57 protein-coding genes and 1 riboswitch (2 of these 58 cut by a window edge) are annotated in these 56,121 nt (G+C 64.9%); of the genes, 24 read left to right on the top strand and 33 right to left on the bottom strand.

The window, feature by feature from the left end:
- Nucleotides 1-8, bottom strand: the 5' portion of a protein-coding gene (hemG, locus tag G6R19_RS03180; protein ID WP_163162206.1) for a protoporphyrinogen oxidase. 1,414 nt of this gene lie to the left of the window's left edge; the window shows 8 of its 1,422 coding nt (coding positions 1-8); it begins with the start codon at nt 6-8; the stop codon falls past the left edge of the window.
- A 3-nt stretch (nt 9-11) separates the two neighbouring features.
- Entirely contained in the window at nt 12-1,106 is a 1,095-nt protein-coding gene (gene hemE / locus G6R19_RS03175; protein ID WP_163162204.1) for a uroporphyrinogen decarboxylase, read from the bottom strand.
- Nucleotides 1,107-1,264: 158 nt separating this feature from the next.
- Between hemE and G6R19_RS03170 the strand changes: the two genes are divergently transcribed.
- Entirely contained in the window at nt 1,265-2,584 is a 1,320-nt protein-coding gene (locus tag G6R19_RS03170) for a glutamyl-tRNA reductase (RefSeq protein WP_163162202.1), read from the top strand.
- Nucleotides 2,585-2,820: 236 nt separating this feature from the next.
- On the opposite strand, the gene moeB is transcribed toward G6R19_RS03170, so the two are convergent.
- Nucleotides 2,821-4,020: a molybdopterin-synthase adenylyltransferase MoeB gene (gene moeB, locus G6R19_RS03165; RefSeq protein WP_163162199.1), complete on the bottom strand. Its 1,200-nt coding sequence runs from the start codon at nt 4,018-4,020 to the stop codon at nt 2,821-2,823.
- Between the two features lie 84 nt (nt 4,021-4,104).
- On the opposite strand from moeB, the gene G6R19_RS03160 reads away from it, so the two are divergent.
- From G6R19_RS03160 to G6R19_RS03150, 3 genes are read left to right on the top strand one after another with little or no spacing between them, the layout of a single operon-like run.
- Nucleotides 4,105-4,770: a TetR/AcrR family transcriptional regulator gene (locus tag G6R19_RS03160; RefSeq protein WP_163162197.1), complete on the top strand. Its 666-nt coding sequence runs from the start codon at nt 4,105-4,107 to the stop codon at nt 4,768-4,770.
- A 51-nt stretch (nt 4,771-4,821) separates the two neighbouring features.
- Nucleotides 4,822-5,046, top strand: coding sequence for a DUF3107 domain-containing protein (locus G6R19_RS03155; RefSeq protein ID WP_163162195.1), 225 nt, complete (start codon nt 4,822-4,824; stop codon nt 5,044-5,046).
- A 37-nt stretch (nt 5,047-5,083) separates the two neighbouring features.
- Nucleotides 5,084-5,386, top strand: a complete 303-nt coding sequence (locus G6R19_RS03150) for a hypothetical protein (protein ID WP_163162193.1) — start codon at nt 5,084-5,086, stop codon at nt 5,384-5,386.
- Between the two features lie 69 nt (nt 5,387-5,455).
- On the opposite strand, the gene G6R19_RS03145 is transcribed toward G6R19_RS03150, so the two are convergent.
- From G6R19_RS03145 to G6R19_RS03130, 4 genes are all read right to left on the bottom strand, one after another.
- The gene (locus G6R19_RS03145; protein ID WP_163162192.1) at nt 5,456-5,794 is read right to left on the bottom strand and encodes a 4a-hydroxytetrahydrobiopterin dehydratase; all 339 of its coding nucleotides are present in this window, start codon (nt 5,792-5,794) and stop codon (nt 5,456-5,458) included.
- A gap of 45 nt (nt 5,795-5,839) precedes the next feature.
- Nucleotides 5,840-6,649 carry a thiazole synthase gene (locus G6R19_RS03140; RefSeq protein WP_163162190.1) on the bottom strand — a complete coding sequence of 270 codons (810 nt, stop codon included), beginning with the start codon at nt 6,647-6,649 and terminating at the stop codon, nt 5,840-5,842.
- 4 nt (nt 6,650-6,653) lie between these two features.
- Entirely contained in the window at nt 6,654-6,890 is a 237-nt protein-coding gene (gene thiS, locus G6R19_RS03135) for a sulfur carrier protein ThiS (RefSeq protein ID WP_163162188.1), read from the bottom strand.
- Nucleotides 6,887-8,242 carry an FAD-dependent oxidoreductase gene (locus G6R19_RS03130; protein WP_163162186.1) on the bottom strand — a complete coding sequence of 452 codons (1,356 nt, stop codon included), beginning with the start codon at nt 8,240-8,242 and terminating at the stop codon, nt 6,887-6,889. The genes thiS and G6R19_RS03130 overlap by 4 nt, the downstream gene beginning before the upstream one ends.
- Nucleotides 8,235-8,353, bottom strand: a riboswitch (TPP riboswitch). It overlaps the preceding gene by 8 nt.
- Before the next feature lie 27 nt (nt 8,354-8,380).
- On the opposite strand from G6R19_RS03130, the gene thiE reads away from it, so the two are divergent.
- The 4 genes from thiE (at nt 8,381) to G6R19_RS03110 (ending at nt 13,560) form a co-directional block, all read left to right on the top strand.
- Entirely contained in the window at nt 8,381-9,118 is a 738-nt protein-coding gene (gene thiE, locus G6R19_RS03125; protein ID WP_163162184.1) for a thiamine phosphate synthase, read from the top strand.
- A gap of 60 nt (nt 9,119-9,178) precedes the next feature.
- Nucleotides 9,179-10,675: an RNB domain-containing ribonuclease gene (locus tag G6R19_RS03120; protein ID WP_163162182.1), complete on the top strand. Its 1,497-nt coding sequence runs from the start codon at nt 9,179-9,181 to the stop codon at nt 10,673-10,675.
- Nucleotides 10,676-10,963: 288 nt separating this feature from the next.
- On the top strand, nt 10,964-12,679 hold the full coding sequence (locus G6R19_RS03115; protein WP_163162180.1) for a DEAD/DEAH box helicase: 1,716 nt from the start codon (nt 10,964-10,966) through the stop codon (nt 12,677-12,679).
- A gap of 8 nt (nt 12,680-12,687) precedes the next feature.
- The gene (locus G6R19_RS03110; RefSeq protein WP_163162178.1) at nt 12,688-13,560 is read left to right on the top strand and encodes a site-specific DNA-methyltransferase; all 873 of its coding nucleotides are present in this window, start codon (nt 12,688-12,690) and stop codon (nt 13,558-13,560) included.
- 70 nt (nt 13,561-13,630) lie between these two features.
- Here G6R19_RS03110 and G6R19_RS03105 read toward each other — a convergent pair whose 3' ends face one another.
- Entirely contained in the window at nt 13,631-14,479 is an 849-nt protein-coding gene (locus G6R19_RS03105) for a PHP domain-containing protein (protein ID WP_163162176.1), read from the bottom strand.
- A 79-nt stretch (nt 14,480-14,558) separates the two neighbouring features.
- Here G6R19_RS03105 and G6R19_RS03100 point away from each other — a divergent pair, with 79 nt between their 5' ends.
- Complete coding sequence (locus G6R19_RS03100) at nt 14,559-16,139, top strand: aminopeptidase P family protein (protein ID WP_163162174.1); 1,581 nt, start codon at nt 14,559-14,561, stop codon at nt 16,137-16,139.
- A 66-nt stretch (nt 16,140-16,205) separates the two neighbouring features.
- Here the strand turns inward: G6R19_RS03100 and G6R19_RS03095 are convergent, their stop codons facing one another.
- A complete protein-coding gene (locus G6R19_RS03095) occupies nt 16,206-17,144 on the bottom strand; it encodes a general stress protein (protein WP_163162172.1) in 939 nt (312 codons plus the stop codon).
- 77 nt (nt 17,145-17,221) lie between these two features.
- Here G6R19_RS03095 and G6R19_RS03090 point away from each other — a divergent pair, with 77 nt between their 5' ends.
- Genes G6R19_RS03090 through G6R19_RS03080 form a run of 3 tightly spaced genes read left to right on the top strand, consistent with a single transcriptional unit; the run spans nt 17,222 to nt 20,329 of the window.
- Complete coding sequence (locus tag G6R19_RS03090) at nt 17,222-18,505, top strand: CBS domain-containing protein (RefSeq protein WP_163162170.1); 1,284 nt, start codon at nt 17,222-17,224, stop codon at nt 18,503-18,505.
- A gap of 1 nt (nt 18,506) precedes the next feature.
- Nucleotides 18,507-19,187 carry a DUF1003 domain-containing protein gene (locus G6R19_RS03085; protein ID WP_240341755.1) on the top strand — a complete coding sequence of 227 codons (681 nt, stop codon included), beginning with the start codon at nt 18,507-18,509 and terminating at the stop codon, nt 19,185-19,187.
- 11 nt (nt 19,188-19,198) lie between these two features.
- Nucleotides 19,199-20,329, top strand: coding sequence for an Mrp/NBP35 family ATP-binding protein (locus G6R19_RS03080; RefSeq protein WP_163162889.1), 1,131 nt, complete (start codon nt 19,199-19,201; stop codon nt 20,327-20,329).
- Between the two features lie 33 nt (nt 20,330-20,362).
- Here G6R19_RS03080 and G6R19_RS03075 read toward each other — a convergent pair whose 3' ends face one another.
- From G6R19_RS03075 to sigE, 3 genes are all read right to left on the bottom strand, one after another.
- Nucleotides 20,363-20,773 carry a Sec-independent protein translocase TatB gene (locus G6R19_RS03075; RefSeq protein ID WP_163162166.1) on the bottom strand — a complete coding sequence of 137 codons (411 nt, stop codon included), beginning with the start codon at nt 20,771-20,773 and terminating at the stop codon, nt 20,363-20,365.
- 69 nt (nt 20,774-20,842) lie between these two features.
- Entirely contained in the window at nt 20,843-21,703 is an 861-nt protein-coding gene (locus G6R19_RS03070) for an anti-sigma factor (RefSeq protein ID WP_240341739.1), read from the bottom strand.
- Between the two features lie 7 nt (nt 21,704-21,710).
- A complete protein-coding gene (gene sigE, locus G6R19_RS03065; RefSeq protein WP_163162164.1) occupies nt 21,711-22,325 on the bottom strand; it encodes an RNA polymerase sigma factor SigE in 615 nt (204 codons plus the stop codon).
- A 229-nt stretch (nt 22,326-22,554) separates the two neighbouring features.
- Between sigE and G6R19_RS03060 the strand changes: the two genes are divergently transcribed.
- Nucleotides 22,555-23,187 carry an O-methyltransferase gene (locus G6R19_RS03060; protein ID WP_163162162.1) on the top strand — a complete coding sequence of 211 codons (633 nt, stop codon included), beginning with the start codon at nt 22,555-22,557 and terminating at the stop codon, nt 23,185-23,187.
- 45 nt (nt 23,188-23,232) lie between these two features.
- Here the strand turns inward: G6R19_RS03060 and G6R19_RS03055 are convergent, their stop codons facing one another.
- The 4 genes from G6R19_RS03055 to G6R19_RS03040 all read right to left on the bottom strand — a co-directional run bounded on the left by G6R19_RS03055 (nt 23,233) and on the right by G6R19_RS03040 (nt 26,150).
- A complete protein-coding gene (locus G6R19_RS03055; protein WP_009357720.1) occupies nt 23,233-23,400 on the bottom strand; it encodes a DUF3117 domain-containing protein in 168 nt (55 codons plus the stop codon).
- A 233-nt stretch (nt 23,401-23,633) separates the two neighbouring features.
- Entirely contained in the window at nt 23,634-24,881 is a 1,248-nt protein-coding gene (locus G6R19_RS03050; protein WP_163162160.1) for a hypothetical protein, read from the bottom strand.
- A complete protein-coding gene (locus G6R19_RS03045; RefSeq protein WP_163162158.1) occupies nt 24,878-25,336 on the bottom strand; it encodes a DivIVA domain-containing protein in 459 nt (152 codons plus the stop codon). Before G6R19_RS03045 ends, G6R19_RS03050 begins: the two co-directional genes overlap by 4 nt.
- 31 nt (nt 25,337-25,367) lie before the next feature.
- Nucleotides 25,368-26,150, bottom strand: a complete 783-nt coding sequence (locus G6R19_RS03040) for a TIGR00730 family Rossman fold protein (protein WP_163162156.1) — start codon at nt 26,148-26,150, stop codon at nt 25,368-25,370.
- Nucleotides 26,151-26,255: 105 nt separating this feature from the next.
- Here G6R19_RS03040 and G6R19_RS03035 point away from each other — a divergent pair, with 105 nt between their 5' ends.
- From G6R19_RS03035 to G6R19_RS03020, 4 genes are all read left to right on the top strand, one after another.
- Entirely contained in the window at nt 26,256-27,011 is a 756-nt protein-coding gene (locus G6R19_RS03035) for an amino acid ABC transporter ATP-binding protein (RefSeq protein WP_163162154.1), read from the top strand.
- A 70-nt stretch (nt 27,012-27,081) separates the two neighbouring features.
- Nucleotides 27,082-27,969 carry a glutamate ABC transporter substrate-binding protein gene (locus tag G6R19_RS03030; protein ID WP_163162152.1) on the top strand — a complete coding sequence of 296 codons (888 nt, stop codon included), beginning with the start codon at nt 27,082-27,084 and terminating at the stop codon, nt 27,967-27,969.
- Between the two features lie 85 nt (nt 27,970-28,054).
- On the top strand, nt 28,055-28,705 hold the full coding sequence (locus tag G6R19_RS03025) for an amino acid ABC transporter permease (RefSeq protein WP_163162150.1): 651 nt from the start codon (nt 28,055-28,057) through the stop codon (nt 28,703-28,705).
- A complete protein-coding gene (locus G6R19_RS03020; RefSeq protein WP_163162148.1) occupies nt 28,702-29,541 on the top strand; it encodes an ABC transporter permease subunit in 840 nt (279 codons plus the stop codon). The genes G6R19_RS03025 and G6R19_RS03020 overlap by 4 nt, the downstream gene beginning before the upstream one ends.
- A gap of 53 nt (nt 29,542-29,594) precedes the next feature.
- Here G6R19_RS03020 and dapE read toward each other — a convergent pair whose 3' ends face one another.
- Complete coding sequence (gene dapE, locus G6R19_RS03015; protein ID WP_163162146.1) at nt 29,595-30,731, bottom strand: succinyl-diaminopimelate desuccinylase; 1,137 nt, start codon at nt 30,729-30,731, stop codon at nt 29,595-29,597.
- A 50-nt stretch (nt 30,732-30,781) separates the two neighbouring features.
- Between dapE and dapD the strand changes: the two genes are divergently transcribed.
- Nucleotides 30,782-31,810, top strand: a complete 1,029-nt coding sequence (dapD, locus tag G6R19_RS03010) for a 2,3,4,5-tetrahydropyridine-2,6-dicarboxylate N-succinyltransferase (RefSeq protein WP_163162144.1) — start codon at nt 30,782-30,784, stop codon at nt 31,808-31,810.
- A gap of 5 nt (nt 31,811-31,815) precedes the next feature.
- Complete coding sequence (locus G6R19_RS03005) at nt 31,816-32,673, top strand: hypothetical protein (RefSeq protein WP_163162142.1); 858 nt, start codon at nt 31,816-31,818, stop codon at nt 32,671-32,673.
- Between the two features lie 14 nt (nt 32,674-32,687).
- On the opposite strand, the gene G6R19_RS03000 is transcribed toward G6R19_RS03005, so the two are convergent.
- A complete protein-coding gene (locus tag G6R19_RS03000; RefSeq protein ID WP_163162140.1) occupies nt 32,688-33,299 on the bottom strand; it encodes a hypothetical protein in 612 nt (203 codons plus the stop codon).
- A 99-nt stretch (nt 33,300-33,398) separates the two neighbouring features.
- Nucleotides 33,399-34,007: a TetR family transcriptional regulator C-terminal domain-containing protein gene (locus tag G6R19_RS02995; protein ID WP_163162138.1), complete on the bottom strand. Its 609-nt coding sequence runs from the start codon at nt 34,005-34,007 to the stop codon at nt 33,399-33,401.
- A gap of 129 nt (nt 34,008-34,136) precedes the next feature.
- Between G6R19_RS02995 and galE the strand changes: the two genes are divergently transcribed.
- Nucleotides 34,137-35,150 carry a UDP-glucose 4-epimerase GalE gene (gene galE, locus G6R19_RS02990; RefSeq protein ID WP_163162136.1) on the top strand — a complete coding sequence of 338 codons (1,014 nt, stop codon included), beginning with the start codon at nt 34,137-34,139 and terminating at the stop codon, nt 35,148-35,150.
- A gap of 175 nt (nt 35,151-35,325) precedes the next feature.
- Here galE and G6R19_RS02985 read toward each other — a convergent pair whose 3' ends face one another.
- From G6R19_RS02985 to fdxA, 3 genes are all read right to left on the bottom strand, one after another.
- Nucleotides 35,326-36,612: a citrate synthase gene (locus G6R19_RS02985; RefSeq protein WP_163162134.1), complete on the bottom strand. Its 1,287-nt coding sequence runs from the start codon at nt 36,610-36,612 to the stop codon at nt 35,326-35,328.
- Between the two features lie 228 nt (nt 36,613-36,840).
- On the bottom strand, nt 36,841-37,989 hold the full coding sequence (gene dapC / locus G6R19_RS02980) for a succinyldiaminopimelate transaminase (RefSeq protein WP_163162132.1): 1,149 nt from the start codon (nt 37,987-37,989) through the stop codon (nt 36,841-36,843).
- Between the two features lie 14 nt (nt 37,990-38,003).
- The gene (gene fdxA / locus G6R19_RS02975) at nt 38,004-38,330 is read right to left on the bottom strand and encodes a ferredoxin (protein WP_050685972.1); all 327 of its coding nucleotides are present in this window, start codon (nt 38,328-38,330) and stop codon (nt 38,004-38,006) included.
- A 150-nt stretch (nt 38,331-38,480) separates the two neighbouring features.
- Between fdxA and G6R19_RS02970 the strand changes: the two genes are divergently transcribed.
- Entirely contained in the window at nt 38,481-38,723 is a 243-nt protein-coding gene (locus G6R19_RS02970; RefSeq protein ID WP_163162129.1) for a hypothetical protein, read from the top strand.
- A gap of 47 nt (nt 38,724-38,770) precedes the next feature.
- Here the strand turns inward: G6R19_RS02970 and G6R19_RS02965 are convergent, their stop codons facing one another.
- Together G6R19_RS02965 and typA are read right to left on the bottom strand one after the other, a co-directional pair.
- A complete protein-coding gene (locus tag G6R19_RS02965) occupies nt 38,771-39,061 on the bottom strand; it encodes a hypothetical protein (RefSeq protein ID WP_163162127.1) in 291 nt (96 codons plus the stop codon).
- Between the two features lie 769 nt (nt 39,062-39,830).
- On the bottom strand, nt 39,831-41,759 hold the full coding sequence (gene typA, locus G6R19_RS02960; protein ID WP_163162125.1) for a translational GTPase TypA: 1,929 nt from the start codon (nt 41,757-41,759) through the stop codon (nt 39,831-39,833).
- Nucleotides 41,760-42,029: 270 nt separating this feature from the next.
- Between typA and G6R19_RS02955 the strand changes: the two genes are divergently transcribed.
- Nucleotides 42,030-42,905, top strand: coding sequence for an SGNH/GDSL hydrolase family protein (locus G6R19_RS02955; RefSeq protein WP_163162124.1), 876 nt, complete (start codon nt 42,030-42,032; stop codon nt 42,903-42,905).
- Between the two features lie 9 nt (nt 42,906-42,914).
- On the opposite strand, the gene G6R19_RS02950 is transcribed toward G6R19_RS02955, so the two are convergent.
- The 7 genes from G6R19_RS02950 to ychF form a co-directional block, all read right to left on the bottom strand.
- Nucleotides 42,915-44,621, bottom strand: coding sequence for an ABC transporter ATP-binding protein (locus G6R19_RS02950; RefSeq protein WP_163162122.1), 1,707 nt, complete (start codon nt 44,619-44,621; stop codon nt 42,915-42,917).
- Between the two features lie 11 nt (nt 44,622-44,632).
- A complete protein-coding gene (locus tag G6R19_RS02945) occupies nt 44,633-45,583 on the bottom strand; it encodes an ABC transporter permease (RefSeq protein WP_163162120.1) in 951 nt (316 codons plus the stop codon).
- Nucleotides 45,573-46,502: an ABC transporter permease gene (locus G6R19_RS02940; protein ID WP_163162118.1), complete on the bottom strand. Its 930-nt coding sequence runs from the start codon at nt 46,500-46,502 to the stop codon at nt 45,573-45,575. The genes G6R19_RS02945 and G6R19_RS02940 overlap by 11 nt, the downstream gene beginning before the upstream one ends.
- A 129-nt stretch (nt 46,503-46,631) precedes the next feature.
- Entirely contained in the window at nt 46,632-48,302 is a 1,671-nt protein-coding gene (locus G6R19_RS02935) for an ABC transporter substrate-binding protein (protein ID WP_163162116.1), read from the bottom strand.
- A 278-nt stretch (nt 48,303-48,580) separates the two neighbouring features.
- Entirely contained in the window at nt 48,581-50,344 is a 1,764-nt protein-coding gene (locus tag G6R19_RS02930) for an ABC transporter family substrate-binding protein (protein ID WP_163162114.1), read from the bottom strand.
- A 239-nt stretch (nt 50,345-50,583) separates the two neighbouring features.
- Complete coding sequence (locus tag G6R19_RS02925) at nt 50,584-51,237, bottom strand: SDR family NAD(P)-dependent oxidoreductase (RefSeq protein WP_163162112.1); 654 nt, start codon at nt 51,235-51,237, stop codon at nt 50,584-50,586.
- A gap of 225 nt (nt 51,238-51,462) precedes the next feature.
- The gene (ychF, locus tag G6R19_RS02920; protein WP_163162110.1) at nt 51,463-52,548 is read right to left on the bottom strand and encodes a redox-regulated ATPase YchF; all 1,086 of its coding nucleotides are present in this window, start codon (nt 52,546-52,548) and stop codon (nt 51,463-51,465) included.
- A gap of 100 nt (nt 52,549-52,648) precedes the next feature.
- Here ychF and G6R19_RS02915 point away from each other — a divergent pair, with 100 nt between their 5' ends.
- A complete protein-coding gene (locus G6R19_RS02915) occupies nt 52,649-53,878 on the top strand; it encodes a DNA recombination protein RmuC (protein WP_163162108.1) in 1,230 nt (409 codons plus the stop codon).
- Nucleotides 53,879-54,005: 127 nt separating this feature from the next.
- Here the strand turns inward: G6R19_RS02915 and G6R19_RS02910 are convergent, their stop codons facing one another.
- A complete protein-coding gene (locus G6R19_RS02910) occupies nt 54,006-55,085 on the bottom strand; it encodes a 4-hydroxy-3-methylbut-2-enyl diphosphate reductase (protein ID WP_163162106.1) in 1,080 nt (359 codons plus the stop codon).
- Nucleotides 55,086-55,094: 9 nt separating this feature from the next.
- Entirely contained in the window at nt 55,095-55,946 is an 852-nt protein-coding gene (locus tag G6R19_RS02905; protein ID WP_163162104.1) for a hypothetical protein, read from the bottom strand.
- A 162-nt stretch (nt 55,947-56,108) separates the two neighbouring features.
- Between G6R19_RS02905 and xseA the strand changes: the two genes are divergently transcribed.
- Nucleotides 56,109-56,121, top strand: partial view of an exodeoxyribonuclease VII large subunit gene (gene xseA / locus G6R19_RS02900; RefSeq protein ID WP_163162102.1) — the 5' portion only. It continues 1,328 nt past the right edge of the window; the window shows 13 of its 1,341 coding nt (coding positions 1-13); the start codon lies at nt 56,109-56,111; its stop codon lies beyond the right edge, outside the window.

Genomic DNA, 56,121 nt, shown 5'->3' with positions numbered 1-56,121 from the left:
ATCGCCATGGGTTACTCCGGCGAAATGGAGTGTATGAGTTCTACAACCCGGGTGAGGACGGCAGGGTCGGTCTCGGGAGGAACGCCATGGCCCAGGTTGAGGACGTGGCCAGGCGCAGCTGCTCCGGCGGCAATAACAGCGCGGACGTGCGCTTCGAGGATTTCCCAGGGGGCGGACAGCAGCGCGGGGTCAATGTTTCCCTGCAGCGGGACCGATCCGCCCAGCCTTCGGTTGGCCTCGTCCAGCGGCAGCCGGTAATCAACGCCCACCACGTCCACGCCTACGTCCCGCATGGCCACGAGAAGCTCGGAGGTACCGGTGCCGAAGTGGATGAGCGGGGCACCAAGGTGCCTTACATGGTCCAGGGCACGCGTGGAGGCGGGGGCCACAAACTGTGTGTAGTCGGCAAGGCCCAGGGAGCCTGCCCACGAGTCGAACAGCTGTCCGGCGGAGGCGCCGGCCTCCAGCTGGGCCTGCAGGAACATGCCGGATGCATCGGCGGCCCAGTTGGCGAGGGCGCGCCAGGTCTCCGGGTCTGCGTGCATCATGGTGCGGGGTCCGAGGTGGTCACGGGACGGCTTGCCCTCCACCATGTAGGCCGCCAGGGTGAAGGGCGCCCCGGCAAAGCCGATCAGCGGGGTCCTACCGAGTTCGGCCACCGTAAGCCGGACGGCCTGGCGGATAGGTTCGAGCGCCTCCCAGGTCAGCTGCGGGAGGGCGGCAACGTCCGCGGCAGTCCGGACGGGCCTGTCCAGGACGGGGCCCACTCCGGGCACGATGTCCACGCCCACGCCGGCCAGTTTGAGCGGAATGACAATGTCGGAGAAGAAGATTCCGGCGTCCACGTCGTGGCGGCGGACAGGCTGGAGCGTGATCTCCGAAGCGAGCTCGGGGCGCAGGCAGGAATCCAGCATGGCGATGCCTTCGCGGACCTTGAGGTACTCCGGGAGGGAACGCCCGGCCTGCCGCATGAACCAGACGGGGCGGCGCGATGGCTTTCCGCCCCGGTAGGCCGTGATCAGCGGCGAGTCTGCGGTGCGTCCATCCACCAGTGGATGGTCTGTGGCGAGGGCGCCGGCAGCGGACATGGCAGGGCTGGAAGTCATGCCTTTGATTGTGCCCAAAAACAGCAGCAAAAGATAACGACAGGCTGTCACGCCAGGGGCCCTTTCCCGCGCCGTGGCAGGAATCACAGCGCCAGCCGGCCGTATCCGGGCCGGGTGGTTGTTCTACCGAGGAACGAAAAAGCTATGATTGACCTGCTGTGGTTCTTTTTTCATTGGTGGCTACACACGCCGACATCGATCTTGAGACCGTTGCTCAGTTGAGCAACGGTGCCTCCGGGATCGCCACATCCGCTCTCTCCGGATCGCCGGCGGTGACGGGTGCGGTAGTCCTTGCCACCTGCAACCGCTACGAAATCTATGGCGAGGCTCCCCACCCGGACGACGTTGAAGCCGCCCGCGCAGCGCTTGTCGCCCAGATCAGCGATGTCAGCGGACTCAGCGAACCGCTGGTTTCCCGCTCCTTCAGCACCCGCACCGGCCCTGAAGTAAGCCAGCACCTCTTTGCCGTCAGCGCCGGACTGGATTCCGCCGTCGTCGGTGAACGTGAAATCGCGGGCCAGGTACGCCGGGCCCTCATCACCGCCCAGCACGAGGGAACCGCCAGCTCCGGACTCGTCCGCCTGTTCCAGGCCGCGTCAAAGACGGCCAAGGACGTCGGCGCCCAGACCGCACTGGGATCACGGGGACTCTCCATCGTTTCCGTGGCCCTGGATCTGGCAACCGACCTTTCCGAGAACCCTGACTGGTCCACCAAGAAGGTGGTGGTCTTCGGCACCGGAGCCTACGCCGGCGCCACGATGGCGCTGCTGCGTGAGCGGGGCTGTACCGACATCTCCGTCTTCTCTTCCTCCGGCCGCGCCGAGGGCTTTGTGGCCACCCGCGGCGGCACGGCCCTTGACGAGGAAACGCTGCGTCCTGCCGTCGCTGCTGCGGACGTGATGATCGGCTGCAGCGGCTCGGACACCCGGGTGGAAGCTGATGAACTCGCCCTTGTGCGCGCAGATTCGCCACAGCCACTGATTGCCATCGATCTGGCCCTTACCCATGATTTCGACCCCGGAGTGGGCGAGCTGGAAGGCGTTGAGCTGTTGACCCTGGAATCCGTGCGCCTCGCCGCACCGCAGGAGCAGGCTGAATCACTGGCCCAGGCAAGCGGCATCGTCAGCGGCGCTGCCAAGGCCTTCGAGCAGGAGCGCGAGGCCCGGTCCGTGGATTCCGCGATCGTTGCACTGCGGCGGCACACCATGAACGTCCTGGACGCGGAAATGGAAAAGGTCCGTGCCCGGCACGGCTGCACGGCGGCGGCTGAAGAAGTGGAGTTCGCGCTTCGGCGCATGGTCAAGCAGCTGCTTCACGTTCCCACCGTGCGCGCACGCGAGCTCGCCGCCAACGGCCAGCAGGATGAGTACGTCGCCGCACTGGAGGCCCTCTACGGCATTACCGTGGAGCAGCCGGCAGCCCGCGCCGTTCCCCAGGCCGAGTGCCCGGTGGACCACCAGGGCCTCGAAAGCGCCTGACCAGCCTACGCCCCACCACCTGCGCCCTCCCGCGCAACGCTCTCTCACTTACCGGGTCTTTTCCACCCACGCTCTCTCACTTAATGCGTCATTTCCCCCGACCCTCTCTCACTCTTATAAAAAAAGTGAGAGAGCGTCCATCAAAAACCGGCGTTAAGTGAGAGAGCGTCCCGTAAACGGGGCGGAAGATGATGACGCGCGGGAGGGGCGCTCCGGCCCCGGCTGCGGCTCCGGGCCTAGTAGACGGGTTTGTTGGGTTCCACCTCGCGCACCCAGGCGAGGATGCCGCCGTCGAGATGGCTGACCCGCTGATAGCCGGCCTTCTGCGCCGCCGCCAGGACGTTCGCCGAGCGGGTCCCCGCCTTGCACAGGAACACAATGTCCTTGTCCTGCGGCAGCTCCTGCCACGCTTCCCCGGCAAGGATCCGTCCCTGCGGGATGAGGACGGCGCCGTCGATCCTGACAATGTCGTATTCGCCGGACTCCCGCACATCCACGAGCTCAAAGTCCTTCAGGCCGGCCTTCCGGGACGCGAGCATGGTGGCCAGCTGCGTAGCTGTGACGGTGTGTTCCGTGTCCGCCTGTGCCGTGGGCGTAATGCCGCAGAAGGCCTCATAGTCCGTCAGCTCCGTGATCGGTTCCGCAGCGGGGTCCTTGGAGACACGGATCTCCCGCCAGCTGCCGCCCAGGGCGTCGAACAGGGCCACCCTGCCCAGCAGTGAGCGTCCGACGCCGGTAATCAGCTTCACTGCCTCAGTCACCATCAGCGACCCCACCGCAGCGCAGAGCATGCCGAAGACCCCGCCCTCACCGCACGAGGGGACAGACCCTGCCGGAGGTGCTTCAGGATAGAGGTCACGGTAGGTGGGTCCGTGCTTTTCCCAGAAGACGCTCACCTGCCCGTCGAAGCGGAAGATGGAGCCCCAGACGTAGGGCTTGCCCAGGATGGCGGCGGCGTCGTTGACCAGGTACCGCGTGGCGAAGTTGTCGGCGCCGTCCAGGATCAGGTCGTAGCCCGCGAACAGCTCCAGGGCATTGGAGGCGTCCAGCCGGACGTTATGCAGCCGGACGTCCACCAGCGGGTTGAGGGCGGCGATGGCGTCCCGCGCCGACTCGATCTTCGGCCGGCCAACGTCAGCCACGCCGTGGATGACCTGGCGCTGCAGGTTGCTGAGGTCAACGGCGTCGTCGTCGATGATCCCCAGCGTCCCTACCCCCGCGGCGGCGAGGTAGAGCAGCGCCGGGGACCCGAGCCCGCCGGCGCCGATCACCAGTACTTTGGCATTCTTGAGCCTCCGCTGCCCCAGTGCGCCGATCTCGGGAATGATGAGGTGCCGCGAGTAGCGCTCCACCTCGTCAGGAGTGAGCTCACCAGCCGGTTCAACCAGCGGAGGCAGTGAAATAGTCGAAACATTTGCGGAGAATGTCGAAGCCATACTTCAATGTATGCCCCGGGATACCGCCCGGTCATATTACCCCGACGTAGAGTGGGGGTAACTGCAAGGGAAAGAAGGACAACTGTGGTCCATGAAGCACGGGCTGACCGCCCGTCCGCAGCCGAACCGCAAACCGCCTCGCGCCCCGCCGGGCAACGGTCCGCCCGGCTTCCCCGGGACGAGAGACGCGCACAACTCCTTTCCGCAGCACAGGAAGTCTTCGTTGCCAACGGCTATCACGGGGCCGCCATGGACGAAATCGCAGAGACAGCCCACGTCAGCAAACCGGTCCTGTACCAGCACTTCCCCTCAAAGCGGGAGCTGTACCTGGCCCTGCTCGAAAGCCACCTGGCCTCCTTGACGGACCTGATGCTGGGGGCGCTGAACTCCACCACTGACAATGACGAACGCGTGCAGGCCGTGATGCGGGCCTATTTCCGGTTCATCGCCAACGATGACCAGGCCCACCGGCTTGTTTTCGAATCAGACCTCATCAACGATCCGGACGTCAGCTCACGGCTGGAGACCTTCAACCGGACGTTTGCGGACGCCATTGCCCGCGTCATCGCCGAGGACACCAAACTTCCCCACCTGGAGGCAGAGCTCCTGGGCCGCGGGCTCGCCGGGATGGCGCAGGTCAGTGCCCGGTACTGGCTCGAGACCGACGGGAACCTGGACCTCGATGTGGCCAGCGACCTCATCTACCGTTTAGCTTGGCGCGGAATCTCTCGCTTCCCCAAAGAGTCCTAGACTACAAATAAGACATAACCCGAGAAACGTGAACCGGCTGGGAGGCCCCCTGTGGAAATTAAGATCGGCGTTCAGAATGTTGGCCGCGAAATTGTGCTGGAATCAGTCGAGGACCCGGACTCCGTAGCCAAGGTTGTAGAAGCAGCCATCACCACCGGCAGCGAACTGCGCCTGAAGGATGACAAGGGACGCCTGATCATTGTTCCCGGCAAGGCCCTGGCCTACGTAGAAATCGGCGCCGAGGAACAGCGCCGCGTAGGGTTCGGCCAGTTCTAGCCCCCGCACCTGAGGTGCGAGTACTCCAAGGAGAGCCATGCTTTCGCTGACCATTGTGGTGCTGGTGACAGCCGCCGCAGGTTTCATCGTCTGGGCCAATGACAAGCGGCACACTAAATATGGTGTCGTCCTGCCGGCCGGCGTTGCCGTAGGTGTGGGAGCTGTTACCTGGATCATCCTGATGGCTGCAGGCTTTGGCTACCGGCCGGGCATGACCTGGCTGCCCTGGATCCTGCCCATGGTTGTGGGTGCAGCAGCGGCGGTTGCAGCGGTCCTTTACGTGGGCCGTACCAGGGCCAGGCACGATCTGGAACGGCTTACGGCGGCGCTGAAGCTCTAGCCGGAACCAGCGCCCGGACATTCAAGCACGGCTGTGGCCACTGCCTTTCGGGGTTGTGGCCACAGCCGTTTAAGCGGCTGCGGGGTGCCGCGCCGGTTCGGCAACCGCGTGGACCGCGGCGGCGGCTTCACTCACGGCCTCGGCCGCGCCCACGTCGCGGGCTGTGACTTCGCCCCCGGCGTCATGCGAGGTGTAAAGGAGGAAAACCCGGTTGTACCGCCAGTCCAGGTCAGGGTGGTGGTTCTGTTCCTCGGCAAGGCGTCCGACGGCGGCAATCAGCTCAAGTGCGGCAGCCGCCGTCGGCGCCTTGTATACCGTCACCAGTGCACCTTGGTGGTACCGCCAGTCGCTCAGGACGGCCAGTGCGTCCTCAAGCCGCTCGGGAGAAAGAATGTCCTTGCCGGCCATGGCTGCTCCTCACCTTATGGCTGGCGGAGCGGCACCGGGAGCGGGCTACAGGAACTCTGCCCGGCCCTCCATGGCCGACGACGCCAGTGCATGTTCGCGGCGCGGGATCCTGCCCGCCGCTTTCGCCAGCCTACCGGCGATCACCGCATGTTTGAAGGCCTCCCCCATCAGGGCAGGATTCTGCGCCCGGGTTACGGCCGTAGCCAGCAGCACGGCGTCGCACCCCAGCTCCATGGCCAGGGCCGCGTCCGAGGCGGTTCCGATGCCGGCGTCCAGGACCACCGGAACCGAGGCGCGGGAGACGATCAGCTCAATGTTGTGCGGGTTCAGGATGCCCAGTCCGGTGCCGATCGGCGCGCCGAGCGGCATGACCGCGGTGGCCCCAAGGTTCTCAAGCCGCAGCGCAAGGACGGGATCGTCATTGGTGTACGCAAAAACCTTGAAGCCCCTGTTGACCAGTTGTTCCGTGGCGTCCACCAGTTCGACAGCGTCCGGCAGCAGGGTCTGTTCGTCAGCTATGACTTCCAGCTTCACCCAGTCGGTTTCCAGTGCCTCACGGGCCAGTTCCGCCGTCAGCACTGCATCCCGGGCGGTGAAGCAGCCTGCCGTGTTGGGCAGCACGCGGATGCCGTGATCCACGAGCAGCTGGAAGAGCGAGCCCGTCTCGGCCGTGGAATACCGCCGCATGGCCACAGTGGTCAGCCCGGTGCCGGAGGCCAGGAGGGCAGCCCCCAGGCCGTCCAGGCTGGGCGCGCCGCCGGTGCCCATGATGAGCCGGGATGTCAGGGTGACGCCGTCAATGACCAGCGGATCATCGAGGCCCGCCACGCTTGGAGTGGTGATGGTTTCGGTCATGGTGTCAGCCTCCCTGCACAGCCGTGACGAGTTCAACCTCGTCGCCGTCCGCGAGCGCGGTGGTAAACCATTGGCTGCGCGGGACAACCTCGGAATTGTGGGCTACGGCCACACCAAGCTTTTGGCCGTCGGTTGCCTGACCATTGGCGGCCAGGGGGCGGCCGGTGACCTGGCTGACGAGCACGGTGATGGAGGCGCCCTCGGGCACGGGGTGCCGGGTTCCGTTCAAGGTAATGTTCATGCTGTTTCCTTTGTGGGCGATGTGTGGCGGAAGTGGTTGGTGGGTGAGCCGGTGGTTAGGCGGGCGCCTGCCCTGGGGGAAAAGCGGCCGGGGCTGAAGACCGCCCATCGGGGGTCCTCGCGGCCGTCGAAAAGGTCCCGGCAGACGGCTGCTGCGGCCGGTGTCAGCAGGACTCCGTGCCGGAAGAACCCGGTGGCGATGATGAGGCCGGAAAGGTACCCGTGCTCCCCGTCCGCCGCTGCCAGCGGGGCGGGAACCCGCCCCAGCAGGGGCGCGTTGTCGGGCGTTGCGGGACGGGCACGGGCTGTGAATTCCAGCAGTTCGAGTTCGGCGACGGCGGGAACCAGTACCTGCGCGTCGCGGAGGAGCTGGTACACGCCCCCGGCGGAAACGGCGTCCGTGCCGGACAGCGCATCCTCACGCTGGGTTGCCCCGATCACCACCGTGCCGTCCCTGCGCGGAACGATGTAGACCGGAACGCCGCGCACCAGCCCGCGGACCGTGGACGTCACCAATGGCTGCAGGTGCCGGGGCACTGCCAGGCGCAGGATGTCCCCGTGGACGGGCCGCAGTGGCAGGTTTAGCCCTGGCGGCAGCCCTTCAAGAGCTGCCGCGTGCAGCCCGTTCGCCACCACGGTTTCGGCGGCCAGCACGGTTCCCCCGTCCGCCAGGCGCACGCCGGCAACAGCTCCCCCGCGCCACAGCAGCCCGGTTGCCCTGGCCGCTACGGCAAAACCGCCGACGACGCCGGCTGCCGCAGTGCCGCGTCCCGCACCTTTGTCCCTGTTCCCGCCGCCGTCGTCCGTGCCTTGGGCCAGGGCGGCCTGCAGGCACGCCACCAACAGCCGCGGATCCACCTGGTGGTCGGCCGGAGTGTCCAGCGCGCACGCGATCCCCGGGCTGAGCAGGGGTTCCCGCTGTCGCGCGCCCCGGACGGTCAGCGGCTCTACGGAAAGACCACTGGCCTGCTGGACGGACCGGAGGTCCATCAGGGCGCGGCGGTCGGCGGCGTCGGCACCCACGGCGAGGGTCGGCGTCGTAATGTATCCCGGATCTGTTCCTGACGCTTCGGTGAGGCCGGCGGCAAAGGCCGGCCAGCGGGCCGAGGCATCCAGCATGAATTCCAGGAGGTCCTCCTCCTGGTAATGCAGCTCGCTCACCGGGGCAAGCATCCCGGCGGCAGCCCAGCTGGCCCCGGAACCCGGTGCGTCATCGATCACCACCACGGAACGGCCGGAACGCTTCGCCTCCCATGCGATGCCGTGGCCGATCACTCCACCGCCGATCACCGCCACATCAGCATGGATGGTGTTCTTGGCGTCTATGGCCAGGGGCTCAGATGATGCGCCCATGTGTCTCCTTCCCTACGCCGGTATTAGCCGGATCAGGTCAAGCGGTCGGCTCTGACGCCCTCTCAGCCCGGCGCTTTGTGACAGCTGCCGCGGGCTCCCGCAGTACGAGGCCAGTGTAGAGGAACTAGGCTTTCCCCCATGAATGTGTCCCACACCCCTGCCGCCGGCACCGACGTCCTCAGCAGCGCCAAGATCAGCAACGGCGTCAACGCCGCCCGCCTCTACCTCTGCACCGACGCCCGGAGGGACCGCGGCGACTTCGACCAGTTCGTGGACGCAGCGTTCGCCGGCGGGGTGGACATCATCCAGTTGCGCGACAAGACCATTGAAGCAGCAGAGGAGCTCGAACTCCTGGCGGTGCTCAAGGAAGCGGCAGAGCGGCATGGCCGCCTCTGGGCTGTCAACGACCGTGCCGACATCGCGGTGCTGTCCGGGGCACCCGTCTTCCACATCGGCCAAAAGGACCTGCCCCTGGACGCTGCACGCACCCTGCTCAACGGCAACGCCGCCATCGGCCTGTCCAGCCACACCCCGGCCCAGGTGGACGCGGCGCTCGGTGCGGCCGCCCGCCCCGCCGGGCTGGACTACTTCTGCGTGGGACCGGTGTGGTCAACGCCCACCAAACCGGGGCGGGCAGCGGTGGGACTGGAGCTGGTGAAGTATGCTGCCGAAGCTACCCGGCCGGCTGAGCAGGAGGGACAGTCCGACGGCGGTGTTCCCTGGTTCGCGATCGGCGGCATTGACCACGGCAACGTGGAGCAGGTGGTGGACGCAGGCGCACGCAGGATTGTGGTGGTCCGGGCCATTACGGAAGCGGGCGATCCCGCAGCCGCCGCCGCTGCACTGCTCGCCGCCCTGGATGCGCCCAACTCCTGACAACGCCGCTCCGGGCCGGATGCCTGCATTATGGCGCCGATTCCGGCTAGGCTGATTTTCGTGTCACACCATCGGCTGGCCCCCAACGTCCACGAGCACAACAACGCGCTTGAGGAAGCGCTGAGTGCCCTGCGGACCGAGCTGGAGCTGCCGGGCGCCTACCCCGAGGAGGCGGTGGCTGACGCGAAAGCGGCAGTCGAATCCCTGCAGCTCCCTGGCTACGACCTCACCGGCGTCGAATTCATCACCATCGATCCGGCGTCGTCAACTGACCTGGACCAGGCGCTGTTTATTGAGGCCGACGGCGACGGCTACCACGTGCTGTACGCCATCGCCGATGTGCCCGCATTTGTGGCCCCCGGCGGGCCCCTGGACGCGGAAACACGCCGCCGGGGCCAGACGTTCTATGCCCCCGACGGTCGGATCCCGCTGCATCCGGAAGTCATCAGTGAACAGGCCGGGAGCCTCCTTCCCGGGCAGGACTGCTCTGCGTTCGTCTGGGACTTCCGCCTGGACAGCGCCGCCGAGGTGACGTCCGTGGCCGTAAAGCGGGCCCGGATGCGCAGCCGCGCGAAGCTCAGCTATAAAGGCGTGCAGGCGGAGCTCGACGCCGGTACCGCCTCCCCTGTGCTGCAGCTCCTTAAGGAAGTGGGGCTCAAGCGCGTGGAGCTGGAACGGGCCCGCGGCGGCGCCAGCCTGAACATGCCGGAACAGGAGATTGTCCAGCTTCCCGACGGCGGCTACCGGATTGCCGCCGCTCCCCAGCTTCCGGTGGAGGACTGGAACGCGCAGATATCCCTTATGACCGGAATGGCAGCGGCGCGCCTGATGCTGGCGGGGAAGGTGGGCATCCTGCGCACCATGCCATCCCCGGACGAGCGCTCCCTGCACCATTTCCGGCTGCAGACAGAGGCCCTTGGCAAGCCCTGGGACGGCGAAATCAGCTACGGCGAATACCTGCGCAGCCTCGACTCCACCGATCCCCGCCAGCTTGCCATTCTGCACTCTGCCGGCATGCTGTTCCGCGGCGCCGCCTATACGGCTTTTGACGGTTCCGTCCCGGAGGACGCAGTCCAGTCCGCCATTGGCGCCGCCTATGCCCATACCACCGCTCCCCTGCGCCGCCTCGTGGACCGCTTTGTCCTGGTGATCTGCGAGGCGTTGTGCAACGGCGGCAATGTACCGGCCTGGGCACGGGAGGCGCTTCAGTCCCTGCCCGAGATCATGGCAGGCTCCGACCAGCTGGCATCACGGATGGAGCGCATGGCCCTGGACACCGTGGAGGCTGCCTTGCTGGTTAACCACATCGGGCAGGAATTCGACGCAATCGTCATTTCGGGGTCCAAGCCGCAAAACGGCAACGGAAAGAACGGCAACGGCAAGAACGGCAACGGGAACGGCAAGAACGGGAACGGCGGTTCGGGAATCATCCAGATTGCAGACCCCGCTGCGACCGCCCGCTGCTCCGGGGAACTGGTGTCCGGAACCAAGGTCCGGGTCCGCCTGGTCTCCTCCGATATCGTGACGCGGGAAGTCCATTTCGAACTTGTTCAATAGTGCCGCAAAAGGGCCACCCGGCCGCGAAAGCCGGGATTTGGGCCGCCTGCGGCTAGACTGAAGAGGTAGATATGGATGCCCGGTCGTTGATTTCCTTGATTTGAAACCAACAAGCCCGCCCCTACGCGATCTTGAGATACACCCGCTGGTCACCAGTGCCAGCATTTAGATAGCCCGCGATCGGCTTCCACTGGAATTGCTTGTGCGCCCGAGCGTGCTCCGGAACAGCCTTTGGCCGGCCCGTTGAGCAGGCAGCGCCACTGCCCAAATGAATAAGGAAACTCCACAGTGAGTGAATTGCATACCCACCAGCTTCTGACCGACGAGACCGGCACCGAGACCATCGAGCCGGAAGAAACCATTATCTCGGACGAGAAGCCCCACGAAATCGCGGAGAAGTCCTTCGCGGACTACAACGTCCGGGCCGATATCGTGGAATCCCTGGCCGACGCCGGGATCACCCACCCCTTCCCCATCCAGGCCATGACCCTGCCGGTGGCCCTGTCCGGCCACGACATCATCGGCCAGGCCAAGACCGGTACGGGCAAGACGCTCGGTTTCGGCATCCCCGCCCTCCAGCGGGTGGTGGGCCAGGACGACCCCGGCTACGACAAGCTCCCGGTTCCCGGCGCCCCGCAGGCCCTGGTCATCGTCCCTACGCGCGAACTCGCCGTGCAGGTGGCCAATGACCTGCAGACGGCGTCCCGCAAACGCAACGCCCGCATCACCACCATCTACGGCGGCCGTGCCTACGAGCCGCAGGTGGAGGCGCTGAAGAAGGGCGTGGAGATCGTGGTGGGAACTCCCGGCCGCCTCATCGACCTTTACAAGCAGAAGCACCTGAGCCTGAAGAACGTCAAAATCGTCATCCTGGACGAAGCTGACGAGATGCTGGACCTCGGCTTCCTGCCGGACGTCGAAACCCTCATTGCCGGTACGCCGCCAGTACGCCAGACCCTGCTGTTCTCCGCCACCATGCCCGGGCCCGTCATTGCGATGGCCCGCCGCTACATGACGCAGCCCACGCACATCCGCGCCGCAGATCCCGATGACGAGGGCCTCACCAAGCGCGATATCCGGCAGCTGATCTACCGTGCCCACAGCATGGACAAAACCGAAGTTGTGGCCCGCATCCTCCAGGCGCGTGGCCGCGGCCGCACCATCATCTTCACAAAGACCAAGCGCACCGCCGCCAAGGTGGCCGAGGAGCTTGTGGACCGCGGCTTCGCAGCTGCCGCCATCCACGGCGACCTGGGCCAGGGCGCCCGTGAACAGGCACTGCGTGCCTTCCGCAATAACAAGGTGGACGTCCTGGTGGCCACCGACGTCGCCGCGCGCGGCATTGACGTTGATGACGTCACCCACGTCATCAACTACCAGTGCGTGGAAGACGAGAAGATCTACCTGCACCGCGTGGGCCGCACCGGCCGTGCCGGCAACAAGGGCACCGCGGTGACCTTCGTGGACTGGGATGACATGCCGCGCTGGAGCCTCATCAACAAGGCTCTGGGCCTGAGCGTGCCGGAGCCCATCGAAACCTATTCGTCCTCGCCGCACCTCTACGAGGACCTGGACATCCCGGAAGGCACCAAGGGCCGCCTCCCGCGTGACAAGCGCGTCCTTGCCGGCGTCGACGCCGAGGTGCTTGAAGACCTGGGCGAAACCGGCAAGAAGAACAGCCGGGGCGGCCGTGACAGCGGCCCCTCGCGCGAACGCGACGGCCGGGAGCGCAGCAGCCGGGGCCGCGACGGCAGGGGCGGAAACCGCGACGACAGCCGCAGCAGCGGTGACTCTGCAGCCCGCACGGGGGAGCGCCGCCGTCGTACGTCCGATTCCGCTGCAGCCCCCACAGCTGCCGCCGAATCCCCCGCCGCGGCCTCACCCGCATCAGAGGGCGAGCAGCCCTCCCGTGTCCGCCGCTCCCGTACGCGCACCCGCCGCCGCAACGGCGAGGTAGTGGCCGGCAGAGACACATCGGCACAGCCTGGCAGCACCGAGGCCTAACCCCCTCAATGACTGAAACTGTCTGGGCGCCGGACGGCAGCAACCTGGTGGTACACGCGGACAACGCGGAGTTCCTCCCCTCGCTGCCGGACGGCGCCTTCACACTGATATACGTGGATCCGCCGTTCAACACCGGCAGGCCGCAGCTGCGCCAGCAGACCACCATGGTGGCCAACGCCGACGGCACAGGCGACCGCGTAGGTTTCAAAGGGCGCTCCTACGACACCATCAAGGGAGCGCTGCACCGCTACGACGACGCCTTCAGCGACTACTGGTCCTTCCTGGAACCACGGCTCGTCGAGGCCTGGCGCCTGCTGGCCGAGGACGGCACCCTGTACCTGCACCTGGACTACCGCGAAGTGCACTATGCCAAGGTCATGCTGGACGCCATCTTCGGCCGTGAGTGCTTCCTGAACGAGATCATTTGGGCCTATGACTACGGCGCGCGGGCCAAGAACCGCTGGCCCACCAAGCACGACAACATCCTGGTCTACGTAAAGAACCCGGCCAAATACCACTTCAACAGCGCCGAGGTGGACCGGGAACCCTACATGGCGCCCGGGCTGGTGACGCCCGCCAAGCGCGAACTGGGCAAGCTGCCCACCGACGTCTGGTGGCACACCATCGTCTCCCCCACGGGCAAGGAAAAGACCGGCTATCCCACCCAAAAGCCCGAAGGGCTTGTCCGGCGCGTCGTGGCTGCGTCAAGCCGGCCCGGGGATTGGTGCCTGGACTTCTTTGCGGGCTCCGGCACGCTCGGCGCCGTCTCGGCGAAGCTCGGCCGGAAGTTCGTGTGCGTGGACCAGAACCAGCCGGCCATCGACATCATGGCAAAGCGCCTGGGTGCCCACGCCGAGTTCACCTCTTTCCCTCCCAAGTAAGTAGCGCTAAATGTCGTTTTGACGCTCGAAAACGACACTTGGCGCTACCCAGTTGGGAGGGCGGCCGCAGCTAAGGACGGACGACGGCGGTCCCGGTGGCCATGTCCTCAATCCGGGCCAGGACGTCCGGCCCCGTCAGGTTTTCCCCCAGCAGGTTGGGTTTGCCGGTGCCGTGGTAGTCGGACGAGCCGGTGATCAGCAGGTCATGCTTCGCGGCGAGCCGGCGCAGGAAGTTCCGGCCCTCCTCCGGATTGTCGCGGTGGTCGATCTCCAGGCCGGCCAGTCCGGCGTCGATCATTTCCTGGTAGACGCGCTCCCCCACAATGCGGCCCCGCGAGGAGGCCACCGGATGGGCAAACACGGGCACGCCTCCTGCCGCGCGGACCAGTTCGACGGCGGTGGCGGGGTCCGGCGCGTAATGCTGGATGAAGTAGCGGGACCGGGAGGTGAGGATGGACGCGAACGCCTCCGACCGGTCCTCCACCACACCGGCGGCCACCAGCGCGTCGGCGATATGCGGACGCCCAAGAGTGGCTCCCGGGGCCACGTGGTGGATGACGTCGTCCCAGGTGAGCGGGTAATCCTCGGCGAGGAGGGTGACCATCCGCTCGGCGCGGGTGTGCCGGGCATCCTTGGCCTTGGTGATCTCCTCCAGGAGGCCGGCATGTTCGGGGTCGTGCAGGTAGCTCAGGAGGTGGACACTGATTCCCTGTTCTGTCCGGCATGAGACTTCCATGCCGGGCACCAGTGCAACGCCGTGCTCCACTGCCGCAGCGGAGGCTTCCACCCAGCCTGCGGTGGAATCGTGGTCGGTCAGCGCCACCACGTCCAGCCCGGCGCGGGCGGCGGACGCCATCACGTCGGCGGGCTTTTCCGTGCCGTCGGAGACGTTGGAGTGGGCATGCAGGTCAATCCTCACCTTCCCAGCCTAGTAGACCGCGCATCTCCCGTTCATGCGCTATTCGCACAAGGCTTCGTGCTGGTGAGACGATGGTGCCGTGAACGATGCCGATAACACCCCAGATTCTGCTTCCCAGCCCTTGGAAGAGCGCGTCAACAACCGCTCCCAGCGGCCCAGTTCCGATGCCTTCAAGGCCTTTATGGCCAGCAACTGGGCGCCGTCCAGCCAGGACCTCCCGGCGCGCGACGCCGTTGCCAGCCACGCCGCAACCCGGCGCCAGGCCATCTCGGACCAGTTCAAAGGCGAACGCCTGGTCATCCCGGCCGGCCCGCTGAAGGTCCGATCCAACGACTGCGACTACCGCTTCCGCCCGCACTCGGGCTTTGCGCACCTCACCGGGCTTGGCCTTGACCACGAGCCGGACGCCGTCCTGATCCTGGAGCCCGTCGACGAAGGAAAGGGCGACGACGGCGGCAACCACCGCGCCACGCTCTACTTCCGGCCGCTCGCCGGGCGCGATACCGAACAGTTCTACGCCGATTCACGCTCCGGCGAGTTCTGGATTGGTGCCCGTCCCACGCTGGCCGAGTTCGAGGCCCGCCTGGGCCTGGCCACGGCGCACATCGACCAGCTCGAGACTGCCATCACCAAGGACGTGGGCGCCCCTGAAATCGGCGGCATCTCCATCCGCCTGGTGCGTAAGGTGGACGAAAACATCGACGCCCTTGTGGACACGGCCCGCTACAACACGGCGAAAGACCCTGACAACCTGGACCTCGCTGTCCTGGACGCGCTCGACGAAAAGCTCAGCGAAGCCCTCTCCGAGCTTCGCCTGCTCAAGGATGAGTGGGAAATCGAGCAGATGAAGCTCGCAGTCGCCGCCACCGTGGAAGGTTTCGAAGAGGTGGTGAAGGCCCTCCCCCGGGCATTGACGCATGCCCGCGGTGAGCGTGTTGTGGAGGGTGCATTCTTCGCCCGGGCCCGCGAGGTGGGCAACGAGTTGGGCTACGACACCATCGCGGCCTCGGGCAACAACGCCACCGTCCTGCATTGGACCCGCAACACCGGAAAGATCAACGCCGGGGAGCTCCTGCTGCTGGACGCCGGTGTGGAAGCAGACTCGCTGTACACCGCTGACATCACCCGCACCCTGCCGGCCACGGGAGTGTTCTCGGAAATCCAGCGCAAGGTGTACGAGGCTGTGCTGGACGCCGCAGACGCCGGGTTCGCCGCGGCGCAGCCGGGCACCCGCTTCCGTGACATCCACACCGCCGCCACCACCGTCCTCGCGGAGCGCCTGGCCGAATGGGGCCTCCTGCCCGTCAGCGTCGAAGAGGCCATCAGCCCGGAGGGCCAGCAGCACCGCCGCTGGATGCCGCACGGGACCAGCCACCACCTGGGACTCGATGTGCACGACTGCGCACAGGCCAAACGCGAGCTGTACCTGGACGGCATCCTCACCGCGGGCATGGTGTTCACCATCGAACCGGGCCTGTACTTCAAGGAAGAGGACCTTGCCATCCCGGCGGAATACCGCGGGATCGGCGTGCGGATCGAGGATGACATCCTGATGACCGCAGAGGGTCCCGTGAACCTCAGTGCCGCGCTGCCGCGCAAGGCGGATGATGTGGAGAACTGGATGGCAGGCATCTACCGCGAAGCCGAGGGTGCCAACTAAACACACAAAAAATCGGGGCCGCCGGAATTCCGGTGGCCCCGATTTTTTTGTGCTTTTCTGCCCCGGCTACTGCCGGGAGTCGTCCGGGCGCTGATCGTCACCAGGGCGCCGATCCACGGGCCGCTGGCCGGCCGGCTGCCCGTCGCCGGGCTGTCCTGCAGATTGCTGTGCCGGCGTTTGCTGCTCGCCCGCGGCCTCGCCGGCCCCGGCTTCAGGACCCTGGGGAACCCGGACGCCGTACTGGGGCCGGCCATCGGGGAGGTCGGGGTACCGCACTGCGCGCGCCGGGGACGGCGCGGGCTGCTGCTGCGCGCCGGCGTCGGCCTGTTGCCCGGCCGGCGCGCCGTAGGCGGGGTTTTCCTGCACCTGGTTGCCGGCAGACTGGCCGTACGGATCGTTCCAGCCGGAGGGGCGGGCAGGGCCCTGGCCGGGCTGCTGGTAGGGCTGGTTCTGGTAGTCCCGCTGCGTGTAGGGGCCATTGCCCGCGGCGGCATCCGAGCGGGTCATCGGCAGCTGCTGCAGCAACCGGCGCGCCTCGTGCGCAGCCTCCGGCGAGACGACGACGTCATAGCTGGTGGCCACCACCTGGCTGGTGGACGTAAAGTCCCGCTTCCCGCGCTGCATGGCGTAGGTGACAATGCCGAAGAGCATAAAGAAGGCCGCGCCCATCAGTACGGATGCCAGGATGGAGAAGTACCCCGGTGAAGGCGCAAAGAAGGAGAGCATCACGCCCACGAAAAGGCCGAACCACATGCCGCTCAGCGCCCCGGACAGGGCCACGCGCGGGTAGCTCAGGCGCCCCGTGACCCGCTCCACCATCTTCAGTTCATTGCCCACGATGGATACCATGTGGACCGGGAACTGCTGGTCCGCGAGGTAGTCCACAGCCTTCTGGGCGTCCAGGTAGGACGTGTAGGAGCCGACAGTGTCGCCGGTGGGAACCGCGCGGGCTTCGTCCACGCCGTTGGGCCCGCCAGCCTTGGGAGCGCCAAAAATGTTTGCCATAGTCCCATTCTTGCCCATGACTATGTGTGCTGCCTGTAAATTCAGCTAAAAGAGAGCAGACTCGGTAGCCTGTAGGAGTGAGTACAACTCCTACCCGCGTCTTCGTGGCGCGCCTACTGGGCCTGGACGTCTTCGACCCACTGGGCGACCGGCTGGGCCGGCTGCGCGATGTTGTTGTGCTCTCCCGCGGCACCCAGGGTGCCCCGCACGTGGTGGGCATCGTGGTGGAGGTTCCCGGAAAGAAACGGGTCTTCGTGCCCATGACGCGGATCACCTCCATCGACCAGACCCAGATCATCTGCACCGGCCTGGTCAACCTGCGCCGCTTCGAGCAGCGCGGCGCCGAAACCCTGGTGGTGGCGGAGATGTTCGACCGCCGTGTCACCCTCCGGGACGGCAGCGGCGACGCCACCATCGAAGACATCGCCATGGACCAACACCGCTCCCGCGACTGGTTCGTCAGCAAGCTTTTTGTCCGGCGGGGCCATTCCCTCTCGCCGCTGAGCCGGCTGCGCCGGAACGAGACCCTCATCATCGACTGGGCTGACGCCCTGCAGGGGCCCCGCACCGAGCCCCAGGCCGCCACCCAGTTCGTGGCGAACCACGAAGACCTCAAGCCCGCGGACTTCGCCGAAGCTCTCCAGGAGATGAGCGACAAGCGCCGCTTCGAAGTGGCCAGTGAGCTGCAGGACGAGCGCCTGGCTGACGTCCTCCAGGAGATGCCGGAGGATGACCAGGTGGAGATCCTCTCCGCCCTCGACGTCCAGCGCGCCGCCGATGTCCTGGAGGAAATGGACCCCGACGACGCCGCCGACCTCCTCGGCGAGCTCCCCTCGGCCCAGGCGGAGGAACTGCTCCAGCTGATGGAGCCCGAGGGTGCAGAGGACGTTCGGCGCCTGCTGGAATACGACGAGGACACTGCCGGCGGCCTCATGACGCCGGTCCCGGTCATCCTGCCGCCTGAAGCCACCGTGGCCGAAGCGCTGGCGCACGTGCGGCGGGAGGAGCTCTCCCCTGCCCTCGCCTCGTCCATTTTTATTACCAGGCCTCCGCTGGAGACGCCTACCGGGCGCTTCCTGGGCGTGGTCCACATCCAGCAGTTGCTTCGATACCCGCCGTTCGAGCCGCTCGGAAACCTGGTGGACAAGAACCTTGAGCCGCTGTCCGACCAGGCCCACATCAGCGAAGTGGCACGGACCCTGGCTACCTATAACCTGAACTCCCTTCCGGTGGTCAACGACGCCGGCCGGCTTGTGGGGGCGGTGACTGTTGATGACGTTCTGGATCATCTGTTGCCGGACGACTGGCGAGCCCATGACGGCGAAGCCCCGATAAGAAGGCTCGGTGGCCGCATTGGCTGACATTGGTGCTCCCAAGAACCCCAACCTGCGGACCCCCGCCAAGGCGGCGGCGAAGGGCAGCCTGGACACGCCGCTGAGCGGCCGCCAGCGGATCCTGCCAAAGTTCTCCCCTGATCCGGATGCCTTCGGCCACGCCACCGAAGGCTTCGCCCGTTTCATGGGTACGCCGCAGTTCCTCGTCTACATGACGGTCTTCGTCGTCGTCTGGCTGGCCTGGAACACCTGGGCACCGCTGGCTTGGCAGTTCGACTCCCGGGACCTCGGTTTCACCCTGCTGACCCTGATGCTGTCCCTGCAGGCGTCCTATGCGGCACCGCTGCTGCTGCTGGCCCAGAACCGCCAGGACGACCGTGACCGCGTCTCCCTCCAGCAGGACCGCCAGCGTGCTGAACGCAACCTGTCCGATACCGAATACCTGACCCGGGAACTGGCATCGTTGCGGATCGCGCTGCGCGAGGTGGCAACGCGCGACTACGTCCGCGCCGAGCTGCGCTCCCTGTTGGAAGACATGCTGGAAGCCCAGGAAGAGCTCCGGACGCATGATCCGTCGGGGCAGGGGCAACATGAGTCCCCGCGCGACAAGGTGCGGGAGAAACTCAAGGAACAGCGTGACCGGCAGCGGAACCCCCGCACCCAACAGATTCCCCGGGTGAAGCCCGGGCATTCCACCCAGGACCGCTAAGGAGCGCACCCATCAATAACACCTCGCTGGCCGGGGCAGTCAATGCCGCCCTGGCCACGGTCATCGACCCCGAGCTCCGCCGTCCCATCACTGAGTTGGGCATGGTGGAGTCCATTAATGTTTCCGACGACGGCAGGGCCAGCCTGGTTGTCCTGCTCACCATCGCCGGCTGCCCGCTCCGGGACACCATCACAGCCGATGCGACGAAGGCGCTGCTGGCAGTTCCGGGAGTGGCCGCCGTCGACGTCGAACTGAAGGTGATGACGCAGGAGCAACGTGATGCCCTCAAAGAGCTGCTCCGCGGGGCCGGCGGCCAGCGCGGCATCCCGTTCAACGAGCCCGGCTCCCTTACCAGGGTCTACGCGGTGGCCAGCGGCAAGGGCGGGGTGGGAAAGTCCTCCGTGACTGTCAACCTTGCCTGCGCCCTCGCCGCACAAGGGCTGCGCGTGGGAATCGTGGACGCCGACGTCTATGGCTTCTCGGTTCCCGGCCTGATGGGCATCAGCCAGGCGCCCACGCGGGTGGACGACATGATCCTTCCCCCGGTTGCATACGGCGTGAAAGTGATCTCCATCGGGATGTTCGTGAGCGGCAACCAGCCTGTGGCGTGGCGCGGACCCATGCTGCACCGGGCCCTTGAGCAGTTCCTGACGGATGTCTACTTCGGCGACCTGGACGCCCTGTTCCTGGACCTGCCGCCCGGCACCGGAGACATCGCCATCTCCGTCGCGCAGCTGCTCCCCAAGGCGGAGATCCTGGTGGTTACCACGCCGCAGGCGGCCGCGGCCGACGTCGCCGAGAGGGCGGGCGCCATCGCCACCCAGACGGGGCAGTCCGTGGCCGGGGTTATCGAGAACATGTCCTACCTGGAAATGCCCGACGGCGGCAGGATGGAGCTGTTTGGAAGCGGCGGCGGGGCGGTCCTTGCTGAACGGCTGACAGCCACTGTGGGCGCCGACGTGCCGCTGCTGGGGCAGATCCCGCTGGACATCCAACTGCGCGAGGGCGGCGACACGGGAGTACCCATCGTCCTCGGCCAGGCCGGAACGCCGGCGGCACAAGCGCTCTCGGACATCGCTGGAAGGCTGGCAGCAAAACCCCGGGGTTTGGCGGGCATGAAGCTGGGGCTGCAGCCCCGCTGAGTTTCCTGCCAAGGCCTCCCCGCCTCGGGGTGGCTAGGTGGCTTCCGTATCGAAGGGGGCAGCTTCGCCTGGCGGAAGAGACTGAAGCACCCTCTCGGGCCGCTTCGGAGCGGCATCAGCCACCGCGACGGCGGCGGCGCCGGAGACAGCCGCAACGGCGGCAGGCGCACCGGCGCTGACGGGCTTGGCGTCATCGTCCAGGAGCGCCTCTTTGATGATGCGCCGGGGATCGTACTGGCGGGGATCGTACTTCTTCCAGTCGACATCATCGATGTCGATTCCCACTTCTTCCTTGATCTGCTCGCGGGCGCCGGAGGCCATGCGGCGGACTTCCTTGACAAGGTTGGCCAGTTTCTGGGTGTATTCGGGCAGCCGCTGGGGGCCGATCACGAGGACGCCAATGATCAGCAGAAGAAAGAACTCCGGGCCGTTGATTCCAAACACTTTAGGAAGATTACCCTCTCCGGGCTGCCAGTGACGATTCCCGCCCACGGGCGGTGGAAACTGTCCGCTTTACTGCGTAAAAAGGGCCACGATCTTGTTGACGCCGCGCTGCAGGCGTTGTGCCACCGGTTCAGGATGCTGCGCAGGAGGTTCCTCCAGCGCGTCGGCCGCGACACCTTCGCCCGCCTGTTCGCTGAGGCGCTGCAGGATGGGCACGGCGTCGTCGGCCTGTTCAGCGGGGAGGTCGGAGACATAGGTGAAGGTGCGGCCCTGCGTCCTATAGGTTGCGGACCATGGCGAGGACGCCAGGATCTGCAGCGGCGGGCCGGCCTGCCCGGAACCAGGTTCCCCTTCAGCGCCCCCGGGGTTATGCCGTTCCGTGATGGTGGCGTAGTGGGTTCCGTCGGATAGCTTCAGTTCGACGGCGGGGCGGCCCTCGAACATCACGGCTTTCGCCGACTCGAGGTGGAACCCCATGGCCCCAAGCTCGGGGCATACCCAGCCTTCCGAGCGCAGGCCCGATAACCGGTCCACGCTCAGGGTCCTGCCGTCAGCCGGAGTCTGGGCGGAGACCTGCGAGAGCGTGGCTGCAGCACCATCTGCCTGGAGCGGTTCACCGGCCACGGCGAAAGCGCCGGCAGCGAGCACACCCGCTGCGGCGACGGTGCCTCCCGCCGTCATGGTGAGCACCCGGACCGCTGCCCTGGATGCGTGGTGATGCGGGGCAGGAGCCGGCGGCCGGGCTGCCAACTCCTGGGTCCTGGCCAGCAGCCGGGCGGTCAGGTCATCGCTGGCCGGCGGGATCGGCGCATCCCGCAGCCGCTCCAGGTACTGCCGCTCCCGGCGCAGGGCTGAAGCACATTCATGGCAGGACTGGATATGGCTCGCGGTGCGCTGATGCCTGCGGCTGAGCGGAAACTGGGGCCTCATGTGCCGTTCAGAGGATGCCGGCGATGCGCGGCAACGACAGCTTGGGCCTGGACTGCTGCGGACGCGGGTCCCGGTGGGCCAGCTTTTCGCGGAGCATGGTGCGGCCGCGGTGGATGCGGGAGCGCACCGTACCGAGCTTGACGCCCAGGGCCTCGGCCACCTCGTCGTAGGACAGGCCTTCAAGATCACAAAGCACCACAGCCGCACGGAAGTCCGGCGGGAGTTCCTCAAGGGCGGCCTGCACATCAAGGTCCAGGTTGTTCAGCTCGAAGCTCTGCTCCGGGCCCGGTTCCCGCCCGGGGATCCTCGACTCGGCGTCCTCGGCAAGGGCGTCGAACCGGATGCGTGTTTTCCGCCGCGCCTGGTCCAGGAAGAGGTTCGTGGTGATGCGGTGCAGCCAGCCGTCCAGCGTTCCGGGCTTGAAATTTTCCAGCGAACGGAAGACGCGGACAAACACCTCCTGGGTGAGGTCTTCGGCGTCGTACTTGTTTCCGGTCAGGCGGTAAGCCAGCCGGTAAACCTTCGCGGAGTGGTTGGTCACCACTTCTTCCCAAGTGGGTCGCACCCACTCGGACTCCGGCTTGTTTGCTGCAGGGACAGGTGCCACAACTGATGATGACATCGTCCACTCCCCTCGTGGAATGCTTACGCCCGGACACTGTTGACATCTCTGATTCGGCGCCGACCACCCTATGGATGACCAGATAATAATCATTTCAAACTTGGCTGGGAATTTCCTGACTGCCGGGTAACTTCAGCCGTGGGCGCAACAGCCCGCCTTCCCGGCTGTTGCCGAACGACACAGTAGGCTGTACAGGACACTCCCCCTGCCGCCCAGAAAGCGAAAACCCATGAGCGCCGACAAGTCCACCAGCTGGTCCTATGCAGAAGATCTGCCCGCTGAGGATGAGGTCATGCTGCGGGCCCGGGAACGCTCCTTTGAATTGGGCGTGACCCCCATCGGGCCCGGCGTGGGCGCCGTCCTCACGGTCCTCGCTGCCGCGTCGAAGGCCCAGACCGCCGTCGAAATCGGAACCGGGGCGGGCGTCTCCGGTGTCTGCCTGCTCCGCGGCCTCGGTCCGCACGCGGTCCTCACCACCATTGACGTGGACGTGGAACATCTCAAAGCCGCACGGGAAGCCTTCTCGGAGGCCGGCAGCCCGGCCAACCGCACCCGGACCATCTCCGGCCGCGCTGGCGACGTCCTGCCGCGCCTCACGGACAGCGCGTACGACCTGGTGTTCATCGACGCTGACAAGCCGGGACTTCCCGGTTATGTGGAGCAGGCCATCCGGCTCCTGAAGCCCGCCGGGCTGCTGATCATCAACGATGCACTGGACAAGGACAAGGTAGCCAACCCTGCGGGCCGCGAGGCCACCACGGTGGTCCTGCGCCAGGTGGGGAAGAGCATTCGCGACGACGAGAGGCTGTCCTCAGCCATGCTTCCCACCGGCGACGGCCTGCTCGTGGCGGTCAAAAAATAAGACAGGATCCGCAGCCCGAAGGCTTGCGGACCCTGTCCGGCACAATTATTCGGTAACGCCGACCAGGCATTCCTTGAGGTTGGCCGCTTCGGCTGCATTCAGTTCGACCACCAGGCGCCCGCCGCCTTCGAGCGGGACGCGCATGATCAGGCTGCGGCCCTCCTTGGTGACTTCCATTGGGCCGTCGCCGGTGCGTGGTTTCATAGCCGCCATGAGGAATTCCCCTCCATTTAGTCCCAGGACTGATCAGCCCGGGTGGGCTGTGTCCGCATGTAGATCAAGCTGCCATGGCGGAGTGGATGGACACCGCCGGGGCTGCGCGTATTCTGAATGCTTATTGTCCTTGCTTACCTACCATTATCGCGGAATTACCCGTCCGTAGCTAATCGATGGACATTTGTGGGCGGGCCCAATATGCACCCTGACCTGCACAGAAGCCGGTATTTCTACGGTGGATAATCCCCGCCGCCAGGCAACTGCGCCCACGCCCACAGCCAGACAATCCACACGATCTGCAACAACACGAACATCACCACAACAGTTCCGCGGTAAGCCCGGGACCGGGACAGAAGCGCGGCGCCCAGCGCCAGTGGGAACAGCGGCAGCAGCATACGGAAAGTGCTGGTCTGCGGGTGGAGGAACATCACCAGGTAACCCATGTAGCAGGCGCACCACAGCCGGAGTTCGGCCCCGAGCCGAACCACCGGCGGCAGGTACAGCATCGCGCCGAAGAGCGCCACAAATACGAAAGGCGCCACCAATCCGAGCACCGGGCCGAAGAGGTCGACGCCGGTGTCGAACCAGGGCTTGAACGGGACCAGATCCTGGCCCCGCCACACTGTTTCAGTCTTGGTATAGGCCTGGATGTCACCCGTTGCCGCCCAGGCGGCGGCCGGCCATGCCAGCGCCGCGAGGCCTGCCACTGCCGTTAGGGCGGTGAGGGCCGCCAGGTCCCCGACGGAGTGCGGATCCGGTTCGCGGCTGCCCCAGCGCTGCACCAGCCGGTGGACCAACAGGAGCCCCAGCATGGCCGCGAATGGAACGCCCACCGGACGCGAGAGGCACAGCATCACCACCACCGGGATCGCCCACAGGTACTGCCGCCGGACTACCAGCAGCAGTGCGGCCGCGAGCAGCAACAGTGACAACGGTTCGGCATATGGCACCTGGAGCACCGCGGACACAGGGAAGGTGGCGAAGAACGCCACCGCCCACAGTGCCGGCCCGTGTGCTGCCTTATGCCGGAAAAGCGTATAGACCACCAGCGCGGCAGCCAGTCCGGACAGCATGGCGATAATGGTCAGTGAAGCAGCAGGGGCCAACCCCGTCAGTCTGCTGAGCCCTCCTGCCAGGGACGGGTACAGGGGATAAAAGGCCCACGTATTTTCCTGGACATTGCCCGCGTCATCGACCGGAAGTGTGGCGGGATAACCGTTGGCGATAACCCTGCCGTACCAGCGCGCGTCCCAGATGTTGATGAAGTTCCAGTAGTCGGGCTTGGCCGGGTACCAGGGGTTGGGCCCTTGGTGCAGGGCGGCAGCCATAAAAATCGCGCCGCTAACAAACCTTGCCGCGATGTAGATGGCCGAGACCTGGAGCCACCAGGGCCAGCCGCGGAGGGTTGCGCGGAACCGGACAGCGACCGCCTGGACCGACGCTGCAACGCCTGTTCCCCGCCGGGTGGCAGTGCTCACTCCCGGTCCTCCCCGGTCCCTGCCCCTGTCCCTGCATCCGCATGCCCAAGGGTTTCCGCCGCCGGCGGTTCAGCCTGCGCACCTGTCCCGGCGGCGGGCTCCGCCGCCGGTCCGGCGGTGGACCCTGTTTCTTCCATGGCCTCCAGCCTGGCCTTCAGGACCTCGACTTCGTCCCGGCTTGCCGCAAGCTGGTCCCTCAACTCATCGAGTACCTGGTCCACCTGGTCCATCCGGTAGCCCCGCAGGCCCAGGGAAAACCGCACGCGGTCCACGTCCTGTGGCGCCGCGTTGGCTGGCAGGAGGACCGGCGGAAGGTTAGCGGGAGGCTGGTCAAGTCCTGCGTCCAGCAGGGCAGGCAGTGCACGGCCGCCGGACTTGCCGGAACGTCCCCCTGCACCGGCCCAGAGGACAGCGCCGATCAGGGCCACAGCAAGGAAGACCAGAAAAAAAGTCACTCTCCCATCGTGCCAGACGTGGCCGTCTTTGTTATTCCGGGCGCTGTTCGCCGTTCAGGGAGGGGGTGACGGCCACGTGGAGCACCCGGTCCACCGCTTCCGCCGGGTCATCCACCACCTGGATCAGGTCCAGGTCCTTTTCCGAGACCATCCCCTCAGCCACGAGCGTGCCCCTGATCCAATCGATCATCGGGCCCCAGAAGTCGACGCCGAGCAGCACGATCGGGAAGGACGTCACCTTCCTGGTCTGCACCAGGACCATGGCTTCGAAGAGCTCGTCGAGGGTGCCTAGGCCACCCGGCAGGACGATGAATCCCTGCGCGTACTTCACGAACATCGTTTTGCGCGCGAAGAAATACCGGAAGTTGATTCCCAGGTCCACCCACTGGTTGAGGCCCTGCTCAAACGGGAGTTCGATGCCAAGCCCCACTGACACCCCGTTGCCTTCAACGGCGCCGCGGTTGGCTGCTTCCATGGACCCCGGTCCGCCTCCGGTGATCACCGCAACTCCGGCCTCGGCCAGCTTCCGCCCCACCTCGACGCCCATCTCGTAGTAGGGGCTGCCCGGCTTGGTCCGGGCTGAACCGAAGACGCTCACTGCCGGGCCGAGGTCAGCCAACGCCCCGAACCCCTCGACGAACTCGCTTTGGATCCTCAGCACCCGCCATGGATCAGTGTGCACGAACTGGCCAAGGCCTTTGGTATCAAGCAAATGCTGGTCAGACATCTCCACAGACGCCTGCTTGCGGCGTAGTTCAAGGGGTCCTTTGCGGCGCGGCTGGGAGTTTTTGGCCGGATCTGCACTGATGCTCATTCCCCAAGGCTAACCTGCCAGCGGGAGGTATCTCTTGAATCACGATCCGCAGGAACTTGCGGTGATTCGCGTCATAACGCACCGTTGTTCGCTAGATTCTTCCTTATGACTACTCATGTGCCCGGCGATGCCCTCGTCTCCCTGAACGCCGTAAATAAGCATTACGGCCAGCTGCACGTTTTGAAGGACATCAACCTGCAGGTCCGCAAAGGCGAGGTTGTCGTGGTCATCGGGCCGTCAGGCTCCGGTAAGTCCACGCTCTGCCGCGCCATCAACCGCCTGGAAACCATCGAAGGCGGCACCATCAGCATCGATGGGAAAGTCCTTCCCGCGGAAGGCAAGGAACTGGCACAGCTCCGGGCCGACGTCGGAATGGTTTTCCAGTCATTCAATCTCTTCGCACACAAAACCATCCTCGAAAACGTCACCCTGGGCCCCATCAAGGTCAAGGGCGTTGCAAAGGCCACCGCGGACAAGGACGCCATGGCGCTGCTTGAACGGGTGGGCGTCGGGCACCAGGCTCCGAAGCTTCCCGCGCAGCTGTCCGGCGGCCAGCAGCAGCGTGTTGCCATCGCCCGCGCCCTCGCCATGAAGCCCAAGGTCATGCTCTTCGATGAGCCCACCTCTGCGCTTGACCCCGAGATGATCAACGAGGTCCTGGACGTGATGATCCAGCTGGCCAAGGAGGGCATGACCATGATCGTGGTCACCCACGAGATGGGTTTCGCCCGCAAAGCCGCTGACCGGGTGGTCTTTATGGCCGACGGCCAGATCGTCGAGGACGCCACCCCTGAGGAGTTCTTCACCAATCCCAAGAGCGACCGCGCCAAGGATTTCCTCTCCAAGCTCCTGACCCACTGATTCACCTACGAACAAACACTCCGAGTTCGCACCCAGGCCGTGACCCACGGCCACCAATGAAAGGAATGTCATGAAGGCATTTATGACCCGGCGGAAGTCATTCTTCGTGGCGGCTACCGCTGCCCTCGCCCTGTCCCTGAGCGCCTGTGGCGGAGGCGGGGCCGGCACCACCAGCGACCCCTCTGTCGAAGCAGCACCCACCTTCGCCGCCGGCACCACCATGGAAAAGCTGGCCTCGGCCGGAACCATCAAGATCGGCACCAAGTACGACCAGCCCCTCTTCGGCCAGGTGGGCCTGGACGGCAAGCCTGTCGGCTTCGACGTTGAAATCGGCAAGCTGATCGCCGCCAAGCTGGGTATCGCCGCTGACAAGATTGAATGGTCCGAAACCGTCTCGGCCAACCGGGAGCCGTTCATCGAGCAGGGCAAGGTTGACCTGGTGATCGCCACGTACACCATCAACGACAAGCGCAAGCAGGTTGTCAGCTTCGCCGGACCCTACTACGAAGCAGGCCAGGCCCTGATGGTGAACAAGGACAACGACACCATCAAGACCCCCGAGGACGTCAAGGGCAAGAAGGTCTGCTCGGTCACCGGTTCGACCCCCGCCGCGACGATCGTGGACAAGTACGGGGCAGAGCTCGTCCCTGCAGCCACCTACTCCGCCTGCCTCGAGCCCCTGCGCAACAAGCAGGTTGAAGCAGTCACCACCGACAACGTCATCCTGGCCGGTTTCGTGGACAAGGAGCCGGACGCCTTCAAGCTCGCCTCGGATGAGACCTTCACGAAGGAGCCCTACGGCATCGGCCTGAAGAACGATGACACCGAGTTCCGCAACTGGATCAACGACCAGCTGGAAGCATTCCAGGAGGACGGGTCCTACAAGAAGGCATGGGAAGCTACCGCAGGTTCAGTCATCAAGACTGCCCCTGAGCTGCCCAAGCTCGACCGTTACTAGGTAACCCCGGTGGTTGCCGGGGCTGTTCCGCGGCCCCGGCAACCGCCGTCTCCACTCCCGTCCACGCCCACATCCGAAGGATTTTATGGACGTCATTCTTGAAAACCTGCCCCTGTATTGGAACGGTTTTCTCCGCACGCTTTTCCTTTCCGCCGTTTCCGGGGTCATCGCCCTGGTTCTTGGCACGCTGCTCGCGGCGGCCAGGGTTTCCCCCGTAGCGGCACTCCGCGGCTTCAGCATGGTCTACGTCGAGGTGCTCCGGAACACCCCGCTGACCATCGCCTTCTTTTTCGCAGCGATCGTCCTCCCCCGGCTCGGCGTTACCTTCGAGCAGTTCGAGGTGGCAGCCATCATTGCCCTCAGTACCTACACCGCAGCGTTCATCGCCGAAGCTGTCCGCTCGGGTGTCAACAGTGTTCCCGTTGGCCAGGCCGAAGCCGCCCGAAGCATCGGCATGAACTTCGGGCAGGTCCTGAACCTCATCATCCTCCCGCAGGCCTTGCGGACGGTGGTCCCGCCGTTGATCAACATCCTGATCGCACTGGTAAAGAACTCCTCGGTGGCCGGCGCGTTCTTCGTCCTGGAACTGTTCGGCTACGGCCGACAGCTGGCCAACGCCAACGGTGACGCCGTGATCCCAGTGCTGCTGGGCGTTGCGTTCTTCTATCTGCTCCTCACCGTTCCGCTGGGCATCCTCGCCAGCACGGTGGAACGAAAGGTGGCGATTGCCCGATGACCTCGGTACTTTATGACGTTCCCGGCCCGAAGGCACGGCGGATATCCCTTATTGGTTCCATTGTCGGTTCCGTGCTGATCCTGGGCCTTCTTGCCTGGATCATCATGACCTTCGCCCAGCAAGGCATTTTTGAAGGGCGCCGGTGGGCTATCTTTACCCGCGCAGACGTGTGGACGCTCATGGGCAACGGATTGAGCGCAACCCTCAGTGCCGCGGCACTGGCAGCGGTCATCGCTTTCCCGCTCGGCCTCCTGTTGTGCCTGCTGCGCATCTCAGATGCGGCTTTCATCCGCATCCCTGTCCGGGTGCTGCTGGAATTCCTCCGCGGCATGCCGGTGGTCCTGATGATGCTGTTCATCCTGCTGGGCTTCGGCACCTCGCCGTTTATTGCCGTGGTCACGGGCCTGGTGCTCTACAACTCGGCAGTGTTTGCTGAGATCATCCGTGCAGGCATCCAGTCGCTTCCCAAAGGGCAGCGGGAAGCCGGGCTGGCCATCGGCCTGACCAGCTTCAAGTCCCGCATGCTGATCGAACTGCCACAGGCCATCCGGCGCATGATGCCCTCGCTCGTAGCCCAGATGGTGGTGCTCCTGAAGGACACCTCCCTCGGCTACATCGTGGCGTACGGTGAGCTACTGCGCGCCGTACAGGTGATGGCGGATTTCCTTGGTACGCAGTTCCTGTTCCCCATCTTCTTCGTAGCCGCGGCGATCTATATCGCCATCAACATCCTCGTTTCACGCATTGCCGTGTGGATCGAGCGCCGCGGGTCCAAGAAGGCGGCAGGCGGCGTGGCCAAGGCAGAACCCGAAAAGGCCAACGCCCCGGTCCCCTGATACTTCCTGCAGCAGCGGCCCGGACCTTTTGGTCCGGGCCACTGCCGTTTAAATCAGCCAGCCAGCCAGTCCTGCAGCGCCTGCAGGCACTTACGAATGGCGTCGGCATGGACGTGCTCGTTGTCCTTATGGGCCAGGAGGGCATCTCCCGGTCCGAAGTTCACCGCCGGGATCCCCAGTTCACTGAAACGCGCGACGTCGGTCCAGCCGTATTTGGGCTTTGGCTCGGCTCCGACGGCGGCAACGAAGGAAGCGGCTGCGGGGTGCTGGAGCCCCGGCCGTGCACCGGCGGCAGCGTCGGTGCGGACGACGTCGAAACCTTCCAGGAGTTCCCGCACCACGGCTTCGGCCTGGTCCGGGGTCTTGTCCGGCGCAAAGCGGTAGTTGATCTCCACCACGCACCGGTCCGGAATGACATTGCCGGCAGTGCCGCCGTTGATTTTTACCGCGTTGAGGCTCTCGCGGTATTCCAGCCCGTCCACGTTGACGGTGGCAGGTTCGTACGCCGCCAGCCTGGCCAGGATGGGTGCCGCTGCGTGGATGGCGTTGCTGCCCATCCAGGCACGGGCGGAGTGGGCTGCCTCGCCCACAGTCGTTGCCTCGAACCGGCTGGTGCCGTTGCAGCCACCCTCCACTGTGCCGTCGGTTGGTTCCAGCAAGATGGCGAAGTCGCCGTCGAGCAGGTGGCCGTGGTTGCGCACCAGCCGGCCCAGGCCGCTCTTCACGGCCTCTACTTCCTCGTGGTCGTAGAAAACAAAGGTGACGTCCCGCTTGGGTGCGATCCCGCCGTCGAACATTGTGGCGGCAAGCGCCAGCTGCACCGCGACGCCGCCCTTCATGTCGGTGGCACCGCGGCCGTACAGCACGCCTTGCCCGGGGATGCCGGACTCCCAGCTGGAAGGAACCGTACCCCTGGACCCTTCAGCCAGGGGCAGCGGAACGGTGTCCAGGTGGCCCGCCAGGATGACGCGTTCCGCGTTACCCAGCTCCGTGCGGGCAATGATCGAGTCGCCGTCGCGGACAACGTGCAGTTCCGGAAGGGCCAGCAGGGCCGCTTCGACGGCGTCGGCCAGTTCCGTTTCACTGCCGGAGACACTGTTGATGTCCATGATCGCGGCGGTCAGGAGCGCAACGTCCTGGCGCAGGTCGAGCGGAAGGGTGGATGGTCCGGGGGCGGTTTCGGCAGTCACGAAGCCAGTCTAGTTCGGAGCAGGTCCCCCGCCGTCGATAGACTGGGGCAATGACTGAGACTGCTTCCTCCGCTGTGCCCGAAACCCAGACTGCCCCCACTGAAGAACGCTCCGCCTACGGCTTTGGCGTAGCCACCATTGCCGTTGCCAATGGTGATGCCACCGTCCTGGACGTCTGGTTCCCGGCACCTTCGCTGGGCGTCGCCGCCGAACACCTGCGCGCAGTGGAAAATGCGGACGAGGCACTCACCCGGATCGCAGAGGCCGGAACGGACGAGGACCGCGGCACCGAGCAGAAGGTGGTCTTTGTCCAGATCAACCTCGATGAGGCCCCGGCCGACACCGCTGACGCCTACCTTCGTCTGCACCTGCTCTCGCACCGCCTGGTCCGGCCGAACACCATCAACCTGGACGGCATCTTCGGCAAACTGCCGAATGTTGTGTGGACCAACTTCGGGCCCGCCGCGGTGGAGGGCTTTGAACTGACCCGCGCCCGGCTGCGCCGGCGCGGGGCAGTCACCGTGTACGGCATCGACAAGTTCCCCCGCATGGTGGACTACGTGGTCCCCACGGGCGTCAGGATTGCCGACGCCGACCGCGTGCGCCTGGGTGCGCACCTCGCCGAAGGCACAACGGTCATGCACGAAGGCTTCGTCAACTTCAACGCTGGCACGCTGGGCACCTCCATGGTCGAAGGCCGGATTTCCGCGGGTGTAGTGACCGGTGACGGCAGCGACGTCGGCGGCGGAGCGTCCATCATGGGCACGCTGTCCGGCGGCGGCAAAGAGAAGATCACCATCGGTGAGCGCGTGCTTCTCGGCGCGAACTCCGGCGTCGGCATCAGCATCGGCGACGACTCGGTGGTGGAAGCCGGCCTCTATGTCACGGCAGGAACCCGGGTACGCGTACCTGGTCCCAAGGACGAGGTGGGCGAAGACACCACAAAGATCGTTAAGGCCGCGGAACTCTCCGGCGTCCCCAACCTGCTGTTCCGCCGCAACTCCACCAACGGTGCTGTGGAGGTCCTCCCCCGTGCGGGCCAGACCGTGGAACTGAACGACGCCCTGCACGCCAACTGATCCCTATGGCACGAAGCCGAGGCCTGCGCAGGCTCCTGGTGCTGCTGCTCACCCTCGCACTGGTGATCGGCGGCGTCTATGCGGCGGTGTTTTTTGTGCAGCGTTCCGAAACCCTTGTTTCGGAACGCTGCATCGCCGTCGTGGGCGGAGGAACGGCAGAGCTGGCACCCGACCAGGCGGTCTACGCTTCCCTGATCACCGCCGTCGCTGTCCAGCGGGGGCTCCCGCCGAGGGCCGCGACCATAGCGCTGGCCACCGCAATGCAGGAGTCCAAGCTGCGGAACATCGACCACGGGGACCAGGCAGGCCCTGATTCGCGGGGGCTGTTCCAGCAGCGTCCGTCCCAGGGCTGGGGCAGCGAGGCGCAGGTCATGGACCCGTACTATGCAGCAAACGCCTTTTATGACGCTCTGGTCCAAATCCCAGGCTATGAGTCGATGGAGATCACCGAAGCGGCGCAGCGGGTCCAGCGGTCCGCTTTCCCCACCGCCTATGCCCAGCATGAGCAGATGGGGCGCTTCTTTGCCTCCGGACTATCCGGCCAGACGCCCGAGGCCGTTCAATGCACACTCCGCTCCGCGGTGGCTGCCGGAGACCCTGGCGCCGTTTCGGCCGGACTGGCCCAGGCCTACGGACCACTGGCCACGGCTGTGGAAGGCCAAACGCTGGTGGTGGAAGCCACCGGCAGCCAGGCCTGGTCGGTTGCCCAGTGGGCCGTGGCAAACGCCAAGGGGTATGAAGTGACGCAGGTACAGGTGGCTGGACGTACCTGGGACCGTGGACAGCGGAACGGCTGGCAGGACTCATCAGGCTCTGACGGCCAGGTCCGGATCACTGTGTCACCGGTTGGCGTCGAGGGCTGAGCCCGCTGGCTGTCCTAAGCCAGTATTTCCACCACCGGCTGGACATAGCTGCGGAACAGCTCGGGCTGGCCCATCAGCTGGTGGCTCATGATGATTTTGTCCGGTTCAAGGTACCAGGCGCGCTGCTCATTCAGCGGCAGCTCGATGATGGTCAGCTTGAAGTCGCGGGCGTCCCGCCCTACCTCCAGCAGCCTGTCATCAACCATGTCCTCCAGCAGCTGGTCTGTACCGATGGCAGCCCGCTCTGCTTCCAGCTCGGCGTATTCGCTCCTGCGCTCCCGCGCCCAGGTGAGGGCAGACCCGAAGTGCGCCTGCAGTACACGCTGCAGCGCGGGCGAATTGCCAAAGGCCTCAAAATCAGGCGGCGACAGTTCCGGCGACGTCTGGGGATGGGCCTTCAGTAGCTGCGCCCACCAGGCCTCCCACTCGGTTTTAAGCCCGCTCAGGCCGCCAACATCGGCAGTGAGGTGGGAATGGTCTGCAGGGCGGATTTTGGGCGCTGCGTGGGACAGGGCCGGGTGGCCGGCGCCGTCCAGCCCGGCTGCATCGCGGACGTACAGGGCGATCATCATGGGTCCGGACGTGTCGGTGGTGATCTGCCAGCCGGAACCGCCTGTTTGGTGCATCCGAAATCCTTCCCTGGCGCGTTGTGACCGGGCCTGTTGATCCGGTGTCACGCCCCCGGTTATCAGTCTATTCCCCATGCTCGGCGACGTTAACGGCAGTCACGCCGCAAGCCCGTCCAGGTGCCGCTCCAGCACCTCCCTGCATATGCCGGCTGTCATCCAGGCCGGCTGGAGCAGGGCATGCATACACAGTCCGTCGAGGGTCGCCAGGAGCCTCTCGGCCTCCACCACCAGCACTTCCTCAGGTTCACCGGCAGGCATCAGGGTAGTGACGGCGCGTCCCATCATGGCCGCGACTTCCCGGTGGCTGCGGTCGGCCTCCGCTGCAAGGAAGGGCCTGATCCTGGCGGCGTTCCGAAAGGCCATCCAGACACAGGCCTCCACAGCCCGCCGTTCATCAAGCGGCAGCAGTTCGCCCAGGAGTGTTAAAACCGCCTCCCGGTGTTCAGGGCTTGCTGGCGGGTTCTTCTCCAAGGCGGGCAGGGCTTCAACCAGCCTGGTAACGATATGGTCGACGACGGTGGCAAAGGAGTGGGTGAGCAATTCCTCGCTTCCCGCGAAGTAGTGCCTTACGGACCCGACGGCGAGCCCCGCCTCGTCTGCCACTTCCCGGAGCGACGCTTTTTCCAGCCCGTCCACTGCGATGATCCGCCAGACCGCTTCGACCACGTCCTGGCGCCGGGCTTCGGCATTGACAATTTTAGGCACCCCATTTTTTAACACACTCGTGCTCAATAAAGCGTCCGCCCCGCCGCCAGTACCGTAAACGCCCGTCATGCTGCCCGTTATCCGGGACACAACGGCGGCAGCCCGCCGAGTTGGGATAGCGTTGGAGGCATGAAAATACTGGTCACAGGGGGAACCGGCTACATCGGTTCCCACACTGTTCTGTCCCTGCAGGAAGCCGGCCATGACGTGGTGGTCATCGACAACCTCGTCAACTCCAGCGAAGAGTCGCTCCGCCGGGTTGCGGAACTTACCGGCAAGACAGCAGAGTTCCACAACGTCGACCTCGTGGACGAAGCCGCCGTGGAAGCTGTGTTTGCCGGCGACACCATCGACGCGGTGATTCACTTCGCCGGGCTGAAGGCCGTGGGCGAGTCAGTCCGCGAGCCGCTCACCTACTACTACAACAACCTGGTGGGCACCCTGAACCTCATCCGGGTCATGGACCGGCACAACGTCCGCTCCATCGTCTTCAGCTCCTCTGCCACCGTCTACGGCGAGCACAACCCCATCCCCTACGTGGAAAAGATGGAGATCGGGGCCAACAACCCTTACGGCCGCACCAAGGAACAGATCGAGGACATCCTCTCGGACCTGGGTGCAGCCGACAGCCGCTGGCATATAGCCCTGCTGCGCTACTTCAACCCCGTGGGGGCGCACCCCTCCGGCCGGATCGGCGAGGATCCCCAGGGCATCCCGAACAACCTCGTGCCCTTCATCGCCCAGGTAGCGGTGGGCCGGCGCGAAAAGCTCATGGTCTTCGGCGGCGACTACGACACCCCGGACGGTACGTGCCTGCGCGACTACATCCACGTCGTCGACCTTGCCGAAGGCCACGTGGCCGCACTGAACCATGTGGCGGACCGCGCCGGTGTGTTCCGCTGGAACCTCGGTTCCGGCAAGGGCTCCTCGGTGCTGGAGGTCCTGCGCTCCTTCGAGAAGGCAGTGGGCAAGCCAATCCCGTACGAAATCACGGGCCGCCGCGCCGGCGACCTGCCGGCATTCTGGGCCGATGCCACCTCCGCCTTGGCAGACCTCAGCTGGTCCACCACCAAGACAGTGGATGAAATGTGCGAGGACCACTGGCGCTGGCAGAAAAACAACCCCCAGGGCTACAACTCCTGATTCCCAGGACAACGAAACGGCCGCCCACCTACTGGAGGTGGGCGGCCGTTTCGTTGTTGTGGGGCCACGCTGGCGAGGGCCCCGAACCGTGGATCCGCTTCGGCGAGGGACCCGACCCGAGCTTGCGAGGGTCGGGAGCCGGAGTGGCCTTACGAGGTTTGGGAGCCGGTGGGGATCAGCGGACCGGGTAGTCGCGCTCCGGCTCACCGATGTAGAGCTGCCGCGGGCGGCCGATCTTGGTGTTCGGGTCGCTGATCATCTCGCGCCACTGCGCGATCCAGCCGGGGAGGCGGCCGATGGCGAAGAGCACCGTGAACATCTTTTCGGGGAAGCCCATGGCCTTGTAGATGAGGCCGGTGTAGAAGTCCACATTCGGGTAGAGCTTGCGCTGAATGAAGTAGTCGTCGTTCAGCGCCTTCTCTTCCAGGCGCAGGGCGATGTCCAGCAGTTCGTCGTTGCCGCCGAGCTTGGTGAGGATCTCGTGGGCGGTGGCCTTGACGATCTTGGCGCGCGGATCGTAATTCTTGTAGACGCGGTGTCCGAAGCCCATAAGCCGGACGCCGTCTTCCTTGTTCTTGACCTTTTCCATGTAGTCCTCGGGTTTGGTGCCCTCGGCCTGGATCTGGCGGAGCATCTTCAGCACAGCCTCGTTGGCGCCGCCGTGGGCAGGCCCGAACAGCGCGTTGATGCCGGCCGAGACGGACGCGAACAGGTTGGCGTTGGAGGAGCCCACCAGGCGCACGGTGGAGGTGGAGCAGTTCTGCTCGTGGTCCGCGTGCAGGATGAGGAGCAGGTCCAGCGCTTTGGCGACGACGGGGTCAACCTCGTACTGCTCCGCCGGCAGGCCGAAGCTGAGGCGGAGGAAGTTCTCCACGAGGTTATGCGAGTTGTCCGGGTACAGCATGGGCTGGCCGATGGACTTCTTGTGTGCGTAAGCCGCAATGACCGGGAGCTTGGCCATCAGGCGGATGGTGGAAACTTCCACCTGCTCGGCGTTGAAGGGATCCAGCGAGTCCTGGTAGAACGTGGACAGCGCGGAAACGGCCGAGGACAGGACGGGCATGGGGTGCGCGTCGCGGGGGAATCCGCCGAAGAAGCCCTTGAGCTCTTCGTGCAGCAGCGTGTGCCGGCGGATCTTCTGGTCGAATTCGTCCAGTTCGGTGGGCGTGGGCAGGTTGCCGTAGATCAGCAGGTAGGACACCTCAAGGAAGCTGGAGTGCTGTGCCAGCTGCTCGATGGGGTATCCGCGGTAACGCAGGATGCCTGCATCACCGTCGATGTAGGTGATAGCCGAAGTTGTGGCTGCTGTGTTCATGAAGCCGGGGTCAAAGGTGACTGCGCCCGTCTGCTTCAGCAGTTTGGAAACGTCGTAGCCTTCGTTTCCTTCAACAACCTGGATGCGCGGCAGCTTGAGCTCGCCTCCTGCGTGGTGCAGGGTCGCAGCATTGTTGGTCTCAGTCATGGAGTCCCCTTCATGAGGCGTCTGGGCCTCTGTCGAAAGCTTGATCCAACATCAGGTGAGCCGCGCACGAAGCCTGAGAACACAGGTTCCAACACCCGGGCTGCCTTCTTGTAGAAAGCCACCATTGATAGTCACTTAAAAAGCTACAGCCCCTTGGCGGGTGCCACTAATCCGGGACGTTCAAAACTGGCCTAAAACCAGCCCGATGTGGCGCGAGTCACAGCATTGTTACGATGTGGCGGCCAGCCGGGCAACGGCGGCGTCGATCCGTTCGTCGGTTCCGGTGAGGGCAACCCGGACATAGCCGTTGCCGGCCTCACCGTAAAAGACGCCCGGGCCCACCACGATGCCGCGCTCTGCCAAACGCGCCACAGTGTCCCAAGTGCCCTCCCCCGCCGTGGACCAGAGGTACAGTCCGGCGTCGGATTCCTTGATTTCCAGCCCAAAGCCGAGCAGCGCCGGAACCAGCCGTTCGCGGCGTCCGCGGTACAGGTCCTTCTGGGCTTCAACGTGTGTGTCGTCGCCCAGTGCCACCCGCATGGCCTCCTGCACCGGATAGGGCACGATCATGCCAGCGTGCTTGCGGCTGTTCACCAGGTTGGGCATCAGGTCCGGATCGCCGGCCACAAACGCTGCCCGGTAACCTGCCAGGTTGGACTGCTTGCTCAATGAGTACACGGCAAGCAGGCCCTGGTGGGATCCGCCGGCAACCCGGGGGTCCAGGATGCTCGGAACTGCCTGGCCGCCGCGCTGGACGTCCCAGTCGCCCCAGCCAAGTTCGGCATAGCATTCGTCCGAGGCCACCACGGCGCCGATGTCCCGGGCCTGGGCCACCAGTGCCTTCAAGGAGTCGATTCCCCGCACGCTGCCGGTCGGGTTGCCCGGTGAATTGACCCAGATCAGCCGGACGCGGGAGCGGGTGGCGTCGTCGAGTTCGTCCAGGTTGTCGGTTGCAACGGACGTAACGCCGGCGAGGGTGGCGCCAATATCGTACGTGGGGTAGGCAACCTTGGGGCGCACGACGACGTCGCCTGGCTTCAGCCCCAGCAGCAGCGGCAGCCAGGCCACGAGTTCCTTTGAGCCCACCGTTGGCATGACGTTGCGGGGATCAAGACCGGCCACGCCACGGCGCCGTTCAAACCATCCTGCGATGGCTTCCCGGAGCGCGGGGGTGCCGTGGACGGTGGGGTACCCGGGGGCATCCGCGGCGGCCTTCAAGGCGTCCTGGATCAAGGCGGGAGTGGGATCCACCGGCGTGCCGATGGACAGGTTGACCGCCCCGCCGGGATGCCTGGAAGCCGTGGCGAGATACGGCGCCATGGCCTCCCACGGGTAGTCGGGCAGGTCAAGGCCGAACGTATTCACTGCTGCGGTCACCAATCCTGCCTGCGTTAGTGGTCTTGGTTCTGCGGCGGCAGCGCGGCGATCATGGGGTGGTCCTTGCCCGTGTTCCCGACCTTGGCGGCACCGCCCGGAGAACCGAGGTCGTCAAAGAACTCCACGTTGGCCTTGTAGTAGTCGGCCCACTCATCCGGGGTGTCATCCTCGTAGTAGATGGCCTCAACGGGGCATACGGGCTCGCATGCCCCGCAGTCGACGCATTCGTCCGGATGGATGTACAGCGAACGCTCACCTTCGTAGATGCAGTCGACGGGGCATTCTTCAATACATGCCTTGTCCTTGACATCTACACACGGCTGCGCGATTACGTACGTCACGTCCCTGGCCTCTCCACGTTGGTTCCGGCGACCCGCCGGTTCTTGCATCCGGCAACTATGGCCGGACCCTGACATCTGAGCCTATTATCTCCCGGCCCGTTCCCGCGAACCTAGCCGGTGGCCTTGTGTGAAGCCCTTTAGTATGAAGTGGTGAACCTGCCCGCCCCCACACCTGCCGGATTCCTTGCCGCCGCCGCACCTGGCACCCGGGTGGTGGTGCGCTACCGCATCGACGGCGGCTTCACGGACGCGTTGGGGCACCTGGTGATGTGCGACGGCGGTGCCTGCACCGTCCGTACGCGGCAGGCCGACGTCGTCATCCCCCTGCGCGAGGTTGTGGCAGCCAAGGAAGTCCCGCCTGCACCGGAGCCGCGGCGCCGGGCCGCGCCCTAAGGGCATCTCACTGCGCAGGGACTGCCTCTGCGGGTGGAACCCGGGCTTCAGTGCGCAGGCCGGTACGTGGCAAGGGCCTGATGCACCATCCGCACGAACTCCCGGGGCTCGCTGAGCAGCATCTCAAAGGTCACACGAAGGGTGGGAACCCCCCGGACAACAGTCAGGTTCCACCGCCGTCTGTCCTCCCGGTACGCTGCCCGGCTGCTGTGGTAGGCGTAACCGTCCGTCTCAATGCCCAGCAGGCCGTCAACCAGGAGGTCCACATGGCCCATCCCGGGGATGTTGGCCTGCAGCTCCACCGTTAACCCCGCCTCCTCCAACAGATATCGGGCCATGGTCTCGATGATCGACCCGGACTGTGGCCGGATTCTAGCAACCAGCCCCAGCAAGGCCTTTTCCCGTGCAGCCGGGAACCGGCAGCGCAGTTCTGAAAGGTGAACCAACCCCTTCTTAACTGCAGATTCCGCGATGGTCAGCCCCTCCAGCGGCGGCAGGCAACGCAGAGCTTGGCACACAAGATCCAGGTGCGTCAGTGGAACGCCGCTTCGATGCACCACGCAACCCTCAATCGGCTTCCCGTGCCGCGCAGCAAGGTGCGGCTTGTCAGGCCTGTGGACGACCCACAGCCCTGCTGCAAAGGCGGCTGTGACGCAGCCTGGCACCGCATGATGGCGGCCCGCATGGATTAGCCAAGGGTCGGCGTCGGGCAGTGCATACACGCCACGCGCCACCCTTTGGACGGACGCGTCAAGCAAACCCGCTTCAATGTTCCGGCGGAAGAGACCGGCCTGCGTCAAAGAGCTGGTGCTTGCAACTCCCCCCATTTCGGCCAGCGCATCAGTGATAGTTCGCATAAGGGCATGCTGCCCGCTCCGGGAAGACGGCACAGCCGCCGGGAACGCCTATGTGGACAACCGCCGAATGCAGTGCAGGCGGAGTTCGGTGCGCACGGAGCGTCCCAGCGCATCGACGGCGGGAGTGAGTGCGCAGGCCAAAGCGGGCCGGCTGCGCCCCACCTCTCAGGAGGCAAAGAAAAAGCCGGGACGACGGCGGGAAATCCGCCTGCCGTCCCGGCAGTTTCATTGGCCTTCAGGGCCGTTGTTGCTAGACCTTTGCGCGGGCGCGGTTCGCCTTGGCGCGCTCGTTGGTGTCCAGGATCACCTTGCGGATGCGGATGGACTCCGGGGTCACCTCGACGCATTCGTCCTCGCGGGCGAATTCGAGGCACTCTTCGAGGGTGAGATCGCGCGGGGGCGTCAGGTTCTCGAAGGTGTCGGAGGAGGCTGCACGCATGTTGGTGAGCTTCTTTTCCTTGGTGATGTTGACGTCCATGTCGTCGGCGCGGGAGTTCTCGCCGACGATCATGCCCTCGTAAACCTCAGAGGTGGGCTTCACGAAGAAGGAACCGCGCTCCTGGAGGTTGATCATGGCGAACGGCGTTACAACACCGGCGCGGTCGGCGACCATGGAACCGTTGGTGCGGTACTCGATGGGGCCGGCCCACGGCTCGTAGCCCTCGGAGATGGAAGCTGCGATGCCGGCGCCGCGGGTGTCCGTGAGGAACTTGGTGCGGAAGCCGATCAGGCCACGGGCGGGAACGATGAATTCCATCCGGCACCAGCCGGTGCCGTGGTTGGCCATGTTGGTCATGCGGCCCTTGCGTGCGGCCATGAGCTGGGTGACGGCGCCGAGGTACTCTTCGGGCACGTCGATGGTCATGTGCTCCATGGGCTCGTGGATCTTGCCGTCGATGGTCTTGGTGACAACCTGCGGCTTGCCCACGGTCAGCTCGAAGCCCTCGCGGCGCATCTGCTCAACGAGGATGGCCAGGGCCAGCTCGCCACGGCCCTGTACTTCCCAGGCGTCGGGACGCTCGGTGGGGAGAACCTTGATGGAGACGTTACCGATCAGTTCCTTGTCCAGGCGGTCCTTCACCTGGCGGGCCGTGACCTTGGCGCCCTTGACCTTGCCGGCCAGCGGCGAGGTGTTGATACCGATGGTCATGGAGATCGCGGGATCGTCCACGGTGATCAGCGGCAGCGGCTGCGGGTTCTCGGCGTCGGTCAGGGTCTCACCGATGGTGATGTCCTCAATACCGGCGACGGCGACGATCTCGCCGGGACCGGCGGATTCGGCCGGGACACGGTCCAGGGCCTTGGTGGCCAGCAGTTCGGTGATCTTGACGTTCTTGAGCTCACCGTTGGCACGTGCCCAGGCAACGGTCTGGCCCTTGCGCAGGGTGCCGTTGTAGATGCGCAGCAGTGCCAGGCGGCCCAGGAACGGCGAGGCGTCCAGGTTGGTGACGTGCGCCTGCAGCACACCTTCCGGGTTGTAGGTGGGAGCCGGAATGTGCTCAATGATGGTCTTGAAGAGCGGCTCCAGGTCCTCGTTTTCCGGGGCGGTGCCGTCGGCGGGCTGCTCCAGGGACGCGCGGCCAACCTTGGCGGCAGCGTAGACGACGGGAACCTCGAGGATCTTGTCCAGGTCCAGATCCGGAACTTCGTCGGCCAGGTCGGAAGCCAAGCCCAGGAGGAGGTCCATGGACTCGTGGACGACTTCCTCGATGCGGGCATCGGGACGGTCGGTCTTGTTCACCAGCAGGATGACCGGCAGGTGTGCGGCCAGGGCCTTGCGGAGGACGAAGCGGGTCTGCGGCAGCGGGCCCTCGGAAGCGTCAACGAGGAGGACGACGCCGTCAACCATGGACAGGCCGCGCTCCACCTCGCCGCCGAAGTCGGCGTGGCCGGGCGTGTCAATGACGTTGATGGTGATGGTCTCGCCGTTGGAGGACGGACCGTTGTAGGCCACCGTGGTGTTCTTGGCCAGGATGGTGATGCCCTTTTCGCGCTCCAGGTCACCGGAGTCCATCACGCGGTCTTCAAGGTGGTTGTGCTCGGCAAAGGAGTTGGTCTGCTTGAGCATGGCGTCGACCAGGGTGGTCTTGCCGTGGTCAACGTGGGCCACAATCGCGACGTTGCGGAGGTCACTGCGTGATGCAGTGGCTACCGCGGTGTTGGTGGTGGTTTCAGACATGCGTAATGGCTCGATTCAGTGGTGAAAGTCAGCTGTTGTATCGCGACATTTCCAACTGGAACGCACGACGGATCAGGCCCTTAGCACAGGGCACCTTCCCCAAGTCTAGCCTCTGTGCCATTTATTGGCCTAAATTTTTCCGGCGGCGTGCGGGTCCCAGCGCACCCCGGCGTTGCGCCGCAGCAGAAATTGTGGGCAATATCACTGGCCATACAGGTTGGTATGCCACATGATTGCTCTGACAGACCGTGCAAGCCCGAAAGACACCAGATGCGCAAAGCCTCGCCTGCGTTGGCCCAGACCCGTTCCGCCGCGTCGGGCGGCATCGCGGTTATTGCCTTATCTGGTGTTCTGGCCCTCGCCGGATGCGGCCTGTCCGGACATGCCCTTGGAAATCCTCTTCCGGCCGCTGCGGCCGCCGGTCCCGAAGGAGCACCCGGCGGGCAGGTGCGTGCCGGCTTCCCCGTCCTGAACGCCGCTAATGGGCGGTTCGAAGCCGTTGTCCCCGATATCAGCAAAACCGTCCTCCTGATCGGGGATTCGCAGTCGGAACCGGCAGACGGCTGGCCCCGCCAAGGCCTCTCTGCTGCCGGGTACAAGGTGTACTTCGGCGGGAAGGGCGGCACCGGATTCGTGTCAGCCAACGGGAGGACAGGCAACTATATCGACGCCCTCCTGCGGGGTGACTGGCTGATTCCCTCCGGTACTCCCGCGCTGATCGTTATCCAGGGCGGCGGCAATGACGCCTCCAGCGGGGCATCCGACAGCCAGATCACCGGCAATGCCGGTCGGTTAATTGCAGAGTTGCAGGCACGCTATCCGGGAACCCCGATGGCGATGATAGGAACCCTGGCCCGGGGCGAAAACAACGGGGGCGGCCGCCGCACAGAAGTTGATGCCCTGCTGGGATCGGTGGCCGCCGCGCATGGCCTGCCCTTCGTCTCCGTGGGCGACTGGCTCACCAGGTACGGCCTGGCCAAGGACCTCACCGATGCCGTGCACATGAATCCCAGCGGCCGGCAGGCCCTCGGCGCGCTCCTGGAGCGCAGGCTGCGCGACCTGGGCCTGGAGCGTAAGCCGGCTATAGTGCAGGGCGAAAGCAGTTGGAGCCGGAGCCGGCAGGCTCCGGCTCCAACCGGTGAATAAGAAGGGCTGCTAAGCCACTTCCGGCGGCAGCATCAGCTTTGCACCGGGGATGGCGTTAAGCAGTGCCTGTGTGTACTCCTGCTGCGGTGCATCGAAGACGTCGTCCGTTGATCCGGTCTCCACCAGACGCCCCTTCTCCATTACGCAGACGTGGTCCGCGATCTGCCGCACCACCGCGAGGTCGTGGGTGATGAAGAGGTAGGTCAGCCCAAGGTTGGACTGAAGGTCAGCGAGCAGATTCAGTACCTGGGCCTGGACCAGCACGTCGAGGGCGGAAACTGCTTCATCACAGATGATGACTTCAGGATCCAGGGCAAGTGCGCGCGCAATGGCGACGCGCTGCCGCTGCCCGCCGGAGAGCTCGTTCGGGTACCGCTGCATGGTGGATTGCGGCAGCGCCACCTGGTCCAGCAGTTCACGGACCTTTTTCTCCCGGCTGGCCTTGTTCCCGATCTTATGGACCCGCAACGGCTCCTCGATGGTCCGGAAGATGTTGTACATCGGGTCCAGGGAACCGTAGGGATCCTGGAAGATGGGCTGGACCCGGCGCCGGAACTTGAACAGCTCCGAAGGCTTCAGCAGCGAGGTGTCCACGCCGTCGAAAAGGATCTTGCCGTCGGTGGGTTTCTCGAGCTGGAGCACCATCTTGGCCACGGTGGACTTGCCGGAGCCCGACTCCCCCACGATCGCCGTCGTGGTTCCCCGGAGGACGTCGAAGCTTACGCCGTCCACGGCCGCGAAGTCCGACGATTTCCCCAGGCCCTGCCGAAGCTTGTACACCTTCCGCAGGTCCTGGATCTGCAGGACGTTGTCGGCAGCACGTGCCACGGCGGCCGGAGCGAGCAGATCAGCCGCTTCCACGCCCTGTTCCTTTGCAACCTGGATCCTTCGGCTTGCCAAGGAGGGCGCAGACTCGACGAGCCGCTTTGTGTAGGGGTGCTGCGGGTTCTGCAGCAGCTCCAGCGACGGCCCCGACTCCACCACCTGCCCGCGGTACATCACCACAACCTTGTCCGCGCGCTCAGCCGCGAGGCCCAGGTCGTGGGTGATCAGCAGGACAGCTGTGCCCAGCTCGGAGGTCATGCCTTCGAGGTGGTCCAGGATCTGCCGCTGCACCGTAACGTCCAGAGCTGACGTGGGTTCGTCGGCGATCAGCAGCCTCGGCTGGCAGGACAGGCCGATCGCGATCAGGGCCCGTTGGCGCATTCCGCCGGAGAACTCGTGGGGGTACTGCTTGGCGCGCCGGTGGGAGTCCGGCAGCCCGGCTTCGGACAAGACCTTGGCGATGTCCTCGGGGCCACTCGGACGCCCGTTGGCCTGCAGCGTTTCCTTGACCTGGTAGCCGATTTTCCACACCGGGTTGAGGTTGGACATGGGGTCCTGGGGCACCATACCGATGGTGTTGCCGCGCAGTTCGATCATCCGCTTTTCGGGCGCGTGCGAGATGTCTTCGCCGTCCAGCAGGATCTGTCCGCCGGAGACCCGCCCGTTGCCGGGCAGCAAGCCAATGGCAGCCAGGGCGGTGGTGGACTTTCCGGACCCCGACTCGCCCACGATGGCCACGGTTTCACCCGGCATGATGGTCAGGTGCGCGTTGCGGACAGCCTTGACTTCGCCGTTGCTGGTGTTGAACGTGATGGCGAGGTCGCGGATTTCCAGCAGCGGCCGGTCTGCGGGTGTTCCGGCTTCGGTGATAGTGACATCGGATGTAGTCACGTGTGCCTCCTTCATCGCTGGCGGCTCTTCGGGTCAAGAGCATCGCGCAGGGCGTCGCCCAGCATGATGAAGCTCAGGACGGTGATGGACAGTGCGGCAGCCGGGTACAGCAGAACTGCGGGGTTGGTGCGGATGGACGACTGCGCCGCAGAGATGTCATTGCCCCAGGACATGATGCTGCCGGGGAGCCCAATGCCGAGGAACGACAACGTCGCCTCCAGCACAATGAACACCCCGAGCTCCATGGTGGCCAGCACAATGATGGGGGCAAGGGCGTTGGGCAGGACATGCTTGATAAGGCTCTGGATCCGGGACACGCCCAGCGAACGGGCTGCCGTGATGAAGTCCGCATTCCGGACTTCGATCACCGCCCCGCGGGTCAACCTTGCCATCTGCGGCCACGCGAGCAGCACGATGATCATGATGACCGTCCACACGCTCTTGTTTTCGCGGAAGAACGGCAGCTGGGTCACCACCAGGGCGCCCAGCACCAGCGGAAGCGCGAAGAAGATATCCCCGAGGCGGGCGATGACGGAATCGACCCATCCGCCGTAGAAACCGGCAAGCGCGCCGAGGGTCACACCGATGATGAGCACGCCGATGACGGCGAAGACACCAACCATGACGGAAGCCTGCGTGCCGTAAATGACGCGGGCGTACACGTCGCAGCCCTGGAAGGTGAACCCGAACGGGTGGCCGGCCGATGGTGCGCCGTCCGAGTTGGCCAACTGGCAGTTGTCGTTGGGTGCCGTCTGGGTGAACAGGCCCGGGAAGAACGCCACAACCAGGATGACCAGGATCATCACTGCCGAGACGATGAACAGCGGACGACGGCGGAGCTTGCGCCAGGCGTCTGCCCACAGGCTCAGCGGGGCTTGGTCCGTCTTAACAGCATCCGTTGCCAGCAGAGGGGTTTCCTCGATGGGGGCAACGAAATGCGTGGTGTCTTGGTTACTTTTCATAGCGAATCCTCGGGTCAAGCCAGGCGTACAGCAGATCAACCAGCAGGTTGGCGATAACGAAGACCAGCACCAGCACACTCACGATGGCGACGACGGTTGGGCCTTCGCTGCGGAGAATTGCCTGGTAGAGCTTCTGCCCTACGCCGGGAACGTTGAAGATGCCTTCGGTAACAATGGCGCCGCCCATCAAACCGCCGAGGCTCGCGCCCAGGTAGGTAACAACGGGAATCATCGAGTTGCGGAGGATGTGCGCCATCACTACCCGCGGCCGGGACAGCCCCTTTGCCGTCGCGGTACGGACGTAATCAGCAGTTGAGTTTTCAATGACCGATGCCCGGGTGAGGCGGAGCACGTAGGCGAAGGACACCAGCGCCAGCGCGAAGGCCGGAAGCAGCAATGTACTCCAGCTGACGTCCGTGCCCACTGTGGGTTTGGCCCAGCCAAGGTATACGCCGAAGACCAGCTGCAGCACGAAGCCGAGGACAAAGATGGGAATGGCGATGACAACGAGCGAGGCGAGCAGCACTGACGAATCGAAGATCTTGCCCTTGCGGAGGCCGGCGATGAGACCGAAGCCGATGCCGAACACGGCCTGGATAACGAGGGCTTCGATGGCGAGCATCACGGTGACGGGGAAGACCCGGCCAAGGGTTGCCGCGATGGGCTGGCCGGTAAAGTCGACGCCCAGGTTGAACGTAAAGAGGTTCTTGAGGAACAAGCCGTACTGGACCCAGAACGGCTGGTCGAGGTTGTACTGCTGGCGGAGGGCCGCGATGACAGCCTCGCTCGGCGGGCGGTCTCCGAAGAGTGCCCTGATGGGATCCCCGGGAAGGGCAAACACCATGAAGTACACCAGCAGGGTTGTGCCCAGGAAAACGGGGATGACTTGGAGCAGTCGCCGGAGAATGAACTGGATCACAGCAGACCCTCCGAAGACGTTGGAGATGTGGGGAAATTCATGTGGGACAGCTTCCTGCCGGTATCAAGGCTATGGGGGCCCGGCTATTGCCGGGCCCCCACTAGCTAGTTGAGTTGGACGGTCTCAGAACTACTTCGCGGTGATGTTGTAGTACTGAATGACACCGTTCCAGCCGCTGTCCACGTTCGTCACGTTCTGGCTCCACACGACCTGGCGGGCGGAGTACCACAGCGGGAGGTTGGGCAGGTCCTGGAACAGGATCTCCTGGGCCTCGGTGAACTTGGCGTTGGCGTCGTCCGTGGACTTGGCACCCAGTCCTTCATCGAGGAGCTTGTCGAATTCGGGGTTCGAGTAGCCCTCGTAGTTGGCGCTGGCACCGGTCTTCAGGAGCGGGCCGAGGAAGTTGTAGAGCGACGGGTAGTCGGCCTGCCAGCCTGCCCGGGTGAAGCCGGGAAGGGTCTGCGCCTTGCGGAGGTCAAGGATCTCAGCGAACTTGGCGAACGGCTGTCCCTCGGCCTGGATACCCAGGTTGTTCTTCAGGTTGTTGGCAACAGCGTCGATCCATTCCTTGTTGCCGCCATCAGTGTTGTAGGCGAGCTGGAGGGTCTTGTCTGCGGGCCAGGGGCTGATGGCGTTGGCCTTGTCCCAGGCTTCCTTTGCCTTTGCAGCGTCAAACTTCAGGACCTCGGAACCCTCGACGTTGTCGTTGTAGCCATCCACTGCCGGGGAGGTGAAGTCCTTGGCCGGGATGCGGGTGCCGCTGAAGATCACCTTGGTGATCTCGTCACGGTTGATCGCCATGGAGATTGCCTGACGGCGCAGCTTGCCTGCCTCGCCCTGGAACTCGGGCAGGTAGCCCGGGATGTTCAGGGTGGAGTTGCCGGCGTACGGCTTGTTCAGGTGGTTCTCCGGGAAGTCCGTGGTGTAGGTCTTCAAGGCGTTCGTCGGAAGGACGTCGGTAACGTCCAGGTTGTTGGCCTGGATGTCGGTGTAGGCGGGAGCCGGATCGGTGTAGAACTTGAAGGTTACGCCGCCGTTCTTCGCTTCACGGGGGCCGGCGTAGTCCTCGTTCTTGACGAGTTCAATCTGGCTGTCGTGCTGCCAGGCGCCTTCCTTGGCCATCTTGTACGGGCCGTTGCCTACCGGGTTCTCGCCGAAGGCCTTCGGATCGGCGATCGCCTGGGACGGAAGCGGCATAAAGGCGGTGTAGCCAAGGCGCAGCGGCCAGTCGGCCTCAGGCTGGGTCAGCTTGACCTCAATGGTGGTGTCGTCCTTGAGGACCAGGCCCGAGAGGGTCTGGGAGGTGGGGGCGGGGACCTCGGTCTCGCCTTCCTTCTTGGTGGCGCTGACGGCGTCGTAGCCTTCAATCGACTCAAAGAAGCTGCTGTTGGCCTGGGCATTGGTGCTCAGTGCAGCAAAGTTCCAGGCGTCGACGAAGCTCTTGGCAGTAACTTCCTCACCGTTGGTGAATTTCGTGCCGCTCTTCACCTTGATGGTGTAGTTCTGGCCGTCCGGGGATTCGATGGACTCGGCCAGGGCGTTGACTGACTGCCCACTGGGGTCGTAGCTGGTCAGGCCTTCGAAGAGAAGTTCTACGACGCGGCCGCCATAAACTTCGTTGGTGTTTGCCGGCAGCAGCGGGTTCTGTGGTTCGTTGCTGTAGGCGGTGATGACCTTACTGGGGTCGCCGGCCGACTGGCTGGCACCGTCATTGCTGCCGCCTCCAGCGCCGCAGCCGGTCAGGGCGAGTGCGGCGATTGCCACGATGCCCAGTGCTTTGGAAGTGCGCGCAAAACGCATTCCGCCTCCTATGAGTTGTGGGAGAAAACGAGGGGAATCTTGTGCTTCCCCGCAGGCGAGACGCAGCTTTCAACTGTGACGCAACCTACATATACGAGTAGCCTAACCGCACAAAGTCCAGATGCTGGTACTCCGTTGCCAAACCGTGACCGGCTCGAACTGAACGCCTAGTCGGTCAACGGAAGTTGTGCAAGTCACATGCTACTCGCCGGTAGGCGGAACTGCGAATCGGAAATGTGAACCGCCCCACGCACCCCGCGGCAGGTCATCAATCGGCTCTAAACCAGCCGCCAGTCCCAGGCATTCCACCAGACGCCCAAGGGGCCCGGGCTTGGCTTGACGCCGGCAATCCGGGCACTGAAGGCTGTTGTGCCCACAGTCTGGTACAGCGGGAGCCCGTAAGCGTTCTCCCATACCTGCTTATCGATTTGCGCCAGGATCTCGTCCTGTTTGGCCAGGTCAGTGGTCCGGGCGAGTTCTTCCATCGCCTTGTCGGCGTCGCCGTCCGAGAATCCGTTGAAATTGCTGCCGGCGCCGGTGCGGAAGATCTGCGGAACGCGGCTGACGCCCACCCCGGTGCCGATCCAGCCGAGCAGTGCTGCGTCGTACCCGCCACCGCCCAGGGCCCTGGCCCAGTCTGCGTTGCCTTGTCCGGCGTCGACAACCTGGAAGCCCGCCAGGGCTGCCGAGTCCCGGATCAGCTCAAAAGCCTGGGCGCGATTGGGGTTATCGCGGTTGTAGAGGATCCGGACGGTGGGAGTTTCACCATCAAGGAGCTCCCTGGCACCCTCGATGTCCACCTCGGCGTAATCCGCGGATCCGTTGTTCTTCGCGGTATCTTCGTACTTTGGCTGCCCAGGCAGGAACACATGCGAGTCGAGGGGCTTGGCATCCGGCAGCAGGTCCCCGACGACGGCATCGACAATGGCTTGCCGCGGGACCGTCTTGAGGAACGCCTCCCGTACGCCGTCGCGGTCGAAGGGCCCGGAAAAGCTGAGGTCCAGGTGGTCATACCCGGACTGGTTGTAACGCTCAATGGTGATGCCCTGTTCAACCAGGCCCGTGAACAGATTGTCGCTGCCGCCAGAGGGTTGGGGCGAGATGATGTCCGCCTGCCCGTTCCGGAGGGCATCCAAAGCCGCCGGCAACGCGCCGGTGAACCGGATGTTGATCTCATCAAGCCACGGTTCCTGGCCCCAGACGTAGTCGCGGTTGCGGACCAGCTTCATGGAAACCTCGGGGACGATGTCCCGCACGATGTACGGTCCACTGGAGAGGTAGAGCGAGGGGTCATCGGGAAGGCCCTTGGTGTCGAAACCGGAGTTCCAGAAGTCACTGACCTGCTTCAGGGCCGTATTGACCGCCGGTTCTTCGACATCCCCGCGAGGTGAGTCCTTGACCAGGCCGATGAGGTCTTCCTCATCGTTCAGGCCGCTCTTCGCGGCCACGACGTGCGCCGGCAGGCCGACGTCGAACGCCACTTCCCAATCGGCGTACGGCACTTCGTACTCCAGGGTGATGGAACGCCCGTCCTCGCCGATCTCGGGAAGAACGGTTCCCGCCAGCCCGCTGGTATCGGCGGCGGTGGAGAAATACCTGGTTCCGGTTCCGGCCAGTGGATCGGCGTCGTCAAAGTATCCGGAGCCGGCAGCCCAGCTCAACAGGAGGTCGCCGGCGTCGATCGCTTCGCCGTCAGACCAGGTGACGCCCTCGTTGACGGTGTACCTCACCTTGAGCGGCTCGTCGGACACCTTTTCGAAGCGTCCGAACTTTTCGTTGCGCACCACGGTGGAGGAGTCGTCCAGGTAGTAGAACCCTGAGTGGGTGATGTGCCCGATCTTGGAGTTGATGTCCGTGTTGCCATCAGTGCTGTACGGGTTGAAGGACGAGAAGGCGTTGACCTCGGCAACGGTGGCGCTGCCACCCCGTTTCGCCTCTCCCACCACCACAGGAGTGGGACCTCCCCCGCCCGAGCAGCCCGAAAGCACTACGGCTGCAGCTACCGCTGCGGTGATGAACTGCATCAAACGCCTGACCGGCATGCCGCCTCCTGTTTTCCTTCTGCGGGAGGGGCTCCTGGACTTCGCAGGATCACGCCCTGTACTCAGGATAAGGCGTCCGACGGCGCGATCGTCGACGCCGTTCGCACCAGCCGTGTTGCCTCCTGCCCGCCGCCGAGCAGCGTTTCAGCACGACGGCGGTGCTCCCGCCCTTCCTCCGGGTCCGTGGCTTCGCCGGTCCATTAGCTTCTTTGGCGCTCGGCTAGAGGACTCGGTCGAGCTTAGAAGGCGGTACTGGGCAGATCCCTCTCGCCATCGACGATCGCGGTGATAATCCGCGCCGCAACCAGGTCTGGATCCAGCCCCGCGCCGAATTGCGGCGCCGACCCGGCGATCGGATGATCGGACAGCGCGGTGCCAGTGTGGCCTGGGCGGGCGTCCACGATTCGGATGCCCGCGCGGCGATACTCGCGCGCCGCTGCGACAACGAAGGCCGCGAGCCCAGCCTTCGACGCCGAGTATGCCGCCAGACCGGCGACGGGTGCCTCGGCGACAACGCCGCTTAGTGTGACAACGAAGGGCTCCCGGCCCTCACGTGCCGAGGCCGCGAGGTAGGGCTGGCTCTGGCTAATGAGCTGGATCGGACTGGTCGTGTTCACAGCGAAGAGTTCGTCCACGGTGGCGGGTTCAAGGCCTGATGCGGCGCCGAAGGCTACGACCCCGGACGCAACCACTAGCCCGTCGAGGCGTCCGTACTGCGCATTCGTATCATCCAGGACCTTTTGGATCACGGAGGGTGCGCGCAGATCGTGCCCGGCAGACTTTGACGACCGGGCAACGATGGCGCCGTTACTCTCCAGCTGGACAGCGATGCGCGAACCAAGTCCGCCGGTGGCGCCGACTACCAGAACAACCGCACCCTGAAGAGTCGTCATGGGTAGATCCTAGGTCACGTGCTGCTGGTAGCCGATCGTGGGTCGGTTTCCTGAGGCTGGATGGCTGCGGTACTGCGCAGGCAACGAAGCAGGCTTCATTCGCTCATCGGGAATGCGCGCCAAGTCTCGTGACACAGCCTTTTCAGTTGGAAGGATGCTCCCATCCCCCTAACAGAGATGGGCCCATATGCATAAGCAGATGGGCCCATCTAAAAGTTCTGTGGGCTAGACGTTGAAGCGGAATTCCACCACATCGCCGTCGGCCATGACATATTCCTTGCCTTCGATCCTGACCTTGCCGCGGGACTTGGCCTCGGCCATGGACCCGGCTTCCACCAGGTCGTTGAAGGAAACCACCTCGGCCTTGATGAAGCCGCGCTGGAAGTCGGAGTGGATTACCCCTGCCGCCTGCGGTGCAGTATCGCCCTGGCGGATGGTCCAGGCACGGGTTTCCTTCGGGCCGGCCGTGAGGTACGTCTGGAGCCCCAGCGTGTGGAAGCCGACGCGCGCCAGCTGGTCCAGTCCGGATTCGTCCTGGCCATTCATCTCCAGCATTTCGCGCGCTTCTTCCTCGTCAAGTTCCACGAGGTCGGCTTCGAGCTTGGCGTCAAGGAAAACGGCGTCCGCCGGGGCAACCATGGCCCGCAGTTCCTCCTGCTTTTCTGGACTGCCGAGGATGGCTTCGTCGGCGTTGAAGACGTAGATGAACGGCTTTGCCGTCAGGAGGCCGAGCTCCTTGAGGTGTTCCATTTCCAGCTTGTCGCTCTTAATGGAAGAGAAGATGGTATCGCCGCGTTCCAGAACCACCTGGGCTGCCTTGATGGCGGCAAGCTCCGCAGCTTCCCGCTTCTTGATCTTGACTTCCTTTTCGATCCGCGGAATGGCGTTCTCGATGGTTTGCAGGTCGGCCAGGATGAGCTCGGTGTTGATGGTTTCCATGTCGGAGCGCGGGTCCACTTTGCCGTCCACGTGGATAACGTCGGGGTCATCGAACACGCGCACCACCTGGGCAATGGCTTCGGCCTCGCGGATGTTGGCCAGGAACTTGTTGCCCAGGCCTTCGCCCTCGGATGCGCCCTTGACGATTCCGGCGATGTCCACGAACGACACCGGCGCCGGCAGGAGGCGCTGCGAACCGAAGATCTCAGCCAGCTTCTGAAGGCGGGGGTCGGGCAGGTTCACGACGCCGACGTTGGGCTCGATGGTGGCGAACGGGTAGTTCGCCGCCAGCACCTGGTTGCGGGTCAGTGCGTTGAAAAGAGTTGATTTGCCGACGTTGGGCAGTCCGACGATGCCAATAGTAAGAGCCACGAGCATTGATTCTACCCGCAGCAGGCGCCAAGGGGTTCCGGGCCGGCGGGCGGAAATGTCGCTTCCGGGAAATGTCAGAGCCCCGTGCGACAGTGAGCACATGGATGCTTTTGCGCTGATACTGGCTTTGTTCATGCTGTTACTGGGCGCCCTTGCGGGCGCTGCAGCCACCTACTTTGCGCTGCGGAAGAACAGCCGCGCGGTGGAAGAGGACTTCGACGCCGTTTCGTCGCGGCTTTCGGAGGTGAGCGCACAGTTTGCCGCGGCCGACGCCGAACGCCGCCTTTTGGCTGCACAGAACCGGGAGCTGGGGGAATCACGGTCCCAGGACGGCAGCGTGCTCCGTGCCCTGGCGCCGGTGGCCGAGAAGCTGACGGCAGTACAGCAGCAGGTGGCGCTCCTGGAACGTGACAGGCTGGAACAGTACGGCCAGCTGGCCCAGCAACTGCAGGAAGCCCGGCTTTCGGATGAGCAGCTGATCCGGTCCACCCATGCCCTTGAGTCCGCCCTGCGGTCCAACAGTGCGCGCGGGCAGTGGGGAGAGGTCCAATTGCGGCGCGTGGTGGAGGCCTCCGGGATGCTGCGGCACGTCGACTTCATCGAACAGGTCCACAGCAGCGGCGGTGAGTCTTCCGTCCGCCCGGACCTCGTGGTCCAGCTGCCCGGCGAAAAGCAGTTGGTGGTTGATGCAAAGGTCCCCCTGTCTGCGTACCTTGAGGCGCAGGAGCTCGGCGCGTCCATGGATTCCCGGACGGGGCAGCCCGGGCTGTCCTTGAGCACAGACCGCCGCTCCCAGCAGGGGCTCCTGGCTGCCCACGCAAAGGCGCTGCGGGCCCATGTGGACTCATTGAGCAACAAGAAATACTGGGACATCGCCGGCAACTCGCCGGAGCTGGTGATCTGCTTCATCCCCGCCGAATCGATTCTGGCCGCAGCGCTCATGGCTGACGCCGAACTCCTTGACCATGCGCTCTCGAGGAACGTGGTCCTGGCATCGCCGAGCACGCTGCTGGCCGTGCTGAAATCTGTGGCCTTCACCTGGCGGCAGGACGTCCTGACGGACAGCGCCCGTGAACTGTTCGACCTCGCCAGGCAGCTGTACGACCGGATGGGAACCCTGGGCGAAAATGTCAGCAAGCTGGGGTCATCGCTGAAGACGTCCGTGGACCGGTACAACTCCATGGTGGGCACCCTGGAAGCGCGCGTCCTTCCCACTGCCAGGAAATTGAACAGCCTGGAGGAATCGGGCCTGATGACTCCTCCGGTTGTGGAGGTCACACCGCGCGCCCTGGCCGCCCCTGAACTTCAAAGCGAGGACGAGGCCGCCTGAGGGGCAGCCCCCGGGGTAAGAGCTTCGGGGTAAGAACTCCCAAGGTCAGGAATCCGGGTAAGGAAAGGGCCTGGCAGCCGCAGCTGCCAGGCCCTCACTGTGCTCCCAACTTTGAACGCCGGCGTTCCTAGCTCCGCGGCCGGCGTCCACCCAGGGCACGGCTGACATCGCCGGCCTGCTTCAGGGTTGCCCGAAGCTCCTTGGGCAGGGAGAAGAGGAGATCTTCTTCGGCCGTGACGACTTCCTCAACGGTGCCGTAGCCGTAGTCGGCCAGCAGGCGCAGCACGTCCTGCACCAGCACCTCGGGGACGGAGGCCCCGGACGTTACGCCAACCGTTGCGACGCCTTCGAACCAGGCCTCATCAACTTCATTGGCAAAATCCACCCGGTAGGAGGCCTTGGCACCGTATTCGAGGGCAACCTCCACCAGCCTCACGGAGTTTGAGGAATTGGCCGAGCCCACCACAATGACCAGGTCTGCCTGGGGCGAAATCTTCTTGATCGCCACCTGGCGGTTGGTGGTGGCATAGCAGATGTCATCGCTGGGCGGGTCCTGCAGGGTGGGAAACCGATCCTTTAACAATCGGACCGTTTCCATGGTCTCGTCAACGCTGAGGGTGGTCTGTGACAGCCAGATGACCTTCTCCGGGTCACGCACCGTCACCTTGTCCACTTCGTGCGGACCGTTGATGATCTGGATATGCTCCGGAGCTTCGCCTGCCGTGCCTTCAACTTCCTCGTGGCCGTCGTGGCCGATCAGCAGGATGTCGAAATCGTCCTTTGCGAAGCGCACAGCTTCCTTGTGGACCTTGGTCACCAGCGGGCAGGTGGCGTCAATGGTGCGCAGGCCGCGGTCCTCAGCGGACTGGACCACCGCCGGCGATACGCCGTGGGCAGAGAAAATCACCAGCGCGCCCTCCGGCACTTCGTCCGTCTCGTCAACGAAGATGGCGCCCTTTTCCTCCAGGGAGCTGACCACATGGACGTTGTGCACAATCTGCTTCCGCACATACACCGGAGGGCCATAGTGTTCCAGGGCCTTCTCAACAGCGATGACGGCACGGTCAACACCGGCGCAGTATCCCCGAGGAGCAGCGAGCAGCACCTTCTTGGTTCCGGAGACGGGGGCTGCAGCAGCTACTTCCTCAGGAGAGCGGCGCCTACGCGGGATTGTGGGCATCGAAAGGGAAACAGCTGAGGGGGTCATTATTTGATTCTACCGGGTTACCCGCTCCCGCTTTCGCGATATGAGGCCCGCCACAATTCCCACCAGCACCAGTACCCCGCCGGTGATTGCCGCGGACAAGGTCCACGTTTGGAAGTCGGCGGAAGCTGCCGCGACGAACTCATTCCTGAACATGTTGGCCACCTCGTTACCGCTGTCCGTAGCCAGCACCGCCGCGGAGCCTGCCTGCGCGCCCAACGTCCAGAGAGCTGCCAGCAACAACGCGCCAACTCCTGAGGCCACCAGCACCGTCCAGCGCCGGCGGGCGGCAACGAGGGCCAGGAGCAGCGCCACCGCAGATCCCCCGGCCAGCAGGTAGCCGGCGGGAGCAAAGGCGCGCAGGCGCTCCGTCCATTCCTTGTGCTCCGGCTGGCCCACATTAATAAGCGTCTGCTCCGGCGGGTCCAGGGGAAGCCTGGTGGCGCGTGAGATTTCCTCGGAGCCCAGTGCCACCAGGGGCGCGACGTCGAGGGTCAGGGATGAAGCAGATGCAGCTTCAGGATTGTTGGCGTCTGTGCCCGCGAAACTCAGGCGGTGGCTTTTGCGGAGCGTTTCTTCCCAGGCAGCAGGGTAGCCGGGAAGACCGGTCAGGGACGCCGCGGCGTTCTCCAGTACCGGCCGGACGAGGTCCGAGAGGAAGCCCGGGACCGCGCTGGTGTCGATCGTGCCGATGGCGGCCGCTGCCAGTCCTTGCTGGAACTCTGGGTTCCTGCCCAGCGGTGCCGCCAGTTCTACGAAGCCCTGCTCCTGGACAATGCTGCGGTCCAGCCAGATGGCGGGAACTGCCACGGCAGCGAGCAGTACGGCCAGCACGGTGGCAGCAGCGGAAACAAAAGTGCGCACAGCAGGTCCTTCAGGTCGATGGCGGTCAACCCATCCTAGGCGGGCATCCCGGCCGGCCACTGTCAGTCCCGGATGCTACAGCTTATGGATAAGGTTGAATGACCGCCGCACAACAGACGAAGGACCCCATGCCCTCAGCTCCAGCCCCGCAAGGGACTTCGCATGTCTGAACAGG

Source organism: Arthrobacter sp. Alg241-R88 (assembly GCF_900537115.1).
Taxonomy (GTDB): Bacteria; Actinomycetota; Actinomycetes; order Actinomycetales; family Micrococcaceae; genus Arthrobacter.
Note: the sequence above shows the minus strand (reverse complement) of the source record. Positions and strands in the feature narration are given on the sequence as shown.

Excerpts from the sequence above, each read along its gene's own strand:
- G6R19_RS03035 (WP_163162154.1), top strand. The coding sequence starts at position 26,256 with ATGACTACTCATGTGCCCGGCGATGCCCTCGTCTCCCTGAACGCCGTA.
- galE (WP_163162136.1), top strand. The coding sequence starts at position 34,137 with ATGAAAATACTGGTCACAGGGGGAACCGGCTACATCGGTTCCCACACT.
- G6R19_RS03055 (WP_009357720.1), bottom strand. The coding sequence starts at position 23,400 with ATGGCGGCTATGAAACCACGCACCGGCGACGGCCCAATGGAAGTCACC.
- G6R19_RS02925 (WP_163162112.1), bottom strand. The coding sequence starts at position 51,237 with ATGACGACTCTTCAGGGTGCGGTTGTTCTGGTAGTCGGCGCCACCGGC.
- G6R19_RS03060 (WP_163162162.1), top strand. The coding sequence starts at position 22,555 with ATGAGCGCCGACAAGTCCACCAGCTGGTCCTATGCAGAAGATCTGCCC.
- G6R19_RS03070 (WP_240341739.1), bottom strand. The coding sequence starts at position 21,703 with ATGAGGCCCCAGTTTCCGCTCAGCCGCAGGCATCAGCGCACCGCGAGC.
- G6R19_RS03095 (WP_163162172.1), bottom strand. The coding sequence starts at position 17,144 with ATGGCAAACATTTTTGGCGCTCCCAAGGCTGGCGGGCCCAACGGCGTG.
- sigE (WP_163162164.1), bottom strand. The coding sequence starts at position 22,325 with ATGTCATCATCAGTTGTGGCACCTGTCCCTGCAGCAAACAAGCCGGAG.
- hemE (WP_163162204.1), bottom strand. The coding sequence starts at position 1,106 with ATGACTTCCAGCCCTGCCATGTCCGCTGCCGGCGCCCTCGCCACAGAC.
- G6R19_RS03140 (WP_163162190.1), bottom strand. The coding sequence starts at position 6,649 with ATGACCGAAACCATCACCACTCCAAGCGTGGCGGGCCTCGATGATCCG.
- G6R19_RS03020 (WP_163162148.1), top strand. The coding sequence starts at position 28,702 with ATGACCTCGGTACTTTATGACGTTCCCGGCCCGAAGGCACGGCGGATA.
- G6R19_RS03150 (WP_163162193.1), top strand. The coding sequence starts at position 5,084 with ATGCTTTCGCTGACCATTGTGGTGCTGGTGACAGCCGCCGCAGGTTTC.
- G6R19_RS02965 (WP_163162127.1), bottom strand. The coding sequence starts at position 39,061 with ATGGCCCGATATCTGTTGGAGGAGGCGGGGTTAACGGTGGAGCTGCAG.
- G6R19_RS02935 (WP_163162116.1), bottom strand. The coding sequence starts at position 48,302 with ATGCGTTTTGCGCGCACTTCCAAAGCACTGGGCATCGTGGCAATCGCC.
- G6R19_RS02945 (WP_163162120.1), bottom strand. The coding sequence starts at position 45,583 with ATGAAAAGTAACCAAGACACCACGCATTTCGTTGCCCCCATCGAGGAA.
- G6R19_RS03030 (WP_163162152.1), top strand. The coding sequence starts at position 27,082 with ATGAAGGCATTTATGACCCGGCGGAAGTCATTCTTCGTGGCGGCTACC.
- typA (WP_163162125.1), bottom strand. The coding sequence starts at position 41,759 with ATGTCTGAAACCACCACCAACACCGCGGTAGCCACTGCATCACGCAGT.
- G6R19_RS03130 (WP_163162186.1), bottom strand. The coding sequence starts at position 8,242 with ATGGGCGCATCATCTGAGCCCCTGGCCATAGACGCCAAGAACACCATC.
- G6R19_RS03000 (WP_163162140.1), bottom strand. The coding sequence starts at position 33,299 with ATGCACCAAACAGGCGGTTCCGGCTGGCAGATCACCACCGACACGTCC.
- dapD (WP_163162144.1), top strand. The coding sequence starts at position 30,782 with ATGACTGAGACTGCTTCCTCCGCTGTGCCCGAAACCCAGACTGCCCCC.
- G6R19_RS03025 (WP_163162150.1), top strand. The coding sequence starts at position 28,055 with ATGGACGTCATTCTTGAAAACCTGCCCCTGTATTGGAACGGTTTTCTC.
- G6R19_RS03110 (WP_163162178.1), top strand. The coding sequence starts at position 12,688 with ATGACTGAAACTGTCTGGGCGCCGGACGGCAGCAACCTGGTGGTACAC.
- G6R19_RS02930 (WP_163162114.1), bottom strand. The coding sequence starts at position 50,344 with ATGCCGGTCAGGCGTTTGATGCAGTTCATCACCGCAGCGGTAGCTGCA.
- G6R19_RS03145 (WP_163162192.1), bottom strand. The coding sequence starts at position 5,794 with ATGGCCGGCAAGGACATTCTTTCTCCCGAGCGGCTTGAGGACGCACTG.
- G6R19_RS02955 (WP_163162124.1), top strand. The coding sequence starts at position 42,030 with ATGCGCAAAGCCTCGCCTGCGTTGGCCCAGACCCGTTCCGCCGCGTCG.
- thiE (WP_163162184.1), top strand. The coding sequence starts at position 8,381 with ATGAATGTGTCCCACACCCCTGCCGCCGGCACCGACGTCCTCAGCAGC.
- G6R19_RS02985 (WP_163162134.1), bottom strand. The coding sequence starts at position 36,612 with ATGACTGAGACCAACAATGCTGCGACCCTGCACCACGCAGGAGGCGAG.
- G6R19_RS03005 (WP_163162142.1), top strand. The coding sequence starts at position 31,816 with ATGGCACGAAGCCGAGGCCTGCGCAGGCTCCTGGTGCTGCTGCTCACC.
- G6R19_RS03040 (WP_163162156.1), bottom strand. The coding sequence starts at position 26,150 with ATGAGCATCAGTGCAGATCCGGCCAAAAACTCCCAGCCGCGCCGCAAA.
- G6R19_RS02915 (WP_163162108.1), top strand. The coding sequence starts at position 52,649 with ATGGATGCTTTTGCGCTGATACTGGCTTTGTTCATGCTGTTACTGGGC.
- G6R19_RS02910 (WP_163162106.1), bottom strand. The coding sequence starts at position 55,085 with ATGACCCCCTCAGCTGTTTCCCTTTCGATGCCCACAATCCCGCGTAGG.
- moeB (WP_163162199.1), bottom strand. The coding sequence starts at position 4,020 with ATGGCTTCGACATTCTCCGCAAATGTTTCGACTATTTCACTGCCTCCG.
- thiS (WP_163162188.1), bottom strand. The coding sequence starts at position 6,890 with ATGAACATTACCTTGAACGGAACCCGGCACCCCGTGCCCGAGGGCGCC.